General features: G+C 67.9%; 45 protein-coding genes and 3 pseudogenes (2 of these 48 cut by a window edge). 21 read left to right on the top strand and 27 right to left on the bottom strand.

The window, feature by feature from the left end:
• A protein-coding gene (locus QF035_RS11385; protein WP_307520005.1) for a non-ribosomal peptide synthetase crosses the window boundary here: on the top strand, positions 1-2704 show its 3' portion. The gene continues 1595 nt to the left of window position 1, outside the view; the window shows 2704 of its 4299 coding nt (coding positions 1596-4299); the start codon falls outside the window, past its left edge; its stop codon occupies positions 2702-2704.
• A gap of 88 nt (positions 2705-2792) precedes the next feature.
• Here the strand turns inward: QF035_RS11385 and QF035_RS11380 are convergent, their stop codons facing one another.
• The 3 genes from QF035_RS11380 to QF035_RS11370 form a co-directional block, all read right to left on the bottom strand.
• Positions 2793-2984, bottom strand: a complete 192-nt coding sequence (locus tag QF035_RS11380) for a hypothetical protein (protein WP_373466632.1) — start codon at positions 2982-2984, stop codon at positions 2793-2795.
• A 298-nt stretch (positions 2985-3282) separates the two neighbouring features.
• Positions 3283-3885, bottom strand: a complete 603-nt coding sequence (locus QF035_RS11375) for a TerD family protein (RefSeq protein WP_307520004.1) — start codon at positions 3883-3885, stop codon at positions 3283-3285.
• Between the two features lie 385 nt (positions 3886-4270).
• On the bottom strand, positions 4271-4711 hold the full coding sequence (locus tag QF035_RS11370; RefSeq protein ID WP_307520002.1) for a protein kinase domain-containing protein: 441 nt from the start codon (positions 4709-4711) through the stop codon (positions 4271-4273).
• Positions 4712-5128: 417 nt separating this feature from the next.
• Between QF035_RS11370 and QF035_RS11365 the strand changes: the two genes are divergently transcribed.
• Complete coding sequence (locus tag QF035_RS11365; protein WP_307520000.1) at positions 5129-5260, top strand: hypothetical protein; 132 nt, start codon at positions 5129-5131, stop codon at positions 5258-5260.
• Between the two features lie 759 nt (positions 5261-6019).
• Here the strand turns inward: QF035_RS11365 and QF035_RS11360 are convergent.
• Positions 6020-7816, bottom strand: a complete 1797-nt coding sequence (locus QF035_RS11360; protein WP_307519999.1) for an AfsR/SARP family transcriptional regulator — start codon at positions 7814-7816, stop codon at positions 6020-6022.
• A 459-nt stretch (positions 7817-8275) separates the two neighbouring features.
• Entirely contained in the window at positions 8276-9529 is a 1254-nt protein-coding gene (locus tag QF035_RS11355) for an ATP-grasp domain-containing protein (protein ID WP_307519997.1), read from the bottom strand.
• An 858-nt stretch (positions 9530-10387) separates the two neighbouring features.
• Between QF035_RS11355 and QF035_RS11350 the strand changes: the two genes are divergently transcribed.
• The 7 genes from QF035_RS11350 to QF035_RS11320 all read left to right on the top strand — a co-directional run bounded on the left by QF035_RS11350 (position 10388) and on the right by QF035_RS11320 (position 19403).
• On the top strand, positions 10388-11083 hold the full coding sequence (locus QF035_RS11350) for a hypothetical protein (protein WP_307519996.1): 696 nt from the start codon (positions 10388-10390) through the stop codon (positions 11081-11083).
• A gap of 445 nt (positions 11084-11528) precedes the next feature.
• Positions 11529-12068, top strand: a complete 540-nt coding sequence (locus QF035_RS11345; protein ID WP_307519995.1) for a toxin-antitoxin system, toxin component — start codon at positions 11529-11531, stop codon at positions 12066-12068.
• 3 nt (positions 12069-12071) lie between these two features.
• Positions 12072-13268, top strand: coding sequence for an MAB_1171c family putative transporter (locus QF035_RS11340; protein ID WP_307519993.1), 1197 nt, complete (start codon positions 12072-12074; stop codon positions 13266-13268).
• A gap of 264 nt (positions 13269-13532) precedes the next feature.
• Positions 13533-14753, top strand: coding sequence for a hypothetical protein (locus tag QF035_RS11335; RefSeq protein ID WP_307519992.1), 1221 nt, complete (start codon positions 13533-13535; stop codon positions 14751-14753).
• Positions 14746-16164 (top strand): NAD(P)/FAD-dependent oxidoreductase, encoded by a 1419-nt coding sequence (locus tag QF035_RS11330; protein ID WP_307519991.1) that lies wholly within the window; start codon positions 14746-14748, stop codon positions 16162-16164. The genes QF035_RS11335 and QF035_RS11330 overlap by 8 nt, the downstream gene beginning before the upstream one ends.
• A 331-nt stretch (positions 16165-16495) precedes the next feature.
• A complete protein-coding gene (locus tag QF035_RS11325; RefSeq protein ID WP_307519990.1) occupies positions 16496-17893 on the top strand; it encodes an FAD-dependent oxidoreductase in 1398 nt (465 codons plus the stop codon).
• 100 nt (positions 17894-17993) lie between these two features.
• A complete protein-coding gene (locus QF035_RS11320; protein ID WP_307519989.1) occupies positions 17994-19403 on the top strand; it encodes an NAD(P)/FAD-dependent oxidoreductase in 1410 nt (469 codons plus the stop codon).
• 67 nt (positions 19404-19470) lie between these two features.
• Here QF035_RS11320 and QF035_RS55725 read toward each other — a convergent pair.
• The 4 genes and pseudogenes from QF035_RS55725 to QF035_RS11305 form a co-directional block, all read right to left on the bottom strand.
• A pseudogene (locus QF035_RS55725) lies at positions 19471-19728 on the bottom strand (WD40 repeat domain-containing protein); the annotation flags it as partial.
• 50 nt (positions 19729-19778) lie between these two features.
• Entirely contained in the window at positions 19779-21365 is a 1587-nt protein-coding gene (locus QF035_RS11315) for an ISL3 family transposase (protein ID WP_307519988.1), read from the bottom strand.
• A 395-nt stretch (positions 21366-21760) separates the two neighbouring features.
• Positions 21761-23299 (bottom strand): ISKra4 family transposase, encoded by a 1539-nt coding sequence (locus QF035_RS11310; protein WP_307519950.1) that lies wholly within the window; start codon positions 23297-23299, stop codon positions 21761-21763.
• A 74-nt stretch (positions 23300-23373) separates the two neighbouring features.
• Positions 23374-23898 carry a hypothetical protein gene (locus tag QF035_RS11305; RefSeq protein ID WP_307519952.1) on the bottom strand — a complete coding sequence of 175 codons (525 nt, stop codon included), beginning with the start codon at positions 23896-23898 and terminating at the stop codon, positions 23374-23376.
• A 337-nt stretch (positions 23899-24235) separates the two neighbouring features.
• Between QF035_RS11305 and QF035_RS11300 the strand changes: the two are divergent.
• A pseudogene (locus QF035_RS11300) lies at positions 24236-24316 on the top strand (IS5/IS1182 family transposase); the annotation flags it as partial.
• A 116-nt stretch (positions 24317-24432) separates the two neighbouring features.
• Here QF035_RS11300 and QF035_RS11295 read toward each other — a convergent pair.
• Both QF035_RS11295 and QF035_RS11290 read right to left on the bottom strand, forming a co-directional pair.
• On the bottom strand, positions 24433-26565 hold the full coding sequence (locus QF035_RS11295; RefSeq protein WP_307519987.1) for a protein kinase domain-containing protein: 2133 nt from the start codon (positions 26563-26565) through the stop codon (positions 24433-24435).
• A gap of 833 nt (positions 26566-27398) precedes the next feature.
• Positions 27399-30008, bottom strand: a complete 2610-nt coding sequence (locus tag QF035_RS11290) for an outer membrane protein assembly factor BamB family protein (RefSeq protein WP_307519986.1) — start codon at positions 30006-30008, stop codon at positions 27399-27401.
• Positions 30009-30151: 143 nt separating this feature from the next.
• Between QF035_RS11290 and QF035_RS11285 the strand changes: the two genes are divergently transcribed.
• The gene (locus tag QF035_RS11285; RefSeq protein WP_307519985.1) at positions 30152-30301 is read left to right on the top strand and encodes a hypothetical protein; all 150 of its coding nucleotides are present in this window, start codon (positions 30152-30154) and stop codon (positions 30299-30301) included.
• 359 nt (positions 30302-30660) lie between these two features.
• On the opposite strand, the gene QF035_RS11280 is transcribed toward QF035_RS11285, so the two are convergent.
• Positions 30661-31932 (bottom strand): IS110 family transposase, encoded by a 1272-nt coding sequence (locus QF035_RS11280; RefSeq protein ID WP_307519984.1) that lies wholly within the window; start codon positions 31930-31932, stop codon positions 30661-30663.
• 1332 nt (positions 31933-33264) lie between these two features.
• Here QF035_RS11280 and QF035_RS11275 point away from each other — a divergent pair.
• The 4 genes from QF035_RS11275 (at position 33265) to QF035_RS11260 (ending at position 37447) form a co-directional block, all read left to right on the top strand.
• Positions 33265-34491 (top strand): AAA family ATPase, encoded by a 1227-nt coding sequence (locus tag QF035_RS11275; protein WP_373466631.1) that lies wholly within the window; start codon positions 33265-33267, stop codon positions 34489-34491.
• A 92-nt stretch (positions 34492-34583) separates the two neighbouring features.
• Positions 34584-36404: a VWA domain-containing protein gene (locus QF035_RS11270; protein ID WP_307519983.1), complete on the top strand. Its 1821-nt coding sequence runs from the start codon at positions 34584-34586 to the stop codon at positions 36402-36404.
• A 79-nt stretch (positions 36405-36483) separates the two neighbouring features.
• Positions 36484-36960: a hypothetical protein gene (locus QF035_RS11265; RefSeq protein WP_307519982.1), complete on the top strand. Its 477-nt coding sequence runs from the start codon at positions 36484-36486 to the stop codon at positions 36958-36960.
• A 154-nt stretch (positions 36961-37114) separates the two neighbouring features.
• A complete protein-coding gene (locus QF035_RS11260) occupies positions 37115-37447 on the top strand; it encodes a hypothetical protein (RefSeq protein ID WP_307519980.1) in 333 nt (110 codons plus the stop codon).
• 55 nt (positions 37448-37502) lie between these two features.
• Here the strand turns inward: QF035_RS11260 and QF035_RS11255 are convergent, their stop codons facing one another.
• Positions 37503-37763, bottom strand: a complete 261-nt coding sequence (locus QF035_RS11255; RefSeq protein ID WP_307519978.1) for a hypothetical protein — start codon at positions 37761-37763, stop codon at positions 37503-37505.
• Between the two features lie 287 nt (positions 37764-38050).
• Between QF035_RS11255 and QF035_RS11250 the strand changes: the two genes are divergently transcribed.
• Positions 38051-38428, top strand: coding sequence for a hypothetical protein (locus tag QF035_RS11250; protein WP_307519977.1), 378 nt, complete (start codon positions 38051-38053; stop codon positions 38426-38428).
• Positions 38429-38659: 231 nt separating this feature from the next.
• Here the strand turns inward: QF035_RS11250 and QF035_RS11245 are convergent, their stop codons facing one another.
• Positions 38660-38971 (bottom strand): hypothetical protein, encoded by a 312-nt coding sequence (locus QF035_RS11245; protein ID WP_307519975.1) that lies wholly within the window; start codon positions 38969-38971, stop codon positions 38660-38662.
• A gap of 311 nt (positions 38972-39282) precedes the next feature.
• On the opposite strand from QF035_RS11245, the gene QF035_RS11240 reads away from it, so the two are divergent.
• Positions 39283-39639 (top strand): SH3 domain-containing protein, encoded by a 357-nt coding sequence (locus QF035_RS11240; protein WP_307519974.1) that lies wholly within the window; start codon positions 39283-39285, stop codon positions 39637-39639.
• Between the two features lie 411 nt (positions 39640-40050).
• Here QF035_RS11240 and QF035_RS11235 read toward each other — a convergent pair whose 3' ends face one another.
• The 11 genes from QF035_RS11235 to QF035_RS11185 form a co-directional block, all read right to left on the bottom strand.
• Complete coding sequence (locus QF035_RS11235; protein ID WP_307519973.1) at positions 40051-40263, bottom strand: hypothetical protein; 213 nt, start codon at positions 40261-40263, stop codon at positions 40051-40053.
• Between the two features lie 113 nt (positions 40264-40376).
• The gene (locus tag QF035_RS11230) at positions 40377-41216 is read right to left on the bottom strand and encodes a MarR family transcriptional regulator (RefSeq protein ID WP_307519971.1); all 840 of its coding nucleotides are present in this window, start codon (positions 41214-41216) and stop codon (positions 40377-40379) included.
• A 383-nt stretch (positions 41217-41599) separates the two neighbouring features.
• Positions 41600-42481, bottom strand: coding sequence for an extensin (locus tag QF035_RS11225; protein WP_307519969.1), 882 nt, complete (start codon positions 42479-42481; stop codon positions 41600-41602).
• Complete coding sequence (locus tag QF035_RS11220; RefSeq protein WP_307519968.1) at positions 42478-43413, bottom strand: C40 family peptidase; 936 nt, start codon at positions 43411-43413, stop codon at positions 42478-42480. Before QF035_RS11220 ends, QF035_RS11225 begins: the two co-directional genes overlap by 4 nt.
• Positions 43410-44399 carry a replication-relaxation family protein gene (locus tag QF035_RS11215; protein ID WP_307519967.1) on the bottom strand — a complete coding sequence of 330 codons (990 nt, stop codon included), beginning with the start codon at positions 44397-44399 and terminating at the stop codon, positions 43410-43412. Before QF035_RS11215 ends, QF035_RS11220 begins: the two co-directional genes overlap by 4 nt.
• Positions 44400-44445: 46 nt before the next feature.
• A complete protein-coding gene (locus tag QF035_RS11210; RefSeq protein ID WP_307519966.1) occupies positions 44446-46860 on the bottom strand; it encodes a helicase HerA domain-containing protein in 2415 nt (804 codons plus the stop codon).
• Positions 46857-48725 carry a VirB4 family type IV secretion system protein gene (locus QF035_RS11205; protein ID WP_307519965.1) on the bottom strand — a complete coding sequence of 623 codons (1869 nt, stop codon included), beginning with the start codon at positions 48723-48725 and terminating at the stop codon, positions 46857-46859. The genes QF035_RS11210 and QF035_RS11205 overlap by 4 nt, the downstream gene beginning before the upstream one ends.
• Complete coding sequence (locus QF035_RS11200; protein ID WP_307519964.1) at positions 48722-49672, bottom strand: PrgI family protein; 951 nt, start codon at positions 49670-49672, stop codon at positions 48722-48724. The genes QF035_RS11205 and QF035_RS11200 overlap by 4 nt, the downstream gene beginning before the upstream one ends.
• A gap of 6 nt (positions 49673-49678) precedes the next feature.
• On the bottom strand, positions 49679-51238 hold the full coding sequence (locus QF035_RS11195) for a hypothetical protein (protein WP_307519962.1): 1560 nt from the start codon (positions 51236-51238) through the stop codon (positions 49679-49681).
• 353 nt (positions 51239-51591) lie between these two features.
• A complete protein-coding gene (locus QF035_RS11190; protein ID WP_307519959.1) occupies positions 51592-51972 on the bottom strand; it encodes a pilin in 381 nt (126 codons plus the stop codon).
• Positions 51973-52307: 335 nt separating this feature from the next.
• Positions 52308-53090: a hypothetical protein gene (locus QF035_RS11185; protein WP_307519957.1), complete on the bottom strand. Its 783-nt coding sequence runs from the start codon at positions 53088-53090 to the stop codon at positions 52308-52310.
• Positions 53091-53474: 384 nt separating this feature from the next.
• Between QF035_RS11185 and QF035_RS11180 the strand changes: the two genes are divergently transcribed.
• Positions 53475-54209: a hypothetical protein gene (locus QF035_RS11180; RefSeq protein ID WP_307519956.1), complete on the top strand. Its 735-nt coding sequence runs from the start codon at positions 53475-53477 to the stop codon at positions 54207-54209.
• A gap of 23 nt (positions 54210-54232) precedes the next feature.
• A complete protein-coding gene (locus QF035_RS11175; protein WP_307519955.1) occupies positions 54233-55204 on the top strand; it encodes a TRM11 family SAM-dependent methyltransferase in 972 nt (323 codons plus the stop codon).
• Positions 55205-55853: 649 nt separating this feature from the next.
• Here the strand turns inward: QF035_RS11175 and QF035_RS11170 are convergent.
• Together QF035_RS11170 and QF035_RS55720 are read right to left on the bottom strand one after the other, a co-directional pair.
• Positions 55854-56030 carry a hypothetical protein gene (locus tag QF035_RS11170; RefSeq protein ID WP_307519953.1) on the bottom strand — a complete coding sequence of 59 codons (177 nt, stop codon included), beginning with the start codon at positions 56028-56030 and terminating at the stop codon, positions 55854-55856.
• A 9-nt stretch (positions 56031-56039) separates the two neighbouring features.
• A pseudogene (locus QF035_RS55720) lies at positions 56040-56288 on the bottom strand (transposase); the annotation flags it as partial.
• A gap of 91 nt (positions 56289-56379) precedes the next feature.
• Here QF035_RS55720 and QF035_RS11165 point away from each other — a divergent pair.
• Both QF035_RS11165 and QF035_RS11160 read left to right on the top strand, forming a co-directional pair.
• Positions 56380-56904: a hypothetical protein gene (locus QF035_RS11165; RefSeq protein WP_307519952.1), complete on the top strand. Its 525-nt coding sequence runs from the start codon at positions 56380-56382 to the stop codon at positions 56902-56904.
• A 74-nt stretch (positions 56905-56978) separates the two neighbouring features.
• On the top strand, positions 56979-57671 hold the start of the coding sequence (locus QF035_RS11160) for an ISKra4 family transposase (RefSeq protein ID WP_307519950.1). 846 nt of this gene lie beyond the right edge of the window; only the first 693 of its 1539 coding nucleotides appear in the window; the start codon lies at positions 56979-56981; the stop codon falls past the right edge of the window.

Below are 57671 nucleotides of genomic sequence, written 5' to 3'. Positions count from 1 at the left end.
GTTTGACCGGTCCACAGTTGAGAGCCTCGTTGCCGCCCTGCTGCGTGTGCTGGAGTCTGCAGTCGAGGACCCCGAACGGGCCATCACTGATTTGGAGGTGCTCCCAGCAGCTCAACGACAGCGGCTGCTGGATGTGTGGAATGGCGATGAGGAGTCGCTGCCGACTATGACCTTGCCCGATGCCTTCGAGGCACAGGCAGGGCTCACCCCGGAGCGCACGGCACTGGTCTGCGGGGACACACGCGTGTCGTACGCGGAACTCCGCACCAAGGTCCGGCGCCTGGCACGGGCACTGCAGAGACGAGGGATCGATCGTGGCGCGCTGGTGGCCATCGCGATGCCTCGCTGCTGCAAACTGGTGATCGCGGTTCACGCGGTTCAGCTTGCGGGCGCGGCCTACCTTCCCCTGGATCCGGGCGATCCGCCTTCTCGGACAGAAGCGGTGTTGTCCGACGCCGATCCGGGATTCCTGCTGACGCCCGAGTCTTATACCACGTTGATGGACGAGCTGGCCGCCGATGGCGATGTGCCGCCTTTTCCCGGACCGATGCCGGACGATTTGGCCTACATCCTCTACACCTCCGGTTCGACCGGCCGCCCCAAGGGGGTGAAGATCACCCACGCGGGGATTCTGAACCGTCTCCTGTGGATGCAGCGACAGTTCGCCCTCGAGCCCAGGGACCGGGTCCTGCAGAAGACTCCGTCCAGCTTCGATGTATCCGTGTGGGAGTTCTTCTGGCCTCTGATGGTCGGCGCGACGCTTGTGGTCGCCAAGCCGGACGGGCACAAGGATCCGGTCTACTTGGCATCACTTATCGAGCGGGAACAGGTGACGACCATCCACTTCGTGCCGTCCATGCTCGACGTCTTCCTGCGATCCTCGGACGCTTCGCGTAGCCGCACGCTGTGCCGCGTGATCTGCAGTGGAGAGGCGCTGTCCGGAAGCCTGGCACGGCGCTTCTTCCAATTGTTCGACGCTGAGCTGCACAACCTCTACGGACCGACCGAGGCGGCGGTGGACGTCACCCACTGGCGGTGCCTTCCCGAGGATGACGGAATCACCGTGCCCATCGGCCGGCCCATCACGAACACCCAGGTCTACGTACTGGACGAGAAGTTGCATCCGACGCTGCCTGGAGTGGTGGGCGAACTCTACCTCGCGGGAGTACAGCTGGCGCAAGGCTATCTCAACCGCGCCGGGCTCACTGCCGAGCGTTTTGTGGCAAACCCCTTCGGTCCACACGGCGCGCGGATGTATCGCACTGGCGACCTCGCACGCTCGACGGTGGATGGTGTGATCGAGTACACAGGCAGGGCTGACGACCAACTCAAGATCCGTGGGGTCAGAGTTGAACCTGGCGAGATCGAGTCTGTTCTGGCCGAAGAAGATGCCGTCGACCAGGCCGCAGTAACCGTTCGCGAGGATCGTCCCGGCGATCAGCGGCTCATCGCCTATGTGGTGCCCGCCGCGGCCACCCAGGTGGACCTTTCAGCGTTGCGGGCTCGGACAAGCGAGGTGCTTCCTAGCACACTGGTTCCGGCTATGTTCGTGATCGTTCCTCAACTGCCCCTGACCTCCAGTGGGAAGCTTGATCGCCGCGCTCTTCCTGCACCGGTTCAGGCGGCCCCAGACGGCGAGCGCCGTCTGCCCCGCTTCCGCAGTGAGGAGGTTCTCGCAGGGCTGTTCGCCGACGTGCTGAGACTCTCCGAGGTGGGTGTGGACGAGAACTTCTTCGAGCTGGGCGGACATTCCCTCCTAGCGGTTGGACTTGTCGACCGCATCCGCTCGGAATTGGGAATGGAACTTGGCCTCGGCTCGCTGTACCGGAACCCAACCGTCGAGGGTTTGGCAGCATTGCTTGGACGAGTCGAACAGACAGGCGCTACTGACTCTCTCACAGCGGATTGCTTTTCTGCCCTGGACACCCTGCTCCCGCTCCGGACGACGGGGAGCAAGCTCCCCCTATTCTGCATTCATCCGGCCGCCGGTATTGGCTGGAGCTATGCGGGCTTGCTCCCCCATCTGGACGTCCCTCTATACGCCCTCCAGGCGTCCATGCTATCTAACATGGAATCGAGTCCTGAGAGCATCGAGAGCATTTCGAATGAGTACGTCGAGCTCATCAGAGCAGTCCAGGAGCGCGGCCCCTATCGGCTTCTCGGCTGGTCTTTCGGGGCGGGCGTGGCCCACGAGATCTCGGTGCAACTCCGCGCCGCGGGGGAGCAGGTCAGTCTTCTCGCGGTACTTGACGGGTACCCAGCGGATATCGCGGACACGCAGACGGGCTTAGCCGCCGACAGCCCAGAGGCGCTGCAGGCCCTCCTTGCATCCTTGGGAATTGCACTGGGTCCAGGCGAAGCCGAGAAACCGCTGAGGATGCAGGACTTCATTGCTCTCGCCAAGCGGGAAGATAGTCCCCTCCAAAGGATGTCCGATATGGATCTCCGTGCCATTGCCCGCGTTTTCGTAGAGCACATGTCCTTGACGGGAACCTTGTCGAGGGGTGTCCATGACGGAGGCATGCTCCTGTTTGTGGCGACGCGAGAGAAGCCGGACACCTCACCTGCCCCCGAGTCCTGGCGGAGGTACATCAGCGGACAGATCGATGTCCACAGAATTCCCTGCGCGCACGGTTCCATGCTGCGGGGTGCCGCGTTGGAACAGATCGCTGCAGTGTTGAACGAGCGGCTGTCGCTTGAATGACAGGTGGTCGAGCGGTACGGAACCTTTGCACCAGGTCTGACACGTATCTGATTTGCGGCCCGTTCGGCGAACCATCGTTCGACGAGATTCAGCCCGAACGAGCCAGTCGGTGCGAAGTGCAGATGGAACCGGGATGGGGCCAGCTCTCGGGGGCGTTGTGGGTGGCGTAGATGTCGCAGGTGAGGTGGAGATCCGGCTCGTCAGGCACCTCTCTGTCGAGCTTGACCAGGAACTTCTTGAACTCCTCAGCCCGATGCCTGCGGGGCAGAGATCCGATCACTTTGCCGGTGACGACCTCGAGTGCAGCGAACAGGGTGCCGCTACGACTGTCGCTTGCAGGATCTTTCGTCGGCCGGGCAAGACGGTGACCGCACTGCAGTCACGCTGCTGCGGTATCTGCACGTCGGGGCCTGACCGACTCGCTGCCCCAAGCGGCCGCGCCGGGCGTCGCCGGCCGACGGGCAGGGATGCTGCCGCAGGGGCTCAGGCCCCCTCAGGTTGCCTGCTGCTGGCGAGTCGTGATCGGGCAACCGGCCGCTGGACCTGCTGAGCATCCCCTGACCAGGCGTTCTATATAGTTACCGGGGCTTTGAAACACCCCTGGGATACAGGTGCGGCAGGATCGTCGGCATCAAGTCCGTGAAGTTGCATCCGTTGGCAGGGGCACCGATAGCAGTCATCTGCCAACCGGTCCTGAACCGTTGCAGCTTCGCCATGACACGAGCGGTGTGCCGGCCACCGCCGCTGACTGTGTATCGAGCCAGCTCCTGGCCGTTGGTTTCGTCGACGAGGCAACAAAACTCGGTCTGCGCTGCCGGAATGGTCTGGTCGGAGCATGAGTTCACAGTGAACACGATCTGGTCGATGTGAGTCGGAATGCGCGCGAGGTCAATCAGCAACGTTTTGCCCTCACCGCCGCGGTCCGTGTTGCCCACGGGGTAGTCGTCGATGTGTCGGACCGACCCATCGTCGCTGACGCGATGGAGGAAGAACACAACGTCGATGGGTTGACTGCCGGCAAAGAGCACTGCCGAGGCGTCCAGGTTGATCTTCTGGCGCCTACTCAACATGCTGCGGCGCCACGCGGTCCGCCAGCCGAGCCCGATCCGAATCACGGTCAAAGTGCCGCCACCCGGCTTATCAAGGCCGATGGCCTGGCCCTTCGATAGTTTAAGCGTCACGCGCGGTACCCCAACCCTTCTGTGAGGTTTCCCGGTTTATCGGTGACCTTGTTTTCCTCCACTTTGGGTGGTCTTTCAGGAGAGGATGGCATGCTACTCAAGGTCAGCACCTCAGCGATGGCCAGACGGTTGTCCGGAGCCGTATCCAGTAATCCGGTGATCAGCCGTGGGAGTCGACCGGCGCGCTGCGTCGGCCGGAGCGGGGAGGGCAGCACGGCCATCAATGTTGCGGCCGGGGTGGCACGTAGGAACGGCAACATGCCCTGCACTGGCCGACACAAGGTTGCTCCTAGAGGGAAAAGGTGACTGGCGGGTTGGCCGTTTCTTCCTTCGGTGTGCTTTGGACCAACGTACTCGGCCGAACTGATCACCAACGCGGTCGCGGTCACGGCGGTGTCAGTCTGGGGGTAGCGATCCGAAAGTCGGTGATCAGCACCTCGCCGTTGTCAGAGAGCATCACGTTGGCCTGTTTGACATCCCAGCGCACGATGCCGGCCGCATGCGTCGCGCCCAAAGTATTCAGCAACTCAGTGGCGACCATCGCGGCTACGAGGTTGGAAAGCGGTCCCTGCATGTTGAGACGGTCCTCCAGCGCGTGCCTGACGACTAACTGCATCACGGTCAAGGAACCCTCGCCTTCGATCGCCACATCGTGCACAGCATCGCTGTTCGCGTGGTCGCGCAGCGCGGCCGCTCTACGAGCCTCTCGCTCGGCACGCAACAACCCCTCGGCCTGCTCAGTAGTGGAGATCATCTGCCGTAGCTGAACCTCTTTGGCTGCTACCTTGACGTGCAGGGTCTCGCCGTATGCCTTGCGCACCTGCACGAACTCAAGTCAGTCGATCAGAACGATGTCGGCCGGCGATCACCTGGCCTGGCTGCGCTCCTGGTGCCACGATCCCCGGTCCCCCGCTCAACTCGAAGCTCGCTGAACTGCGAATAGAGAGTATAACTACGCGTCGTCTTTTCGGTGTTGTCGCGTTGTTGAGTGTGTGATGTTGTCGGCTGAGGGCGTGCCGGGGTGGAATCGCCCTGCTGCGCAAGCGGGTCCTTCTCGTAGCCCACTCCCGCCGACCAATCCGCGACCGCGCGGAAGACCTGTGGATGATCACCGGCTACGAAAATCTTGTATGAGCCGAGAGCAGCACCCAAGACTGTCTACGCGACCACCAGACTGACCCCGAACCAGGCCGACGCCTCCCAGTTCGGTGCAGAATCACAGGCCTTGCATCATGTCAGGGTGATGACCTACGTCGATGACTCCTCGGGGGTGAGGACCGGCGCCGCACTCCGCGCCACGGCCACCATGTGCAACTTGGCCATCGACCTGATGCGGCAAGTCGTCTGGGTCAACATCGCCGCCGCGGCTGATTAATACAGGTCACGCCCTGAGCATGCTGCAGCCATGCTCCATCTCCTTGCGTGAGAACGCTTCAGTGCTGGCACCAGCGCACTTCAACAGGATAGCGACACGAGCTTATAGGTGATTAATATTCCCCTCGAATGTGCACCTGCCAGACTATTCGATCAAGAGGTGAAGGATTTCCTGGAAAGGTCTCGCATGAAATTCCGCGGTGTGACGGTTGGGTCTCTGCTTTTGGTTCTCTCCTTCTCGGCTTCTGCTTCTGCAGATTCCTCTACCTACTTCTACAAGGGATGGAGTGATGGGTCGGAGTGGGCCGGTCACTCGGCTTGTGAGGGCTGGGTTAGTGTTGCCGATTCTCACGTATCGGTCGCTGGAGAAGCCGTGGATCTCAATGCGTCCGACGGTGAACCCGGGACCTGTGTGTTTACCTTGAAGTTTGGGAATGGAACTACGGAGTACTACACCTCGCCTGTATCGTCGGAGGGTACTTTTCGGCATACCTTCACTGCGCGAACGGATCCGGCTGAGCTAATTGTGCAAGCCTGTCTCAGAGAGGCGACTGGAATGGACGAGTGCGACACGCCATTTCAGAGTCCAATATGGCAGAGTTGACAGGGCGGCGGATGCGAATCGCTGGATTTGTTCTCATGGAGATCGTTCTGATGGCTGGCATGCGGAATTCATGGCGGTAAGACTCGGAAGGTCGGAGCTGGTGGGGCGTGGCGCACTTTCTTAACCGGCCATGAACTGTTCCGCAGCGGCGGATCGCTACCCGCGCGGCATGTCGGCCATCGTGAGCTGTGCGGCGTACTGCAGCAGCAATTCCTCGCCGACGAACTGTCCTTGCCCTGTGGTCCTGAGAAGGTGTACTTGACTCAGAGCGTCTAAGAGCTGTTCCGCCTCGTTCAAGGGGATCGCGGCCAGGGCCGCTGCTCGGGTCGGGGTGAGCGGCTTCGGCGAAGGCGCCATGCTGAGCAGGTGGAACATGCGGCGGGCCTCAGGCGAGAGTTCCTGATACGACAGGTCCAGCGCGTTGCGTACGCTTGCACGTGAATCACCGTCGATGTGCAGCATGTTGACAGGGCCGAGCTCCTTTAACTGCGTCACGTATTGGCGCACGCTGAGATGTGGCTTGTCCGACAGGTGGACGGCTGCGATACGAAGGGCCAGGGGCAAGTATCCGCACAGTCGTCCCAACTCCGCCGTCGCGTCGGGCTCTTGGCGGAGTCGCTCGGGCCTCTCCGTCGGTGCCAGTATCTCTAGGGCATCCGGTTCGCGTAGCCGCTCCATGGTGAGACGGACCGCGCCGTCCACCGCCACTAATCCGCTGAGCCTGTCACGGCTGGTGACGAGCACTAGACTGCCAGGGCTGCTGCTCAGCAGAGGGCGTACCTGTTCGGGATCCGCCACATTGTCCAGGATCAGTAGAAACCGTCGATCACCGGTTATCGATCTTAACAGCGAGATCTGTGCTTCGAAGTCCGTTGGACGTTTTTCGTCCGGTAAGCCGAGAGCGCGGAGCACCCTGATCAGAGCTTGTTCGGCCTGCACGGCGGGGGAGGGGTCAAAGCCTCGCATATCCAGGAAGAGTTGTCCGTCCGGAAACTGCCGTGTCCGACGGTTTGCCCACTGAATGGCCAGGGCCGTCTTGCCGATGCCCGGTGCGCCCACGATCAGGACTGGGCGGTTCGAGTTGGCGCCCAAGGCGTCCAACTGAGCCAGTTCGCATTCTCGTCCCACGAAGTGGCTGATGGCGGGTGGAAGTCCACGAGCCGCTCCCCTGAGTGAAACGGTAGAGGCGGGTGCCCTCAAGACCGGATTGTCGGTGAGTAGTTGATGGTGTAACTGTTGCAGGTCTCGTGTGGGCTCGAGTCCTAGCTCGGCTGCCAGGCGCTGCCTCAGTTGCGCGTATATGTCGAGTGCTTCGGCGACACGGCCGCACCGGTGCAGCGCGAGCATGAGCTGGCTGTGTGGCTTCTCACGGAAGGGGTTGTCATGAACTTGCCTGTTCAGTTCCTCGACGACTTCAACGTGCCGACCCAGATCGAGCATGAGCCCGATGTGTCGCTCTGCGATCCCGAGGCGAAGTTCTGACAGCTGTGCCGACTCGGTCTCCGCGAAATGGCCGCGCACATTGTCCAGAGGCCGCCCTCGCCAAAGGCCGAGGGCCTCGCCGTAGCGTATAACGGCCTGCTCCAGGTTGCCTGCTTCCGTTGCGCGTTGGGCGTCCCGGACGTACTGGGTAAACTGCTCGAGGTCGAACTGTTCTGCCGAGACGCGCAGGAGATATCCAGGGTACTGAGTCCTGATCAGTCCTGATCGAGTCGTGGCAAGGGTCTTGCGTATCTCCGAAACCAGAATCCGTACTTGGGCTTCAGGGGTTGAAGGAGGAGATCCTCCCCATAGAGTGTCTATGATCTTTGAGACGGACACGACTCGGTTTGCTTGGAGCAATAATGTTGCCAGCAATGATGTCTGCTTGGGTCTCAGGCTGATCTGTTCTTCTCCGAAGCTGACTTCCACGGGGCCAAGAATTCTAAAATAGACGGATTTTTCGTTAGTCATGGGCTCGTCTCTGGCGCGGCAGCTGTGGATTGTGATCTTTAGGGTCGGCGGTCACGTGGTGGTGGCTTCGATGATTTCGCTCCAGCGGCGGTGACAGCAGCGCGATATTTACGCAAGGCATCTCCATTCATATCGATTTCGGAAACACCCCGAGCGGGGAAGGCGAAGGATTTGATCGTCTGATGTCTGCGCATGATGTACGCACCTCGCTGCGGCGTGCGACTTGAGGGCGGTTGAGTGGAGAGTGAAAGCCCTCATCCGACCGCGGCACACACCGTGCCAAGGTGGGCGGGAGAGTAGATTGTTAGGGGAACCGGCTCCGTTAGGCTGCTTTCAGAGCGGAGCATCCGCGTCTTCTGTCCGGGCTCCGCGCCTGCAGTTTGGATGAACAGACTGGTCCCGCGTGGAACTCCCAGCGTGCCGAGCCAGGGAAATGTGTGCAGGGCGGACGGTGGTGGGTTACGCGGTGCGGTCGAGGGCGGCAGCGGATATAGAGATCTCGACGGCGAGGTCTTGGGCCATCTGGTCCAGGGCGGTGTGGCAGTCGCCTGCAGCGTCCCCCAGCACGACCCAGTGCGCGAGTCGGTCGTCCACACTGGCCTGCGCTGTTTTCACCACCCGGTGGCCCACTTCTTGCGTGATGACGACGCGGTCCACCAGCGGATGGTAAGCGGGTGCGGTGACGGTCAGTTGCTCGATGCAGCCGCTGTCGGTGGGGTAGGCGAAGTGGACGGCAGCTGCCCGCTGCCGCGTCAGTGCCAGGTTGGGCGGGCGGCGGGTCGCCAGGTCGGCGGCCACCTGCGGTAAGTCGATGCCGGTGGCACGCTTCACTAGCAGTGGAATCAGGTCGCCGGCGAGGTGGGCGCTGACGTCGGTGATGCGCGGGCCTCGGGCGGTGAGCGTTATCTCGATGTGCAACACGCCGAACGTGACGCCGAGGGCTTTGACAGCCCGGGCGACCGTCTGCCGCAGTAGACGGTTGTGCAGCAGGCTGTCGTGGGCGTAGACGCAGTGGCGTATCGCCTGCCGGGCGGGGGGCGGGCCCAGTGTGGTCCGGGTGATGGCCACGATTTGGGCGTCACCGTCGTCCATGACCACTACCTCGGCGGCGATCTGCGGCCCGTCCAGCTGCTCCTCAACTAGGAAGCCGGGCAGCTGGTTGAGGTGCGACGCCTCTGCCAGCGCTTGGCCGTTCAGCCGGGCGAACATCGCTAGCACGTCGCTGCGGGTGCGTGCCAGCCCGCTGTTGGCGTTCCCGATCGACGACATGATGACGACGGGGTATCCGATCGCGTCGGCATGAGAAGCTGCCGCCTCGCAGTTGCGAGCCTCCGCCCAACGTGCGAGAGGCACCTTGTGCTGTGCCAGCAGTCTGCGGACCGCCACCCGGTTGGCGCAGACCGCCAGGCCCTCCGGCGGGGTGCCACGCAGACCTAGCTGCCGGGCGATCCGTGCGGCGGTGACGAGGTGCTGGCCCATGTAGGTAAGCACTCCGCCCAGCTCATGGTTGGCGGCATAGATCTCCACGGCGGCGGTCGTGGTCGCGGCGGCGGAGAGGTCGACGGTCAGATGGCGGGCCAGGTAGGGGCGAGCCCAGGCGGGCGCGGTGGTGTCGGCCAGAACGACAGGGTGGGCGGCTGCGATCTGGGCCAGGGAAAACTCGCTGTAGGCGGCCTGGTCACCAATGCCTAAGAGGAGCAGAGGGTTTGACATCGCAGTAACTCCGAGCATGAGGGCGGTGGGACGGGGCGGCTGCAGGGAGGGGCCGCAGTCGCCGAGAACAACTCGAGATCCTTGCTCTGGACGACCGTCCGGTACGCGGCCCGGACTTCGCGTCGGTTTCCGCACGCAGATGGCTGTCGCGTACCGGAGCCGCGTTGAGTGTCATCGGAAGCTCGAGGAAGTGTGCGAAGGGGACCGCGTTGTCCTCATTGTCGACGGCGTAGGACGGCACCGTGGGGACACTGTCCTTCTGTAGCAGACTTAGTGCTCGAGAAGGGGTTAGCACGCGGCCAGCGCCTCGGGCGCGTTGCGAGGCGGGACCAGCTGGCGGCGAGCCAGGCCCAGCGGTGGTCGTAGGTGATGACTCCGCTGACGGGCCCTCGGGCGATCTCCTGCTTTCCCTCCGGCGCTGACAGGCCCTCATTCCGCAGCTTCTGGTAGCCGGGATTGCCGGCACGTGGTGTCTTGTACACGGTGGCGCCCTCCGGACGTCAGGGGTCGGGCTGCGTCACTGCTGCGATCACCGGCCACGCGACCCCTTATGCGGCGGTTGGTCACCTCCATGGCCGCGCTGTGGCTGTGCACACCTGAACTGTGCACAGCCGACAGCCGCACGACGCTATGCGGTCCCAGGCGCCATGGCGTACGAGATTCTCGAGCCAGTGGCGTGGTGGACCGGCTTCACGTTGTGTCGTGATCCTGCAACCCTCATCTAGGAATGTCAACTGCTGTAGTCGTCTACAGCTATTGCAGTGCCCATGGTCCTGGCTAGGTCATCCCGGCACCGGCTATCGTCTCGGACATCAATTCGTCGTCCGCGCCACCCCACTTGACTTCAGGAGACTGCCGGTGAGAGATCCGCGCTCTGCGCTCGCCGAGACGCTGAGCCACCTCGACTCCCTCCTCAGGGACGGGCAAAGCCGTGAGGGTGCGCTCGACGTGGAACAGCTCTCGAATGAGAGCGGCGTTCCGCAAGACGTCATCGGGCTGCTCCTGGACGGCAAGGAGCCCCCTGTAGAGGACATCACGGACCGGATCATCCACCGCATCACCCACCTGCGCGAGACACGGCTGCGTCCCGACGGGACCCGTCACTCCTACGGAGAAATCGCCGCCTCCTACGGGGCGTCCCGGGCATCCTTGTCGAACCTTGTCAACAGCCGAAGGGGTAACCGGAGTCAAGAGGGGACGTCCTCGCGGGAGTCGGCCGAGGAGCGCCCGGTCCGCTCCGGCGGTCCGCTGGCATCCACACAGGCTGGCATCGAACGCTTCTTTTTCGGGCAGCCCACCGGCTGGCTCTCTGTAGAGCCGGAGACCGCGCTCAACAACGCCCTTCAGCCCGTCTTGCGTAAATTGGAGGGTCGGGTCGAAGCCGATCCCATGGTTCGACTGCGCAACGAGCATGGACTGCGCAGGCTGGCCGCACGCGCTCCGGAATTGGCTGAAGATGAACTCCAGTTGGTGACTGACTGGATCGAAACCATCCTGCAGCGCAAAAGAGCGCAGGGCGCGGTAACAGACAGCCGCCACCCCGACTCGCTCTGATCGCAGGGGCGCGCCGCTGCAAGCAGGAGCGATGGCTGGCCGAGGAGGACGCCGAGGCTGCGCGGACGGGCGGCCACAGCGATTGGGCGGTGCTCAGAGAGTAGGCTGGAATGCTTCCCGACCGCAGTGGATGCGCCATCTGCAGACCAGTACATGTCTGGTTTGATCAGCATTTCAACTCTCCTCAGCTTGTTGCGCTCCGCAGAGACTGGTGTGGCCGATGCAGCTCTCGTTTGACATATTTGCCGTCCGAGTTCGGCGTGGCGGAGCCCGTGCCGGTGGTCAGTGCTGCGGGGGTTGGCTGGGCCAGGCTCATCGGCACGACCACCGAACGCCCTCGACCGGGTGTTTTGAAGGCAGGGCGGGGGTCGGCGGACGCCGTATGGCGGTTGCCCCATGTTGAAGTTCGCGGGGGAGAAAAGTGCGCACAGGTAAAGCCAAGGAGATGCGGAACCTGATTGGCCAGCTGGTCGACGGGCTGAGCCTTTCCGTACCCACAGACTCTGAGCGACTGTTCGCGGCGCTGATCGAGTCCGTGAGCGAGATTAGGGGCCGTGAAGTCCACCTCATCAAGGAGGAATTCCCCCACCAGACCGCGAGCGGATTGTGGCTTGACCTGCCGGCCCACGACCTCATCGTGGTCGACAGGCGGGCGACCCCTCTTCACCAGTTAGCGATCTTCTTCCATGAGGTTTGGCACATGCTCAAGGGAGACTGCGGCAATCACCTCGTAGGCACGGCGGTGGCAGCTCGGATGCTCACGACACGAGCCGATCTCCCCGATCTTCAGGAGACGGTACGGAAGGTGGCCGCGCGCACCGAGTTCGACAGAAGCGAGGAGGCGGACGCTGAGCGGTTCGGCTTGCTGGCGGTCACGCAATTCCGCGTCTGGCTGGAGGGGGGACCCAACGGCATGGCCATGGACCGCGACCAGATCGCCGGGCGAATCGGGGCATCACTGGGACACCGTAGGCCACAGGTCTGAGCCGTGGACTCCTCGGACTATTACATACCAACCGTCGCCTTGCTGATCGGCTTGGCCGTAAAGCTGCCCGGGTTGGTGAAGGACTGGCGCGACCCGCTCATACGGACCGTCTGCCTCGTGATCGCTCTGGGCAGCGCTGGTTTCTTTTTCGCCGCTCCTCCCACGATCGCGGCCGTGAACCAGACCACTGGAATAGCAAACTTCTCCAGTCCCCTGGTGTACAGCATCATCAGCGCCTTCAGTGCTTTCTGCCTGCTGCTGATCGTCCATTGGCGCGGGGGCCCACCCGAGTACGTGCGGCGCGTCTCGCGGCGCTGGCAGGCCGGGTACTTCCTGGTCGTCATCGCACTGGTCGTCCTGTTCGTGCTCGGTGACGCACCGGTGGATCGCCACACCGACTTCGACACCTACTACGCAACGACTCCGTTCATCCGCGAGATGATCGTGTTGTATCTCCTCGCTCACATGACCGCTGCGCTTGTCACCACGGGGTTGTGCTGGCGCTGGGCACTGCAGGTCCGCGGGTGGCTGCGCGCCGGCCTGTGGGTTCTCGTCGTCGGCTGGCTGCTGAACCTGACCTTCAGCGGCCTCAAACTGGCGGCAGTGGCTGCCCGTTGGACCGGCCAGGACTGGGGCGTCCTCAGTACGACTCTGGCCCCGCTCCTTTCTGCCCTGGCCGCGCCGTGCGCCACAGTCGGATTCCTGCTGCCACTCGTGGGCCCCTGGACGGTCTTCAACTGGCGAACCGCGAGGACTTACCGGAGGCTCGGCCCCTTGTGGCGCGAACTCAGCAGCGCTTCACCCCGAACACCCCTCGCCGGGCGTATCCCGTGGCACTCCTCGCTTTACGTCCGTCTCACCCGGCGCGAGGCGGGCATCCAGGATGGACTGAGCCTTATACGGCCGTGGCTCGACGGCGCAGTCCGCTCCCGCGCGCAGACGGCGGCCGAAGCCGAGGGGCTTAGTGTCGGCGAGGCCGCCCACATCGGTCGCGCGGCGATGGTCGCCGCCGCTGTCCTGGCCACCCGCCAGGACCTTCCCGCCAAACCCCTTATCCCTCCTGAGCACGCCGAGATTCGCACTCTGCACGCCGTCCCTCTGGACGTGTCACTTGCGCTGCGTACCTCAGAGATCGCCGCGGCAGTTCGCGAGAGTTCTGCCGCCTCCCCAGCCGAAGATGGCGAGAAGTCTCCCGCATGAGCCCTTTTTCCAACGCCAATCCGCCTCACCTGGGTGCCTGTCAGCTGTCGCGGCCTCTGTCAAGGCAGGTGACTGACCGGCCTGCCGAAACGGGCTCGGTGCCTGTCTGTCCGGCCATTTCGGCGGCCCTGGCGCGGTGCTCGGATGGTTCACCGTCGCCACGCGGCGTGTCCGTGTCCACCCTCGCCATCGTGGCCGGATGGCACCTGCCGGACATCGCAGAAGGCTGGTGAAGCTGTGGATGTCGTGTTCTACATTCCTGGCGTGATCCTTCTGGTCACGGCCGTTTTCAAGCTGTCCGCCATGAGGGGATCGTGGCGTGACCCACTTATGGCCGCGACCGGCTCGGTACTGCTTATCGGCGCTTTCGTGTGCATCCTGTCCGCGCCTCCCACCATCAGCGTCGTCAACGACCTCACCGGCATTGCCAACTTCTCGGCCCCGCTTGTCTATTCTGGTATGTCCGCCCTCAGTGCCTGCTACCTCGTCCTGATGATCACTTGGAGAGGTGGAGCGCCTGAGAGGATTGGTCACGCTGCCCGCCTGATCGTGGGTGTCTACGGGCTGGTGATCGTCGGAATAGTGGCCCTCTTCAGCCTGGCCGACGTGCCCGTCGAGCGGACCCGGGACCTGGACACGTACTATGCCGCGACGCCCTACATGCGTGAAATGATCTTGCTGTACTTGGTCTCTCACACCGCGGCCACCATCACCCTCATGCGTATGTGCCTCAGCTGGCTCCGAGAGGTACAGAACCTGACCCGCCAAGGTCTGACCCTGATCGTCGTAGGTGTGATGTTCGACCTGTCGTACCAGATCGCCAAGTACGCGGCCATTGCTGCTCATTGGAACGATCGCGACTGGGACTTCCTCTCCACGAGCGTGTCGCCTCCCCTCGTGGCGATAGCAGGCGTCACCGTCGCCGCCGGTTTCGCCCTGCCCCGCATCGGACCGCCGGCGACGGACAACTTCCGCGCCTGGAGGCGCCACCGACTCCTCGAGCCCTTGTGGGCAGAAATGCGCGACCTGCGCACACCGACCTCCGACACCCACTGGTGGGATCCACCCGTGGTGCGCCTAGTTCAGCAGGAGATCGCGATCCTGGACGGCGTCCTGGTGTGCTCGCCCTACCTCGACAACGAGGTCCGTAAGACAGCCCACGCTGTCGCACGGGCGCAGCTCCTCACTGCCGCCGACTTGCAGCCGAGTCGCACAGGCGCGGACGAGCAGCGAACGGACCACGGCACGGGAAGTGAAAAGGTAGTCGTCGACGACGCGGAGATCGTGGCCGAGGCGGCCATGCTCGCCGCAGCCAAAGTACGGGCATCGGTCAATCCGAGCACGGGATTTCCCTCGGACGTGGGTGTGCTGCAGTGTGTTGAGCAACCACACTTGATGGTGGCGCTCGCTCAGGCTCTTACGTCCTCGCCGGTCGTCGCCGTTGCCCGCCAGAGGGCGGCCCTGCAGGAAGTACGCCATGACTGAACCAGCGGAAGGTTTCACCGGTATGCGACGTGCTGTTGTTATCGGCGGGGGTCTGGCCGGCATGCTCGCTGCAGCCGCTGTGGTTCCGTTCGCCGACGAAGTGACGATCGTGGAACGCGACGTGCTGCCTCAAGGGCCCGAGCCACGCAGGGGCCTGCCCCAGGCCAAGCATGCTCACGTGCTCTGGTCCGGCGGTGCGAAGGCTATTGAGCGCCTCGTTCCCGGCGTGACCGACCGCTGGATCGAGGCCGGAGCACAGAAGATCCCGCTCATGTCCGGCATGGTGGCCCACACTCCGCACGGCTGGTACCGGCGCTGGAAGAAGCCCACGCCCCACTACCTGATCGCCTGTAGCCGTGACCTCCTCGACTGGCACGTCCGGGATCTGGTGCTGCAAGAACCCAGGATCCGGCTCCTCGACGGTGCCGAAGCAGTGGCACTTGTCGGCGACGCTCGAAGGGTGACCGGGGCGAGCGTCCTTGCCCAGGGAGTTCTCGAGCGGGAACTGGCGGCAGACCTCGTTATCGACGCCAGCGGGTGCGGATCGCGGTCACTGCGCTGGCTTAGCTCGCTCGGGATCTCCGGGATACACGAGCGGACTGTGGACTCGGGCCTCGCCTACGCCAGCCGCATTTACCAGGCGCCGACGCGCAGTGACAACTTCCCCGTAGTCAACGTCCAGGCCGCCCCACGGGATTCACAGCCTGAGCAGGCCGCCGTGCTGATCCCCATCGAGAACGGACGCTGGCTGGTCAGCCTGAGCGGCACCCGCGGCGGAGAACCCACTGCCGACGACAAGGACTTCGTGCCCTTTGCTCTGCAGCTCAGTCACCCCCTCGTCGGCATGCTGATCGCGCGAGCCACACCGCTCACGGACGTCTCTACCAGCCGCAGCACCGCCAACGGCCGCCGCTACTTTGAACAGGCCCAGTCCTGGCCCGAGGGCCTGGTCATCCTCGGCGACGCGGTCGCGACCTACAACCCCGCGTACGGGCAGGGCATGTCCGTGGCAGCCTTCGGGGCCCACCTGCTGAGCAGCGAACTCAAACAGGTAGGACTTCGGGAGCCCGGTCTGGCACGACGTGTACAGCACGCCGTCGCGCGCCCGACGGAAGAGGGCGTGGGTGGGCGCCGCCGCCCAAGACGTCTTCTCCCCGGGCACTCCCGAGCAGGCGCCTTCCGTCGCCAACCAGCTCATCAATCGTTTCCACGGCCGTCTGACCAAGACCGCCGCCGGCTCCGCCCACGTCGCAACGGCGCTGACCCAGGTGACGACCATGGAGGCCAGTGCCACGCGGCTGTTGTGGCCCGACGTGCTCCTCGCCGCCGCATGCGGGCCGCTGAGGCGGCCTTTGCAGGGCCCTCCGCTTACACCGCAGGAACAGGCGCTGCTGAACTCTGCCCGCGCTAGTTGAACGGTTCGTCAATTGCGCCAGTCGACTACGGATGGCCGGCGTGACGGGTAGGGTCATGGCCGAGAACTGACGGCCTGTGTACACAGTGCGGCTTTCACCTTGAGTGGCGTCCGAGCCATCTGCGCGGTGACGGCGAAGTTCCCGCGTGAGGAGCCGCCGGCGCGCAGGAGACCTCCCGGCCACCGTCGATGCCGCCTGCTTCATACTTCTCGACCGCAGCGGCGGCAGTTTCGACCCGCGCGATCCGAACCAGTGATCACGTGCACCTGTGCAGCCCACGTACCGAAACCACGCGCCGGACAGTCAATACAGAGAGGGCCAACGTCAATGCCTGACACAAACCCCGCCCGCCGACGCAGCGCAGTCGTCATCGGAGGGGGCATGACAGGCATGCTTGCGGCATCCGTGCTCGCCGACCACGCCGACGTTACGATCATCGAGCGAGACTTCCTGCCGGACGGTCCTCAGCCACGAAAAGGGCTGCCGCAGGCCCGGCATGCCCACATTCTGTGGTCTGGCGGCGTCAAAGCCATCGAGGAGCTCTTGCCCGGCATCGTCGACCAGCTCGTCGATTGCGGTGCCCGAAGAACTCGCATCATGAGCGACATGGTGTCCAAGGCACCATCAGGCCAGTGGTTCCGCCGCTTTACACACTCCCGCCACACCAACCTTCTGTGCAGCCGCGATCTGCTCGATGCCGTGATCCGCACCAGGGTGTTGAAGAATTACCGCGTCACCTTGTGCCAGGAAACAGCACTGCTGTCGCTGGAAGGCAGCGCCCGCCGCGTGACCGGAGTTCGCATACGCTCGGCACACACCGACAGCACGCTTCCGGCCGACCTGGTCATAGACGCCAGCGGGCGGGGCAGCCGTGCCTCCGTCTGGCTGCAGGAACTAGGGCTCCCGCCGGTCGACGAGCGCACGGTCGACGCGGGCATCGGCTACGCCAGCCGGATCTACCGCGCACCGGGCGACACTGCCAGCGGTTTCCCGATTGTCAACGTCCAGGCTGACCCCCGCCAAAACCCTGGCAGGGGCGGCACCATCACCCCGATTGAAGACGGGCGATGGCTCGTGACGCTCGCAGGAACCCGCGGAGGACAACCCAACGGCAGCAATGAAGAGTTCGTGCCCTTCGCGCATACGTTGCCCCACCCCATCATCGGCGAACTCCTTGCCGGCGCCGAGCCGGAAACCGACGTCGTCACCACCCGCAACACCGCCAACAAGCGGCGCTACTACGAGAAGGCCGCCCATTGGCCTGACGGCTTCGCCGTCCTCGGCGAGGCTGTCGCCGGCTACAACCCCGTCTACGGTCATGGTCTAACTGCCGCCGCGCAGAGCGTCATCGCCCTGCGTCGCATCCTAGGGCGACATGAACTCCGCGTACCCGGCACGGCCTGGCGCATTCAGAAGGCTGCGGCACGACCGGTCGAGAACGCTTGGAGCCTGGCCGTGGGGCAGGATGTGTTCTACCCGGGCGCCAGCGACCAGCCCCCCACCTGGGTCGAAAGAACCCTTGCAGCCTTCGTCGACAAGGCCGTAGACACCGGTTCGCGAAACCCTCACGCTCTACGCATTTTGCTTGACGTGATGAGCATGGAGAAGCCGCCTGCCCGGCTATTCATGCCCGACATGCTCGCCCTGGTCTACCTCGGTCGGAAGAAACCGCCTCTAGAAGCCCCGCCGCTGACGGACCATGAGCGTGAAGCAGCCACTCCATGACCTCGTTGCTCATGGCTCTCTCCATGGGTACCCGTACCGGCGCGGTTGGCTTTGCTGTCCTGATCTGTGACACCCCCAGGCAACGAGAGGACCTTCATCCATGCGCCGTGCCATCGTGATCGGCGGAGGGATGGCCGGCATGCTCGCTGCCGTCGCCGTCAGCCACGCCGTCGACGACGTCGTCATCATCGAGCGTGACGAGCTGCCGGACGGCCCCCGCCCACGCAAGGGACTACCTCAGGCACGGCACATCCACATCCTCATGGCAGGCGGCGCGGACGCTATCGAAGACCTGCTTCCCGGTTCCATTGACCGCTGGCTTGCCGAAGGCGCCCACCGCCACCGGCTCACCTCCGACATGGTGGCTCTGTCCCCGGAAGGTTGGTACCGGCGCTGGCGCCCCACCCACTACCTGGTCACCTCCAGCCGAGACCTCCTGGATCACGTAGTCCGCAGCCAGACTCTGAAGAATCACCGCATCCAGGTCCTGCCAGGTCGTCAGGTGACCGGCCTGCTGGGCAGCAGCAGCCGTGTCAGCGGCATTGCCCTTTCCCACATCACCGGCACTGGCGCCGACGAGGAGATGACAGCCGACCTGGTCATCGACGCCTCTGGCCGCGCCTCTCGTGCGGCCACGTGGCTCGCCGACCTCGGCATCACGGAAATACCCGAGCACACCCTGGACACCGGCCTCACCTACGCCACCCGCATCTACCGCGCCCCCAGCGGCGCTGAATCCATTCCCGTGATCAACGTGATGGCCGACCCTCGCAGCCCAGGCCCCGGACAAGCCGCTGCCCTTGCTCCGATCGAAGACAAACAGTGGATCGTCAGCCTTGGTGGCACCCGTGGCGGCGAACCCACCGACAACCCTGAGGACTTCACCCGCTTCGCACTCGACCTGCGCCACCCCCTCATCGGCCAGATCATCTCCCGTGCACACCCCCTGACCGACGTCGCTATCACACGCAGTACTCACAACCGCCGCCGGTACTTCGAGAAGACCGGAACCTGGCCGGAAGGTTTCATCGCTCTGGGTGACGCCATCGCAACCTTCAACCCTGTCTACGGGCAGGGCATGAGCGTGGCTGCGCAGGGCGCACAAGCTCTGCGCCGGGAACTGAACCGCACCGGCGATGTCCGCTCCGTCGGTCTGTCCCGCCGTGTCCAGCGCGCTGCCGCAGGCCCTGTCGACGCCGCCTGGGCTCTGGCTACCGCCCAAGACATCCACTACACCGACGCTCACGGTCAGGTGCCCACCTGGCAGGATCGCATCGTCAGCGCCTTCACCAGCCGCCTGTCGCGTACGGCCACAGGATCGTTCTTCATGGCCACCGCCATGACCGACGTCACCACGATGCGTAAGGGCGCCACTCGCTTGGCACGCCCCTCCGTCCTCGGAGCAGCTCTGCTGGGGCCGCTACGGCCACCATTGACCGAGCCCCCGTTGACCGAGCGCGAGCGCATCGTCCTCCAACTTAAGCCTGACAATGAACGTCAGAACGTGTGATTGAGCTGCCCCGCGTTTCCTAGCGGCCGATCTTGTGCGCCTCAGGCCGCGTTCTGGTCGGCCATGCCTAAAACTGACGATCACCGTGCCACATCGTCGCTGCTGCTTGTCCAGGACCCGGACGCAGCGCCCCGTGGGCGACGTCCCTGATCCGCACGGTGTGGTCCATGCTGCCGGAGATGGCGAATCGTCTGTCGGCGCTGAGGTCCATGGCCCGCGCCGGATGGGTGTGGCCTTCGAGTACCCGCGGGCAGCGGCCGCGGGCGAGGACCCAGCAGCGGACGGTAGAGTCCCAACTTCCGGACACTGTGAAGCGCCCGTCCGCTGTGGAACGTCACGTAATTGGTTCAGGCCGCGATTCCGTGAATCCCGGGCTCATGATCGGGGCAGGATGCGGGTGCGGAGGAGGCGGAATGAGGCTCGGCCGTACATGGCCCGCTTGATCGTCTTGATGCGATTGACATGGCCTTCGACGATGCCCGAACTCCATGGAAGGGTGAGGCCGGCGGTGACGGCATCGAGGTCGAGGCACAGGCCCTGCGCGAAGGACAAGATGGGCGCCGGCGCGTCGCGCTCGGCTTCGCGTATCCGCGTCAACAGCTGGTGGCCGCGCCGTTGTTGGAGCAGGTCGTGGAAGGTCCAGGCGAGGTCGCACGCCCGGGTGATGTCGGGGCATGTCAGCCGCACATTGAGGAGCTGTTCCTCCTCGCGGAGCTTCACAGTGCCACGGGGCAGCATGATCCAGGTGGTGATCTTGCGTGGGCTCGGGATAGCGCCGCGGGCAGGTTCGACAGTGCCGGTCCTGAGCCCGGCCACGTAGCGGCGCACAGGCAGGTCGCTGCCCTGGTAGCCGCGCTCGTGTATCTCGTGGAACAGGTCGGTCGGGCTGGTCACACCGTCGGTGAAGCGCTCGGTCAGATAGGCGGTGAACGGCTCCAGCACCCCTTTGGGGCGCCCGTGCCGTGCGGACGCAAGCAGCTCGTCGAGGTCGGTGTCGCGGAAGCGGCGGACGGTCTTGCGGTCCAGGTGCAGTCGCCGTGCAATCTCGGAGACGGAGTGCCCCTGCCCAAGCAGGCGATGGATGTCGGAGTACCGGTCGACAGTGCGGACAGCGATCTTCGTGGGCGGCAGCATCGGCGGTGGCAGGGGATTGATGATCCGCCGGGGCTCCGCATCGCGATCGGCTTCGGCCTGTTTGCGCAGGCAGGAGCGGTGTTGATGGCACGTCTTCTCGACCGCGGAGGAGAGGTTGTGGAGCAAATGCCAGCGATCGGCGACCTCCTGGGCATCTGGAACGGCTTCACGGACAGCACTGGAATAGGCACTGGCCCGGTCCCGGCAGATGATCTCCGCGCCGGGATGTTCGCGCAGCCAGGTGGCGAAGGAGGCCGCGTCCCGGTCGGGCAGGACATCGACCACGCGGGCCGCTTCGATGTCGACCAGGACGGTTCCGTAGCGCCAGCCCTTGCGGAAGGCGAACTCGTCGACACCCAGCACCCGCGGCGCACGCTCGGGCACTACCGGGGCCGTGAGCAGGCCCAGCAGATGGGTACGGCCCGTGGGTAACTGCAGGACCCGGCATAGGCGTTCACCGGGACGACCGCCCAGGAACGTAGCGACGGCCTGCATCCATCGCCGCAGCCCAACGCTGTGACGGCGATACCGCTCACTCAGATCCGGGACCTGCTCGACGAACGTCCGCCGACGGCAAGACGCCCGCTCGCAAAAGGAGCGGCGCACACTGAGCCGGATCACCAACGCCCGCCCCACCAAGGGGCGTTCGGCCACACGGCGCACATACCGGGAGTGCACGCGACGTCCCGGCCAGCCGCAGTCCGGACAGGCCGGCGGCTGCCCACACGACGACGCCTCCACAGCGACTCTCTCCTCTGTGGCGTGCACCGCCGTGACACGCACATCGATCCCGGGAAACAGCACATCCTCGACCGCAGCAGCCCCCATACCAGGGCAATCCCCACGAGAAACGTTCCCGCAGTCGTACGCCGACCTGGGGATTCACGGAATCGCGGCCTGAACCGTTTTCAAAGAGTCTCATCATTGGTGGCGGCAGAGGCAGGGCTCGCGGTCAAACCAACCAGCAGCGTCGAGATCACGCCGATGATGGCACTGATGGCGCCGACCTTGAAACGGTTTCTGTTCACGGTTCTCCAGTTCGTAGGTAACTGACAGGGGCGAGGCTCGACACCACGCAGTGCGCCCACGCGGTGCCGTCGCTCACGCACAACAAGGCTCGTGATGCGGGTGTGTGACGCCCCTCTCTCTGGCCTCACCCATGGACCTTAGGGGCGTCGTGGGCTTCGGAATTGGGTGCGGATCCTCTGAAGGGAGGGTGGGGATCAAGCTGTGAGGCTGTACTTCTGCTGGTCGGGGCCGGGGTAGAGGCGTTGATGTTCACGGGCCGCGTGGAAGACCCAGTAGTTGTCGAAGTCGCCGTTCGTGATCAGTGTGCGGAGTTGGAGGACGGCTTCGGCGCCGTCGAGTCCCCAGCGGGCGCCGGTGATGTCGAGGCGGTCGGCGATCAGGTGGCGGCAGGCGCCTTCGACGGCGCCGGTGGCGATCGGCCAGCCGGCCGCGAGGGCGGTGTCGTAGTGAAGCTGATCGAGGTGGCCGGTGAGGTAGCGGTGGCAGGTGGTGACTGCCTCGCGGCGGGCGGCGGGAAGCCGTTCGGCTGCGGCCTGGGCGGTCATCTCGGTGGCGGCGCGCTCGGCATGTCCGGCGAGGATCGCGGTGAGTTTGTCCGCGGCCCAGGTCTCAGCCGCACGGCTGCCGGGCGGATGGAAAGCATGCGCTGCTGTCCAGCAGTACTCGGCGACATGGACGAAGTCGAGCAGGACGTTGAGGTGGATGCCGCGGCGGGCGGCTTCGGCTTGGATCAGGTCGAGTTGGTGGCGGGCGCCGTCGACGAGCACGATCCAGTCCCGCAGCTGCTGCGGGTCGCGGGCCTCGGCCTGTCCGAAGGCGTCGGCGACGACCTGTTCCGGAGGACGGATCACCGAGGCGGTGCACCATTTCTGTTCCGCCTTCGGGCCCGGCCTCGGCGGCCGGGCCTGGCTGCGACCGCCGGGCGGGTGCACGATGTCGTGCGGCCGGCGCGGGGCGGGCACGATGTCGAAGATGCAGGCCACGGTCGCCATGCGCTTGCGATTGGGCTTCTCCCCCGGAGCCAGGCGTCCGCGCCGTCCGGCCGCCGCGCTCTTGGCCGCGGCCCGGCGGGTGGCCTCGCGCAGGGCTTCGGGCCGCATCACCACCCCCTTGCCGTCGACCTGGATGACCAGCGGCATCCCGCGGGTGCACGGCGTGGGGATCTTCACCGTGTAGTAGGCGGCGATGTCGACGGCGGCAGCGACCACCAGCTCTTTGAGACGGCGCTTGCCCAGCACCTTCCCGCAGCGTCGCTCGATCGCGGCCTGGGCCTGGTCGAACGAGCCGCGAACCGCCTCCAGAACCGCGAGGCGGGCAAGCCCGCGGGAGTGCCGGCCGGCGGGGAGCGACAAGTGGGCATCCGCCGGGTGCACGTTGGACACGCCCCGGCCGCGATAGGCGATCCTGTTCACCCGGACCGGCCCGAACACGCAGGTCAGCCAGCGGGGGTGGTTGCTCTCCCGCCAGGTCCGCGTCTGTCCTTCCGGCCCGCGCACCGCCGGTTGCCCTGCGTTGATACGGGCGTCCGCTTCTTCCGTCCTCGCCCGCGCATCGAGGTGATCCTGCATCAACTGCCGCAGCAACTCGCGCCCTTGCTGTTCGAGCAGTTCCTCCAGCTCGTCGTGGGCCATGCTTTGCGCCGGGTCGTCGGCCAGCGTCGAGACAAGGCGTTCGAAGGCACCACGGGAGGCGGCATACTCATCAGGCCCGGACAAGGCGTCATAGGGTTCCATCTGGGGCTCTTCTTCGGCTCTTCTTGCGGTTCGTTTGGTTGGCACCTTCGAATCTACGGAGAAGAGCCCCTTGGTCACCGGGAGTTGACCTGGTCGGCGTCCCCGTCGTGGCGAGCGAGGGTGAACCGTCCCGGTGCGTCCTCGTCCAGCCAGCCCCGCTCCACCAGACGCTTCAGCTTTCCCCGTGTCCCCTCGATCTTCGCCGTGGTGGCCTCCAACCCGATCCGCGGCACGATCTGCTTGGCCTGCAACGGACCTGGAGCATCAGCGACGATCTCCACGATGTCCCGGTACACGTCCGGCAGCACTTGAACGACCAGGCCCTCCCGCCACGGCGGCACGGCCATCACTCCGATGCCGTGAGGCGCCGGCGCCTTGGGGTCCGGCGCATCGCGCGCCTCTGCTTCCGGCGCTGCCTGGGCGGCCGACAACTCCGCGAGCACTTGCGCGACGGTCTCCCGCGTGATCTCCAACCGCGACAGATCCGCCCGGGCCTTCTCCAGCCGGACGGCCAACTCCGCAGCCTCGGCCTGGAGTTCTTCCACCCGCTGTCGAGCCGCGGCCTCCCGCGCCTGGAGCTCTTCCGGCAACGACACCATCGCGCCCACCTCCACCCCGCCACGGTAGGAGTACGACGGCACCGCTCACACGTCAATCAGCGTCTTCCCAGCTCAGCTGCCCCTCGAAAGGATCCGCACCCTTCGGAATTTGTCGTCCGTGCAGGGAACTTTGTCAGTCGTGCATCGCCCTGCGGGTGAGGTCATGCGCGACCGCCATGGCCGGTGTCAGCCCCGTACGACGGGCACAGTAGCCCGGCCCGGTCGCAGAGTGTGCCGGTCGTTTGACCCACAAGGAACAGCCGCCGCGCACACCGGATTCCAGGCAAGGCGGCGATCGAGACCGCCTCTGGTCTACAGCCGCGACCTCGTTGAGCTCGACTGCCGCCTGAAAGGCGACGGCGTCTACCACGCCGTGCTCGGCATTGCCCGCCTGTACAACCTCGCCCTCACCGGATAACCGAGCCGACCGCGCCCTGTCACCCGCGTCCGCAGCACCTGCAAGATCACTTACGGGACAACCTTTAGCAACTGCCCGAGTGGCACGCCAGGGGCGCCGTCCAATGGTGCCAGTTATCAGGGAACGGCACCTGTTTCGGCCATGAAGAGGCTGTTGCTGTTTGATATGGCGTACAGCCGTCCGTTGGCGCCCGTGACCGGGCCCAAGGGGTCTTTCCTGAAGCGATCTACGGGGTGTGGTGGCTGGAAGTGCCAGTCCTGCTGGCCGGTGCGGGAGTCGAGTGCGGTGATGCTTCCGTTCGATGCAGAGTAGTAAAGCCGGTGGCCGAAAAGGGTCGGCGTGCTGTTCTGCATAGGGAACTTGACCTTCCAGCGTATCTTCTTGCTCTTGCTGTCGACTGCGATGGTTTTCCCGGAGTCGTCCCGCAAGTAGAAGGTGTCGTCGTCTGCGATTCCGTACATTCCTTCACCGGCCCATCTGAAGCCGTCCACCGAAAGGCGCATGCCGGACACTCCGGGCACGGGGACACGCACGTGGGTGCGGGTGCTGGTATCGAGGCGCACCACCGCTACGTGCCGGGAATCGATACCACCATCGTCGCCGCTGGTTACGTCTGCCTTGTCGTGGCGCTCGACCAGGTACACGGCGCCCGGTGCGGAACCCGCGAAAGTCAGAGCCTCGTCCTGGGTGATGGACCAGGCTGCGTGTCCGGTGACGGAGTCGAGCGCTGTGATCACCGTACGCTGGGGGCGTCGGCTCAGAGACTGCTGGGTCTCCCGGATCGTGTAAAGGCCGTGAGGCGTCGCCGTGGGCACCTCGCGCTTCTGCAGGGTCCGCCTCCAGCGGACATCCCGCGTTGCTACGTCGATCGCCTGGACTTCGGGCTTGGCTTTGGCCAGGTCCGTGATGTAGAGCGTCGATCCGGCGAGCTGTGCGGCCGGGAAGTCGTCGAACGGGGTGCTGTTGTGGGGGATCAGCCGGGTCCACAGTCTTCTGCCGGTGTCGGCGTCAAGCACGGAGAGCCTGGAGTCAAGAAGTTGCCAGGCTCCATCGTCTTCGCGGGCGCGCTGATAGGCGGTGATGACCCTGCCGTGGGTTGCGCCGAGCACGACCACGCCGCTGTGCGGCGGTCTTGAGACTCTGGCCTCCTCCCTGGGGAAGCCACTGGTCCACGTGATTCTTCCGTCGTCGGTGTCGACGCGGGTGACGGAGCCGTCTTCGGTCACGCAGTAGATGGCGCCGTGCAGGGCGCATCGGCGGATATCACCGTGTGCGCTGAACGATGTCTCCCAGGTGCCTTGCTCCTTCTGTAATATCGTGCCCGCCGGAATCAGGCCGATGGCCACCGCAGCAAGAGCCACTGCTCCTGACGTCAAGGCTGTCAGGCCAGCCATCCAGGCGGGTACGCGCCGGGTAAGCCACTGGCCGGTGGCGGTTCGAAGCGTGCGGACTGCGGTGATACGGGCCTTGCGTTGCCGCTCGGGGCAGTCCAGCTCCGCGAGTACCTGTGCCAGGCTGGGGCGGTCGTCCGGCGCCTTGTGCAGGCAGGCGGCGACCAGGCTGCGGAAAGCGTCGGGCAGTTCCCTGAGGTCAGGTTCTTCGTGCATGCCCCGGTAGGCCGCAGCGACGGGGCTGTTCGCTTCGAACGGGCTGTGCTCGGTGGCGGCGAAGACCAGCACGCAGCCCAGGGAGAACACGTCAGCCGCCGGCCCGGCCTCCGATGGAGCTGTGAACTGCTCCGGTGCCATGTAGGCGGGCGTGCCGACGATCTGGCCTGCGGCGGTCAGGGGCTTGCCGTCCACGGCGCGGGAGACGCCGAAGTCGATGATGAGAGGGCCGCGTTCACTCAGCAGGATGTTGCCGGGCTTGAGGTCGCGATGCACCACTCCAGCCCGGTGGATGTCCCGCAGCCCACGTGCCAGAGCCTTCGCCAGCGAGTGAAACTCCTGTGCATTGAGCGGGCCGCGCTCCCTCACGCGGGCGGCGAGCGATTCTCCAGGTATGTACTGGCTGGCCATCCAGGGGGCCGGCGCGTGAGGATCGGCGTCGACGATGGGAGCGGTGAACTCGCTGTGGACCATACGAGCAGCAGCGACCTCCAGTTCGAACCGTGCTCGGAACTCGGGGTCCTCGGCCCATTCGCGCCCTATCACCTTCAGAGCAACCGGGCGGCCAGAAGCGGAGGACGCCCGGTAGACCACCCCCATACCGCCAGCCCCCAGCCGGCTCTCTAAACGGTAGCCGCCCACGAACGTGGGATCCTCTTTGCGTAGCGCCACCCAACCCCCCAGCCGCGCAGTTTCTGGAAGTCGGGAGCCACCCTAGAACTATTAATCCTTCCGATGTCGGGCTCTCGTACGTATTCAGCTCAGCGAAACGTCACTGCTGTCAAGATCGGGATTAATCGGTACCCAGCACGACACCATGGTGGTCATTCAGGACACGTGCGAGGCCCGAGTCGCACCGGGCAGTGGTCGACGCCGTGAGCCGCACAGGCCGGTTGTCCATGGGGGCCTTTACACCAGCGCCGGAGCTGCGGGTGTAGGCCAGTCCCGCGGCTGGGACCAGGGGGCGCGGTCGGCGTACTCGCGACCAGCCAGGAACACAACCGACAGGCCTGCGTCGGCCGCGGCTGGCAAGCACCGGACGGACGCGAGGGCGCCCTGCGGGACGAGGTCCCGGAGCACCTACCGCTCGCCACGAGGCGACGAACGCGGTGGCTACGCGTATCTGAACTCCGCGGTCGACGGGCTGGCAACGGCTACAGCCGCTGCGCCTACACCGAAGCCCTGCCAGACGAAAAGGCCACCAACGCCATCGGGTTGTCGTCCGAGCCGTCGGCGCGGGGGCCTGGTGGACCTGTCCAATCTGCCGCTCGATCCGCCGCGGGTTCTCGTGCAGTCCAGGGTCACCCCGTCGTCGACGGTCACCTTCGACGGGTCGGCGAGGAGCATTGCGCGCCGCTCGCCCGGGACCTCAAGCGCGAGGACAGCTGTTGGTGGATGTCGTCGAGGGCATCGATGTCCTGCTGCGGCGCCGGAGGCGGGTGATCACCTGGACGATGACGTGGGGGCCCGTCTCGTCATGGCACGGCCGTGGTCAGCAGTTCGGGGGTGTCGCAGGGGAAGGTCCAGCGCTCCTTTCCGGATTCCGCGTCAAGTGCGGTGACGCCGTTTGAGCTGCCTACGTACACGACCGTGTCGGTGACGATCGGGGTGCTTGCGCTGTCGCCGAGACCGTGGCTCCAGCGCTTGGCGCCGGTCTTTGCATCCAGAGCTACCACGTCTGTGCCGCTGACGTAGACGGTGCCGTCGAGGACCACGGCATGAGCTGCATCTCGGGTGGGGTAGCTCCACCGCTTCTTGCCTGTGTCCTCGTCCAGCGCGACCACTTCACCGTTGCTGAGGGCGTACACCGTGCCGCCGGCGACCATGGGAGAGGTTGTGAGCTTCTTGGGATAGGTCCAGCGCTTGTTGCCGGTCTTCCCGTCCAGCGCGGTCAGTGATGCGTCGTTGAGGAACACGGTCCCGCCGGTGACGACGGGATCATCGGCTTCGGCAGTGCGGGGGTAGCTCCACCGCTTGGTGCCGCTTTCCGCATCCAACGCGACCAGCTCAAGCCCGTTTGACCACCAATTGTTGTAGGAGGCGTAGATCATGCCGTCGTCCGCCGCCAAGCTGTGCACCCAGCCCTCATAGCTCCAGCGTTTTTCGCCGGTGTCTGCATCCAGCGCAAACAGGGCGAACGCTCCGCCGGAGTAGATGTTCTTTCCGTCCGACACTGGAGTGGCGTCAAATTCCCCGGTGGGGTAGCTCCAGCGTTCCTTGCCGGTGGTCGCGTCCAATGCGGTGAGACCGGCGGGGATGCCTGCCATCTCCTCGCCGCCGATGGGCGGCGGATCAGGGACCTCGTCGGTCCGGCCGGGCACTTCGTCGTCGATGACGTACAGCATGCCGTTGGCGTGTGTGCCGGTCGGCTGTCCGAACTCGGTGAGGTGGTCCCAGCGCTTCTTGCCGGTGACGGCATCCAGAACGTCGACGCCCCACCTATACCGTTCATCGGGCCCGACGCTCACGTAGAGGTTACCGTCGGCCGACCCTAGATCAGGGTTGCCGTCCTCGTGCCTGACGGTGGGATGGGTCCAGTGTTCCTTGCCGGTGTCGGCATCCAGCGCGTGCAACGTGCCGTCGCCCCAGGCATATAGCGTGGTTTGGGAACGCGCCTGAGCAGGGCGGTCATCGCCTCCAATGGGGGCGTGCTGCGTTGGCCGGGAACGGTCTGGCAACCCGCTCGATTTCTCCAGCCAGGGTACGCCGAACAGCAGAGCCGATCCGGCACTCAGCGCGACCAAGGTGGCCATAGCAATGCTGCGGGCGGAAGGTCGTGAGAGTCGTCTGTGTGACCACGGCCGCGAAAGGCCTGGGACGGGCCCGCCCGCCCCGTCTCGGTGGGCTGCCGGCCCCGCTGGCGCTGTCCTGTGCGCGGGGCCTCGTGAACTGTGGCTGCGGTGCTCACCCGTCGCGCCGACGAGGAGGCGTGGCGAGTCCGAGTGGACCAGCGCTTCGGGGACGCCAGAGCCGTCGTCTCTTATGGCGCTGGTCGAAGGGTTGTCCGGGTTAGCACGGGGCAACGCTCTTCCGGACGCGTGGTAGGCCTGGGCGTCCTCGCGGGTGTCGAGGACGACGCCGGTCTGGCGAAGATGATCGCTTGGCTGATCGGGCTTGTCCGGGGTGTCTGCGGACACGGCTCCCTTGCCGCTGTCCGCTGCGTTGCTGCTGTTCATCGGCTTGTCCGCGCTGTCCACGATTTCGCCGCGGACAATCTTGGGGCCAGGATCAGGGTCAGTGTCGTTGGGGTGGTCAAGGCCGATCTGCTCGCGCAACTGCGACAGCTCCTGGGCGTGGGCAGCGAGCTCGTCGTCGGCGTGCTCCAGGAGGACGTCGTACTCATACAGCGGCACCACCGGGCTGGACTCGGGTTCTGCGTCAGGTGGCTCGGGCTCGCCATCGGTTGTGCGCTGCTGAAATGCTTCCAGTGCGCGGCGGTACTGCTCGGCGAGTTGCTGGGCGGCGACGCGGATTTGCTCGGCCTCCTCTCGTTTGCGCCGCGCCCTGGCCACGCGCTCGTCGGCCTGCCTATTGCGCTGCTTCAGCTCGACCAGGTGCTGGCCGATCTCTGCCAGGACCTCGGTACGCGCCTTGTCCGTGGCACGGTCGCGCTGCTCTTCCAGGATGCGGCACTGCTTATTGAGCTCGGCCATCAGGCCCAGCAACCGGAAGATCAGCTGGGACATGAACATGACGGTCTCTTGTGCCTGTAGCTGCCCCTTGCGCGCATCGTCGAGGCGGATGTGCAGCTCCAGCGCCGGCCCCCGATCCTTCGGGGGCGGCAGCTGTGCCTTGCCCATCGCCGCCTGCTCAGCCGCGGCCAGCCGCCGCCGCCCCTCGGCGCGGGTCGTCTCGCGCAGCCGCGGCTCGCGGACGAGGTCGTTCACCAGCTCCTCCAGGAGGTAGCTGGGGATGAGCTTTCGTCCTCTGCGGAATTCGCTCCACTGGCTCCGCCCGAACGTGAAGCGCTCCTCCAGTTGCCGCACGGTCAGGGGGTAGGTCAGCTTCCGCAACCATGCCGCAAGCTCATTTGCCTGCGGAGTGTCGCCGTCCAGCGGCTTCGGGGGCTGTCCCGATCGCGACACGCTCTTGGTCCTTCTGTCCGCGGACGAGTGGGGGTTGTCCGTCTTCTTCCTGCAGGGACACCTCTTTGGTGAGGCGGACAATCACACCAGTTCCCACGCTTTTCTCCAAGTTGCCTAGTCAAAGAGGAAGTTGGAGATCCAAGATGCGTCGCACCACCTGGGCCTACGCCGTAGCTGCCGTACTCGTCGTCGCCCTGCAGTCGGGCTGGGACCCGGCTGAGGTCCGTAACCTCGCCATGGCGATGCTGGTCCTGATCGCCCTGATCTACGCGGCACGCGGCGGCCGCGAGTAGCCATGGGCTCGAGTCACGCCCTGGGCTGGCGCGCTGCTGGCCCAGGGCTGTTGGGGGGTATCGGGTGGCGTTCAGGTGCGCCGCCGGAGCGCGGGAACAAGCAGGAGGTTCGGTGTGACTGGCTGTCGGCGTCCGTACCGGTGGCGGCACGGTGCCACCTAAACTGCGGCAATTGATGCGCTACCACAGCGCCCGGATGGCAGTGAGGTCAGCTAGGGGACGCCAGCTGCCGGTGACGTGCTGGTGGGGTGTGTTGGCGCTCGGCAACGGTCTCTGAATGGAACCCTTTGGGGTCGGTGACTTTTGGGATCTGGAACACACTCCGGATGCTGACACGAAAAGTTGAGTGAGTGTGCTGGTCAGGCCGTTGCTGCGATGGGCTCGAAGCGGACGGTGAGGCCGAGGCGGTTGGCTTCCTTGGTCATGCGACGCATGGCGCGTTCAGGGTCGCGGCGGGTGAAGTAGTCGGCGCCGAGGTCCTGGTAGCGGGTCTTGTGGCGGAGGATGTGCCAGATCGCGACGGCGAGTTTGCGCATCACCGCGACCAGGGCCCGCTGTCGTCCGCGGCGGGCGGCGATGCGCCGGTAGTAGGCGCTGAGATAGCAGTCCTTGTTCCGGGTCACCGACATCGCGGCGATGCCCAACAGCCGTTTCAGGTTGCTGTTGCCGTTGCGGGTACGGGCGGATTTGGTGACGCCGGCGGATTCGTTCATGCCCGGGCAGACCCCGATCCAGGAGGCGAGATGGCCGGCGGTGGCGAACTGGGTCATGTCCCCACCGGTCTCAGCGATGATGATCTCAGCCGCCGCGGGGCCGATGCCGGGGATGGTGTCCAGGTTCTCGATGTCCTTGTTGTGCTCCAGGCGGGTCAGCAGCGCGGTGATCCGCTGGTCCAGCTGGTCGGCCGTGGCGGTGAGGTGGTCGATCTCGTCGAGGTAGTGCCGGCACATGAACGCGTGGTGCTCGGTGAACGTGCCGTCCAGTGCCTCAACCAGGGCCGGGATCTTGCTGCGGGCCCGCCGGATGGCCAGGTCGGCCAGCGCCTGGGGGTCACGCTCGCCGCCGATCAGTGCGTTGATGATGGCGCGTCCGCTGGCCCCGGTGATGTCGCTGAGCACCGAGGACAGCTTCATGCCGGTGTCCTCGAGTTCCTTCTCCAGCCGCTGGGCCTCCTGCCCGCGTGCCGTGATGAGCTGCGTGCGGCGGCGGGTCAGGTCCCGCAGTTCGCGGATCTCCCGCTCGGGCACGAAGGAGCCCATCACCATGCCCGAGGCGCCCGCCCGGGCCAGGAACGCGGCGTCGCTGGGGTCGCTCTTGCGCCCCCGAATGCCCTTGAGGTGGGCCGGGTTGACCAGCATCAGGTTCAGATGCGGCTGCAAGGTGTAGTAGAGGTGGCGCCAGTAGTCCGAGGTGGCCTCGAGCACCACCACCTCGACCCGGCGCTCGAGTAGCCAGGCCAGCAGACGCCGGATCTCGGCCGGGGTGGTGGCGAACCGCTCGGTCTCCAGCGTCCAGGTTCCCGGCCGCTTCAAGCACGGCGTGCGTACGCACGCCAGCAGGAACCGCTTGCCCAGATCCAGCCCCGCCGCCCGCAGATAGAGGACCTCGTCCTTCACGTCCTGTCTGGCCATCGCCGTGTCCCTCCCGCACGCGTGCCGATCGAACGGGCGCCCGGAGGGATCCGGGAAGTCGCTGAGTCTGACACACGCGCTGCCGGTCACCGTGGTGGCCGTGGCGCAAACCGAAGTCCGCTAGCGGATCCCCATCGCCATCCTGTTGGGCGAGCTGACCGGCATCACAGAGTCTTCGGCTTACCGGGCGCCCACCCCGATTTTCCCCCCACCGAGGAGGCCAGCGCAGCCGGCCTGGCGAACCTGTTGGCGATCTTCACCCTACCGAGTGAAGATCACCAACAGCATCCATTCCGTGAGGACGATCGCTGGACCTCTCCGCTGGTTACTGACTGTGGCGATGGGCGGGCGGCGGTCAAGAGGACGCGCTTGCGGAGCAACGGGAGTTTGGCGCGGCCGAACATCAGTCGCTTGACCATTTTGATGTGATTTACCCGGCCCTCGACGGGACCGGAATTCCAGTGGGATGTCAGGCCCTGGACGACGGCCTCCCAGTCCTTCTCCAGGCCGGTGGCGAAGGAGTGGAGGTCGGGGAGGTCCTCGGCGCTCGCGCGGTGATGATCCAGTCCATGAGGTGCTGGCCCCGGGCCCCTGGGTGGCTCATCACTCGGCATGAGTGGCCCCGATGGCGTTCGCCCCGGCGCATCTGGTGTCGTATCCGCCGTCGCTCCCGTGTGCGTGCTTGGATGCGACACCCCTTCCCGGGCCAGGGGCGCAGGCCAGGGGCCCTGCGAGCCACCGGCGGGCGAGGGCGACTGTATATCGGTGCAGCAACGCATCCCGATCTACTGACAGCCGGCGCCCGGCGCCCGGCCTCCGCGTATCCCGCACGGATGCCTGCATCCGGTCGCGCCGACTCATCCCGTGTACCTCCTTCATTTCACCAACTCGACCTCCAGCCGGCTCTGTATGGCCCCGACCCCGGGGCGGCCCAAGTCCCCACGCGTGCACAGCGCGGCGGCGCCCAGGCGTAGCCGAGGGCGCCGTGCCGGGCGCCGTGCATTCGAATTGACGGGGGCTGGCGGGTGCGGGCGACTGGGAATCGGTCGTGCAGACCGCCGCCCACGACGCCTTGCGTCGCACGGACGGGAATTCCCCTGAATTCCCGTCGTGAATTCGCGAGAATTCCAGCATTATCAAGCCGGAATGCGGCTTCAGGTGGGGTGCGAGTCGAGCTATATTTGAATTGTTCCCGGAAAGGCCGGGAACAGAAAAGCCGCTAATGGGGTCCGCCCGGAAACGGATTACGGGTGGAGTGCGCCTAAAAAATGGCCGCCTCCTCTGAATTCGAAATGCGGCCGCCTCGGGTAATTCAGTGAAAGGGCTCGACTGATGACCGGTACCGCCACACCTGCCTCCCCGCCTCCTGTCCCCGTGCCGCAGCAGTCCGCCTCCACCGCGCCGAATGCTCCGGCGGCGCCTGTGAGTTCAGCGCCCGGCACGAGCGGCAAGGTCCGCCCGGGGGAGCTGCGGGCGAGGATCGCGCAGGCCCTGATGGCGAATGCGGCAGCGCAGTTCAGTGTCACGGAGCTGGCGAGGATGCTGGGGCATTCGGGCGGGGCGGTCGGCAACGCGTGCGAGACGCTGGTGTGCCGGGGTGAGGCGGAACTGGTCGGTTCCAAACCCCGTATGTACCGGGCGACTTCGGCCACGGCCGCAGCCGCGCAGCGCTCCGTACCGGCCCCGCCCGCCCCGGGCAGTACACCCCGGGTGCCGCGACCGGCCGCCCCGCAGGCCCCTGCTGCCGGGCCGCCGGGCGGGCGGCCAGGGCCGATCACGCGCCCGAACGGGCAGCAGTACCACCCCCGGGCGCTGGCGCAGTTGCCGGATGTGGAGGCGTTGCGGCGGCTGCGCGAGGCGCAGGTGGCGGTGTTGCTGTACGGGCCGCCGGGCACCGGGAAGACCTCCCTGATCGAGGCGGCCTTCCCGGACCTGATCACGGTCGCCGGGGACGGGGACACCACGGTCGGTGACCTGATCGGCGAGTACACCCAGGCGGCGAACGGCGGCTACGAGTTCATCTACGGCCCGCTCGTGACCGCCATGCAGGAAGGCCGCGCCCTCCTCCTGGACGACGCCACCCTGATCTCCCCGAAGGTCCTGGCCGCCCTGTATCCGGCGATGGACGGGCGCAGGCAGATCCAGGTCAAGGCGCACAAGGGTGAGACGATCACCGCCGCCGAGGGCTTCTACGTGATCGCCGGACACAACCCAGGCGTCCATGGGGCGGTCCTCACCGAGGCCCTCGCCTCCCGGTTCTCGGTACAGATCCAGGTCGGCTCGGACTACGACCTGGCCGCCTCCCTGAAGATCAACCGGACGGCCGTGCGGATCGCCCGCCACCTGGCGACCAGCCAGCAGGGGGGCGAGGTGGGCTGGGCCCCGCAGCTGCGGGAATTGATCGCCTTTCAGAAGATCGCCGATGTGCTGGGCACCGAGGCCGCCTTCGCCAACCTGGTCGGCATCGCCCCGCTGGAAGACCGGGACACGGTCGCCGAGATCGTCACCAAGGCCATCGGCCGCCCGGTCACGGCCCTGACCCTGGGCCGCCAGCTCTGACGACCGCCTGCGCCCGCCTCCTGCACCCAGCCCCGCTCCGGCCATCGGCCGACACCCCACCCCGCCACATCCCCGGAAGGGACCGATCCGCCATGCCCGCACACACCCAGGCCCACGTCCAGCACACCCCGCCCGCCCTGACCGAGACCCAATGGGCCACCGCCCGCTGGGAGGACGACGGCGGCCCCGCCTACGAACCGCCCCCGGGCCCGCAGGCCGGGCAGTGGCTGCGCATCGCCGCCGCGATGGCCGAGCGCCTTCCCGAACTCGCCGGACGCGAGGACGTGCTCGTCACCTGCGAGGAACAGACCCGCTCCGGAGCACCCGCCGCCTTCTTCCCGACCCTGGCCGCCCTGGAAATCGACCGGGCCCTCTTCGCCCCGCTGAACCCGGCCACCATCGACCCCGCGCGGTCCGGCGACGAGGAGCGCTACCCGGTCGCCTGGGGTGCCTTCACCCACGAGGCCGCACACGCCGCCCACAGCCGCTGGAGCACCCCGCCCCCGCTGCGCGGCACTGCCCTGGACTCGGCGGCCCAGCTGCTGGAGGAATCCCGCGCCGAACACGCCCACCTCGCCCGCCGCCCGGGAGATCGCCGCTTCCTGCGATCCGCCGTACACACCCTGGTCCTGGCGGACTTCACCAGCCAGACCCCCACCGACCGGTGGCAGGCCGCAGCGGCGGCCGGGCTGATCCTGGCCCGCCGGGACGCCGGAATCCTCGATGAGGACGAGACCGAAACGCTGGCCAACACCATCACCGGCATCCTCGGCTCCGACCTGCTGGAACACCTCGCCCAGATCTGGTCGGCCGCCCACGCCACCGCCGACGAGGACGGCCAGACGATGCTGGAGCACGCCGAGGCCTGGTGCCAGGCGCTCGGCGCCGACCCCGCCAGCCCGGAACCCGTCCCCGACCCCACGGGCCGCAGGGGCGAGTTGGCCGAGGCGATCGGCAAGGTCGTGGCTGCGGTGACCGCAAACGAGACGGCGCAGGCGGCAGCCCATGCGCGCGTCGAGGCGGCCCGCACCGCCCGGAAGCAGGCGAAGGCGGCCCAGGTGGCCCAGGCGCGGCAGGCCGCGAAGACGGCCGAGAAGGTCTTCGCGCCCGGCCAGCGCCCCTACACCCCCGGCAAACCCGTCAAAGGCCAGCGCGGCCGCTCCCCGGTGACCGGCAGCCGCCTGCCCACCGGTGCCGAGAAGGCGGCCGCTGGGCAGCTGGCGCGGGCGCTGCGGGCGGCCGCCTACCGGGAACGCATCACCACGGTCACCTCCTCGGCGGCCCCGCCCGGACGCCTGAACATGCGCCAGGCCCTGGCCCGGGACGCCCAGAAGGCCGCAGGCGCCACCCCGACGGCAACCCCCTGGACGCGTACCGTGCACCGGCCCAACCCGACCCCGCCCCTGCGGGTGGGCATCGCGGTGGACGTCTCCGGCTCCATGAGCGCCGCCGCAGGTCCGATCGCCTCGGCCGCCTGGATCCTCGCCAAGGCCGCAGCCCTCACCGACCCCGACTCGCGCAGCGCGACCGTCGCCTACGACCGGTCGGTGACCGCGATCACCGCACCAGGCCGTGCCCCGCAGCGGGTCACTCAGTTCGACGCGGGCGGCTTGGGTCACAGCCTCGCCGAGGCCCTCGACGCCCTGACAGCGGGCATTGACCTCGACCGGCCAGGTGCGGGCCGCCTCCTCGTGATCGCCTCCGACGGCTACTACCGCCAGGAGGAGGCCGCCCGCGCCGCCGAGCGCATCACCGCCCTGCGCGCGACCGGCTGCGCGGTGCTGTGGCTCGCCTTCGACCCCGACCCCCGCCCGCTGCCCGGCACCACCGTGCTCGAACTCACCGACCCGGCCCAGGCCGCCGCAGCGATCGGCCAGGCCGCCACCGCCGCCCTGGCCACCACCCAGCCCTGACCCGTTGCCGCCCCCGGCATCCGCCGGGGGGCGGCACCCCGCCGCACACCCGCCTCCACCGTGAAGGGGACCGAATCCCATGACGTCACTCGCCGAACGCGCCCACGCCGCCGCCGTGTTCATCCGCCACACCACCGCGATCAGCCCACATGGCCCCTACCGGGGCGAAGAGCACGCCCGCACCGCCGTACGCCTGGCCGCCGCCCTCGGACTCGGGCTGGACCAGATCACCACCGCCCCGGACTGGCTGCGCCGCCGTACCACCCCCGGCGAACCCGTGCTGGCCACCGCCACCTGCCCCGACACGAGTGAGAAGTACGTCTTCCTCGCCCGCTTCCCGATCTACGACGACGAGCCGCTGGAACTGCTCGGCCCCTGCCCCCAATGCACCGGCCAGGTCCCGCTCGCCACCATCCGGCACCTCGCCGATCTCGGCACCCACCTGGCCCGTGCCCCGCTGACGCCCGAGGACGCGCTGCACACGGACACGCTGCCGGACACCTTCAGCGATGACGACGGCCACACCAGCACCTGCCGCTACGGCGAAACCCTCTAAACCCCCACCACCCGCTCCACAAGAAAGGATCTCAACCGCCATGACCGACAGCATCAGTGGCATCCGTGGCACCGCCGCCCCGGCCAATATCCCTTCCATCTCGCCGGGTTCAGACTCCACTCTTCGTTGCTCGCCTGGGGCCGATGCCCTCCGCGTGACCCTCGGGGAGGACGGCTACCGGCTTCTCGGCAGCCAGCGCCAGGAGCGCGGCACCGCCCTGGCAGAGCTGGCCGATCTGGTCTGCAACACCGCCCGCGAGGCCGACCGACTCCACGGCAAACTGCGCCGCCACGCCGCCCACGTACGCGACCGCATCGACAACACCCTCAACCCCCGCGTGGACCCGGCCTTCGTCCCGGTCACCGGCCTGCTCACCAACACCGGCCACGCCACCGACCTCCACGCCGCACGCTTCGCCCAGCAGATGAACCAACTCACCTTCGTCCTGGAGAGCTATCAGGCCGCCACGCGGCGCACCGGAGTGTGACCCAGCGCAGTTGACCACGCGGGGGCCCACACCGGGCCCCCGCCCCCACCCGCCCTCACATCGGGCCGGGGCGCCGCACCGCCCCGCTCTCCTGGAAGGACTTCCACCCATGCCCGGTAGCCGTCAGCCACAGCGTCCCCTGCTGGTGCACCAGCTTCTCGGCCACGCCCATGCACTCCTTGCCACGGCTGAGGAGGATGACGTCCCTTCCCTCACCGCGCTGTTGGTACGTGCGGCGGACCACCTGCCGGTCGAGGACCGCGGCAGCCTGGACCCGCTGGCCCTCGCCTGGCTCGTGGCGGACTCCGCCGCACACCTGCTGGCCTGCACCCGTACCCCCGTAAGGCCGGAGGACCCGCACCTGGACTGCTGCCTTCAGGCACTCGACCGCCTGCCCCGGTCGGCCCGCACTTGCCTGCTCGAGGCGGCCGTCCGGCGCACCGCACCCGACCCCGACGACACCCCGCCACCCACCACCGCACGATTCCAAGCGCCGGTCAGCCGACCGGCCGCCCGGCGCGGCGTACCGGGACGCTGCCCGTGTCCGTGCAACAGCGGCGGGTTCTGCGGCGGTTGTGGGCACGCAGGGTGCGGAGGACGGCGATGAACCGGCGCACCGCACACAGTCACAGCGAATCGCCGCAGCGGAGCCTCACCTACGACGATGGCGTCGAGCCCGAGGACAATGGGCCGTACGCCGATGTCGCCGATCCGCTCACCGGCGCCGTACGGCTGTGCGCCGAGATGTGTACGACCTGCATCTTCCGTCCGGGCAATCTGATGGACCTGCAATCGGGCCGCGTCGTCGGCATGGTCAGCCAGGCGCAGCAGGCGGAGGGGCATGTGGTGTGCCACAAAACTCTCGGAAGCGAGTCCCCGGCGATCTGCCGCGGCTTCGCGGACGGCCCCAACCAGGGCCGCAGCCTCGCCCTGCGCCTGGCGCGCGCCCTGGGCACGCTGACTGAGGTCACGCCGCCATGACGACCCGCACGCATGAGGTTTCCCGGTGTTGAACACCCACCATGGCGGCATTCACGGTGCCGATGAACCTGTGACGGCGCGCCCCGGCGAAGTGGATCCACTGGATCTCGGTGGGGCAGACCGTCGGCGCGAGACCGGAACACCAACCGCTGCGGCTCACAGCCGGCGCACCGACAGGGCGCAGTGGAGTACCCGGTCTGCGCCCGTCGAGTGCCCCTGTGAACTCCGGCCCTACTTGACGCGTTTGGCGCAGGTCACCGGGACCTGCCCGCCTACGACGATGTACCAGTTGTAGCCGTCCTTGTCGCACTTGCGGTAGAGCGGCCCACTCATGGTGCGGCCGCGGGCGATGAGACAGAAGTTGTTGCGGATCACGTCGCCGCGGTGGACGTAGCGCACGACGGGGGAGTCAGGCCGGGCGACCTTGGCGTCGCCCTGCGGCATGCGTACGGCGACCTTCTCGCCCGTGATCCGAATCTTGCAGTGCGTCGCTTCAGCCTGGCTCTGGGCGTGCGCCTCGGCCGGTGCTGCCGGGCCAAGCATCCCGCACCATGCGACAAAGCCCAGTAGCCCGACGGCGGTTGGGCGCAGACGGCGTCGCACGCGAGACGGGGTCATTTTCCTGCTCCTCTGGTCGAAGTCATACGCGACGCGGCGCTCCGCTCCGCGGCCCGCACGCGGCGGGCTGGGGCATGTCCGCTGGTTGTCCCCCACGTAAGAGGCGTATACGCGAAGCAGGGCGAGGTCTACTTAATCGGCGTAACACGCCTGTAGAGATACTAAGATGGTGGATTAGGTGTAAGAATCGGGCATTCTTCAGTCCGTCTGCTGAACCCGCTGGAAAGGAACGCCTGTTGCACCGCCGCCACTCCTCGCTGATCGCCGCGAGCATGCTCGCCGCCCCGCTGTTCGCGCTATCGACTCCTGCGGCTGCCGCCGCGGCACCGGTACAGGTGCCTGCCGGATCGGTGGCCGCCAAGAAGGACTTCTGCCGTATCACTGCTTCCTCGGCAACGGTGCGTGCCAAGCCCCGCACGAACGCCGCGGCGCTCGGCACCGCGTACAGGGGAAACACCTGCACGGCGCACGGCTGGGCCGAAGGCGACGGAACGTGGGTCAAGGTCACGATGAAGCACACCGGCGTCACCGGATACGTGCACTCGTCCCTGGTGGCGTGGGGCAAGGAGGGACTGGCTCGCACCGGCCCGTGACCGGACCCAAGTGCTGCCCCTCGCGCTCCGGGAGGGGCAGATGCTGTCCGTCAGGTCACGCCCATACCCCGGCCGTCCTTTTCGCGGATGAGCGTGCGCAACAGGGCGATGCGCTCGTTGGGGCCGGTGGTCGCAGAAGCTGCCCAGGGAGTCGTAATCGCGCAGATCCGATACCCAGCCAGGTGCTTTGAGGGCCGCGCGCATGGCCGGCCGACGCTCCGCCCAGCCCTTCAGACGCCAGGTGAGCAGGTGGTCGAGGACGGTCACCGCTGGGCCGGTGTCGTTCCAGTCCTGCTGGCAGGTGAGGCTGCGACGGCCGATCAGGATGTGCGCGAAGCACCACAGCAGCGTGAAGTACACGCCCAGGACCTCGCACGTTCCTACGGCGGGCGGGAGACTGTCCGGGCCGGGCTAGCGATAGTGGGCTGTGCTGAGGAAGTGTTCCAGCGCCTCCCGCGCTTGGGCGGTGGCCGCCCCGGCGGTGTGGTCCGTGTGCAAGGCGCGCGCCAGTTCGTACGCCGCGTGCGCGAAGGTGCCGCGTGCGGAGCGCCGGGCCCAGTACGCCGCGTAGACGGCGATTGCCGCTGACACCACGGCCACGATCGGGCTCAGGAAATCAGCCACCGAGCCCCTGCCCTCCCCGACCGCAGCCATGGGGTGTGGAAGACTCGAAATGCAGCCGGGCTGGTTCCCAACCCCCGTGGGAACCAGTCCGGTTTGCTATGGCCGGTCGGCCGTCAGTCGCCCTTCGGCGCTGTCAGACGGTAGGTGAGCGGCTTGTTGGTCACCTGCTCGGCGATGCCCTGCCTGGCGAGGGTGACCAGTGCGTTGGCGATGGCGCCCGAGGACTTCTCGATCACACGGCTGATCTTGGTGGCGGTGAACGCCTCACCGGGATGCGCCTCAAGGTGGTCGATGACCATCTGTCGCAGTGCACCGGGTGCGAGCCGCTTCCTCTCACCCGGCAGGGTGATCGCTTCTGCCGGTGGCGCCGGCTGCACCGTGTTGGCCTGCGGGGCAGCTGTGTCCTCGTCCTCCGAGTCGTCGCTGCCGCCCTCGGCGTGCGAGCCATCCTCGTCGCCCGCGGTGTCCTGTGGCGCCTCGGTCACCGAGGCGGTGACGGCCTCCGCGCTGCTGTCATCCGGTGCAGCAGGGCTGTCGGGTGTGGTCTCGGCAGCAGGGGCACCCTCACGGTCGATGCTGTTGCCGACCGGCTCCGAGTTGTCTGCGATGGGAGGTTCCGGCTGGGCGCTGATGGGCTCCTGATCGCTGGGGCCGTCGCCGTTGCTGGTTGCCTGGGTGGCCGCGGCGCGCCAGTGGTCGGGGGTGCGGCGGGGGCCGTCGTGGCCGCCGGGGGTGCGTACGGCCAGGCCTTGTTCTTCAAGGGTGGTGAGGGCCTTTCCGGCGGTGGAGCGGCCAACGCCTGCGCCTAGGGCGAGTTCGGCGGCCGTGACCGGTTCGGTGAGGCAGGCCAGCGCGGTGTAGATCGCGGCGGCTGCGCCGGTCAGTCCGGTCAGCGGCTCGGGGGTGGGGACTGCGTGCAGCGTACGTGTGGCGTCGATGGCGGTGTCGGACATGAGGGAACCTCGTTTCCATGGTGTCTGGCGATTGAGGTCCCCGGCCGGGGTGCGGACCCGCGTGTGCGGGTTGCGGGGGTTCGCCGGGCGCGTGCGCATCGCGTTTGTCCCGGGCGAACGTGGCCGTGGTGCGAGCGGGTTCAGGGTTGAGGAACCCGCTCGGTTCGCTGGCCACGACCATGGACGCTCTGCTCCGCCGGGAAGTCAAGCGGCTCGATCACGTCCGGATCGGGCCAGCTCAGAGCGGTGTCTCGGTCTTCGGGTGGAACGGGTGCGGGCCGGTGAGAGCTGGTGTGCCGATCGGTGGGCGGGCGTTGAGAGATTCCGTGCGACGGATCGGATCGGTTTGGGGAAGGGCTGATCGGATGGCGGAGCGGGGCAGTTCATCTGGCCGAGGACGTTGGGTTGGGGTGGTGGCTCAGGAGCTGCTCGCTCAGTTGTCGGGCGCGTCGTGGGCCGATGCGCAGATCGGTGCGCAGTTTCCAGACGCTCACCGCTTTCCCGGTGGCGGCGCGGGCCGCGTCGTCCAGTGCGACGGCGCGCGGCCACACGTCGGCGTTTGACGCTGTGTCGCCGCGCCCTGGGGGTTTGGGTGCCACGGGCTGCATGCGGGGTGTGTCGACGCCTGCGTGGGGCGTGTCGTGGCTGACGCCGGTGGCGGGACTGTTGGCTGTTGCGGGCGCGGCGTCGGATCTGCCCTCTGGGGAGGGAGTGTTGAGCGGATCGGGATCGGTGGTGCGCGGATCGATGTGCTCCCTGGCCGATCGGTGTGCGGCGGTGGCGGGCGAGGTGGGCTGCTCGGGAGGATCGGTGGAGCCGATGCGGTCCAGGAGGTCGGTGACGGTCCGTCGGTAGGCGGCGATCGTTTCCGTCAGGGCGATCAGGAGCAGGGCCGGGGTCAGGTGCAGCAGCACGGCTGCCGGATCGGCCCGCCGGGGCCAGCCGATCTGCCCGTCGGGCCACAGAGACTCCCAGGAGTTCATCAAGGCGGCGGTACATCCGGCGCCCCAGCGCAGCGCGGTCGACCAGGCCGGCGGGCTGATCCCCCAGGCGGCCAGGCGTGCGTCCACGTACAGGACACCGGCGAGCGCGGTGCCGATCATCGGGTCGAGAAGAACCGCGATGGGCAGGGGGACGTCGCGGCTGGTGGCGAAGCGGGTGACGTTGACCGTGGTGAAGACCAGAGCCAGGATCCCGACGGCGCACAGCACGCGGGTCATGGACTTGAGCAGGCCGATGGCTTCGCGGGCGGCAACCTGCTTCACCGGCCACCACCGCCTGGCGCCGCGGGCCTGGTGGCGCCCTGGAAGGCGGCGGTGTTGGTGTTCGCGGGGCCTTGGCGGACGACGGCGCCGGGGCGTGGTGCGTCGATGGCCTGTCCGTGGCCGGTGTAGAGCGCGACGTGGGTGATGTTGCCGGGGCTGGTGCCGAAGAACAGCAGATCCCCTGGGGCCAGTTGTGCGCCTCTCGGGAGGCGGGGGCCGTGGTTGTACTGGGTCTGGGCGACGCGGGGGATGGTGATCCCGGCGGTGCGGTAGGCGGCCTGGGTGAGCCCGGAGCAGTCGAAGCCGCCGTCGGCGGGGCCGTTGCCGCCCCACACGTACGGGGTGCCGAGCTGGGCGTGGGCGAAGGCGACCGCTGCGGTCGCGGCGCCAGTGGCGGCGGGTGCGGTGGCATACCCGTCTGCGATCTTCAGTACCTGGTCCACATATGCGTCGCTGTGGTTGTAGTGCCAGATGGCGCGGCGCAGGTTGCGGCCGTTCCTCGCGCCGTTGGCGCACAGTAGTCGGGCGGAGGCGTGGACGGCGTCGACCGGATCCCAGGGCGTCGGTGGCTTCTTTCCGCCGGGTGGCACGGGGTGCGCGTATGCCTTGAAGGTGGACGGCAGGAATTGCATGGGCCCCACGGCTCCTGCCGAGGACACCATGGTGGGGTGGCGGGCGTGGTCGGTCTCGACCTTCCCGATCGCGGCGAGGACGCTCCAGGACAGGCCCGGACATTCGGGGGCCGCGCGCTGGTAGAGGGCGAGCAGGTAGGGCGGGATATCGGCGAGGGCTCGTCTGCTCGGCGCCGCCGACACGCCGGCGCCGGGTGGCGCGCTGCCGAGCAGCGCGGCCACGACGAGCGCGGCCAGCAGGGGCAGCGCGAGGACCGTGCACCCGATGCCGCCGGCGGCCTTGGCGAACAGGGAGCTCATGATGCCGAGTTGGGCGTGGGTGGGAGTGGGGGAACCGGGAGGGTGAGGGCGGTGTCGGCATCCGTCGGCTCCAGTCCGGCGGCCGCCTCGAGGTGAGTCCAGCGGGCGGCGAGGTGGCTGAGGGTGGTGCGCCGGGTGTCTGCGGGCTGAAGCGGACTCCACCAGGGACCCCACGGAGTGGACGTTGTGAAGTCTGCGGAGGAGGTCGCGATGGTCAGGCCCATCTCGCGTGCGGGGGCGGCGAGGCGGCGGCGCAGAGCTTGGTCGCGGGAGGCGGTGCGCGTGTGGATGAGCAGGGCCGGGCGGCTGCTCGTGGCGCTGGTGAAGGCGGCGTAGCCGGCGAGTTTCACCTCGACGCGGGCCAGCGGCTGGCTGCCGGTGTCGTATTCGAGGAAGAACGGCAGAAGGTGGTTGCCCTCCTGCCAGTGGGCGTACGCGTCGGGGCGGACGATGTCGCCCCAGCGGCGGGCGCAGGAGTGCTCGGAGAGCCACAGGGCCAGTGCGGCGTCCCGGGCAGTGTGGGTGCGGGCGGCGAGGTGGGTGAGGAGTTCGTTGACGCCGAGGTCGTGGCCGAGGGAAGGGGAGTAGGCGATGCGGCCGGTGTGGCTGGGACGCCAGCCGAGGTCTGCGAGGTCGCATCCGGTGTGGGCGGCGAGCAGGGCGGCGCCGGCAGGGCCGAGGGTGTAGTGCTCGGGGGCGGATCCGTTCTGGGTGAGGGGGCGGAAGGAGTCGAGGACGGCGTGCCGGTGCAGGGTGCGCAGGCGCCGCTGTGCGGAGCGCAAGGAGGTGTAGGCGAGGGCGGCGATCTGGTGGGTGGTCAGGACGCGGTGTTCGTGGAGCATCCTCACCAGCCACAGGTCGCGGTGGGTGAGGACGCGGGTGAGTGCTGCGATGTCGGTGTGCCGGGCGGGGCGCGGGCGGGTGGTGGCGGCGCGGGCGGTGTAGCGGGAACCGGGGCCGTAGGCGGGGCGGGGCAGTGCGGTCATGACAGATTCACCACCGGGTGCGTGCGGATGCGTACGGAGATGTGAATCAGGGGCGGGTGGCCGGGCGGGGTCCGGTCCGGGAGGCGGCTGCCGCGCGCAGGTCTTTGGCGCGGCCGGGCACGGACGGTGGCAGGGGGCGGGTGGTGAGGGTGAATGCGGCGGATTCTGCGCCGCCGGCAAGGAGGTGGGCGGCTGCCTGGTAGGGGCCGAGGTGGGCGAGGTCGTGCGCGGCCAGCGTCGGCAGGGTGTGGCGCTCCAGCGAAGTGGCGTCCTCGGGGGAGGCGTTGAAGAAGACCTTGTTGCGGGCGTTGGCGGAGATGCCCTCGCGCAGGTCGCGCGGGAGCTGAGCGAGGTGCTGGTGGGCCAGCAGCATGGACAGCCGGTAGCCGCGGGCTTCGGCGAGCATGTCCTCCAGCGGGTAGGGCAGGGTGAGGAAGTTGTGTGCCTCGTCGATGCTCAAGGTTGCGTCGATCCGGGTGTGTTCGGGGGTGCGGGCGCGGGCGGCTGCGGCCTGCCAGGTTCCGGCGACGATGAACGAGCCGAGCAGTCGGGCGGTCTCCTCGCCGAGCGCGCCCTTGGGCAGGCGGGCGAGGAGGATGCCGCCGTCGAGGACGCTGGTGAGGTCGAAGGTGGAGGGGCCGGCGGCGATCGCGCGGCGGGCGAAGTCGCGCAGCAGGAAGGCGCGGAGCTTGTTCATCACCGGGCCGATCACGGCCGCGCGGGAGGGCTCGGACATTGATTCGTACCAGGCCCAGAAGCCGCGCAGCACAGGGTCCTTGAGGGCGGGGATGATGCGCAGCCGGTAGGCGCTTTCGCCGAGTAGGCGGGGGACGTCGGCGAGGGTGACCAGTTGGCGGGTGCGTTCGCGGTGTTTGAGGAGGGTCAGGCAGGCGGCGCGCATCACGTCGTCGGTCCGCGGTCCCCAGAAGGCGCTGAAGATCCGGCGGAAGATGCCGGTGAGGTTGTCGACGACGACGTCGATGTCCGCCCCGTCCAGCACGTTCAGACAGGGCGGGGTGTGCGGGTCGTCGGGGTCGATGAGGACGAGCCGGTCGGCGCAGGTGTCGGGCAGGCGGTCCAGCAGGTCGGTGATCAGGTCGCCCTTGGGGTCGATGACGATGACGCCGCGGTGGTTTCGTACGTCGTCGAGGGCGAGGTTCGCGATGAGGGTGGACTTGCCGGAGCCGGTCGCGCCCATGACATGGAGGTGGTGGCGGGCGTCGGCGACCGCGAGGCCGACACTGCGGCGGGCGCCGACATCGGAGCGGCCCACAGGCTTGACCCCGTTCCCGGGTGCGGGTTCGGGGACCGGTGGGGGCGGCAGGACGGAGCGGGCACCGGCCCTCTGCACGCCCGGGGCGTCCGCATCAAGGGGAAGGTGGGCGAGCGCGGCGAGTTCCGGTACCGACAGCAGCGCGGGCCGCGCAGAAGGGAACCGGCGGGCACTCAGGTGCGGTTCGGGACGGAGCAGGCGGGCGCGGGCGAAATGGTTACGGTCTGCGTAGAGGCCGAAAGCGGACGCGATCGCGTGGGCCCGGCCCCGCGCCGCATCCTGGGCCCGCTCCTGCTCGGGGGTGCAGGTGGCGGCGTAGGTGAGGACGCACTGCCACTGAGGGCCGCAGAGTTTGGCCGCCGACTGCCGTACGACGGCGCCGTGTTCGGGATCCTGCCTGCCCGTGGCGGCGGGCTGGGCGCGGTGCAGGAGCAGCGCGGCCAGGGCGGGCAGCCGGGCGGGAGGGTGTCCGGCCTTCAGACTGCGGGCCTGGCGGCGGGCGCGGCGCAGCGCGCCGCCGGTGGCCGGACGGGCCAGGATCTGCACGCACGCGGACTCGTCCTCCGCCATGCCGGTCGCGGCCTGCAGCAGTGCGCGCAACGGGTCGCTGTCGTGGCCGGTGCGCAGCGCCACCACGTCGGGGCGGGCCGGTCGCAGCCGTCCGGCGGTCACGGCATGCCCCGCTGGCAGCAGAGGGCCGGGCTCGACGATGCGGGTGTGGGCGCCGGGCCAGGCGGCCTCCAGCGCGCGGCGCACCAGGCCGAGCGGCACCGTGCCCGGGACCCACAGGCGGATCCGCAGGCCGGTGTGGGACCAGGTGTACTCGAAGGCGAGGTGGGGCTGACCGGTGGTGATGCGGCGCCACCACGGGCGCAGGAGGCCGGAGAGCTGAGCCCACAGGACTTCACCGCCCTTGGGTGCCACGTGCGGTGGGGTCAGGATCTCCACCAGGCGGGCGCCGTCGGCGAGGCGTTGGTGCCGTGCACGCAGCAGGCGGCGCCGGGCGGCGTATCCACAGGCTGTGGCTACCAAGAGGGCGGGGATCAGGATGGGCGCGGACGCAGTGCACCAGCCGAACGCCGCACCAAACGCGGCGGACCCGAGGGATTCGGGGCGGGTGAGGAAGTCGACCAGCCATCCGTGCGGCCCGGCTGTGGCGAGCCGTACGTACGGCTCGAATGGTGTCATAGGTCCCACCCCTCGCCGACGCCATCATCGATGGAAGGGCCATCGGGTTCGGGGGCGTCGTCCACGTGCCGGGCAGTGTGCTGGGCGGCGAGTTCGCCCGGGTCCGTGGTGATCACTTCGTGTTCGCCGGGTGCCGCGATGCTGATCAGGGCGACCTTGTGGCGGCGGTCGCCGGTCAGCAGCAGGGCCTCGCCGCGGGTCGCGGAGAGCAGGAACTCCCGCTCGCCGTGGCAGAGATGAAAGTTCTCGCTGATCGTGTCGATGGCCTGCGGGGCCTGGCGCAGCAGGACCTGGGTCGCCGCGTTCGACACGATGGCCCGCCCCAGATCGGAGGCGAGCACGTCGTCGGCGTCCTGGGTGACCACAGCCAGGCCCGTCCAGTACTTGCGGGCAGCCTTGGCCATGCGGAACAGGAACCGGGCGCCGGCCCCGTCCCGCATCAGCAGCCACGCCTCGTCGACCACCACGAGGTGACGGCCCGACTGGGGGCGGGAGGTGACCTGCCGCCAGATCGCGTCCAAGGCCAGCAGCATCGCCGGGGCCTTGACCTCTTCGGGCAATTGCCGCAGCGCGAACACCACCAGGTGCCCGCAGATGGCGGCAGTACTGGGACCGTTGAACAACTGAGCGTGCGAGCCGGTGGTGTACGGGACCAGCCGGTCGGCGAGATCCACAGCCGTGGGACTGCCGTCCTTGGCCAGCACCGTGGCAAGATCGGCGAGTTGGGGCGGAGTGCGAGTCCAGGTGCGGGCGTCGGCAGTGATCCCGGCGTGCGCGTACGCGGCGAGAACCGCCCGGTCGAGGACCGCCTTCTCGGCCGCGGAAAGCTCGGCGCCCAGCAGGACTGCGAGGAAGGTGTGCAGGAACAGCACACGCCGCGTCAGGACGTCCTCCCCGCCGTCCGCCGTGGCCGGGAGATCGAAGGGGTTGAGGCGTACGCCGTCGGCGCCGAGCGCGATGACGCTGCCGCCGACGGTCTCGGCGAGGCGCACGTACTCGTCCTCCGGGTCGATCACCGAGGCCGTGGCGCCGGTGAACAGCAGCCGCAGCAGCTCGAGTTTGGCGAGGTAGGACTTGCCAGCGCCGGAGCGGGCCAGAGTGATGGAGTTGTAGTTGTCCTGGCCGAAGCGGTCCCAGACGACGGGAGCGCCGGAGACGGCGTTCAGCCCATACAGCACCCCCGACGCGGCGCCGTCGTGGCCGGTGGCGATGGGCAGGTCGGGGCTGGTGAAAGGGAAACAGGCGGCGAGCGCGGCGGTGTCGAAGGTGCGGCGGATCTTGAGCGTGTCGATGCCGAGCGGGAGGGTGGCCAGCCAGCCCGGCAGGGCCCGGTAGGTGGTCGGGGCCACCGTCATGAGCAGGGACTCGGCGATCGCGCGGACGGCGGCGGCCTGCTCGGCGAGGGTGTCCTCGTCGTGGGCGTGCACGGTCAGGTACAGGGCGACGTGGAAGAGTTTTCCCTCGCCGCGGGCGATGCGGTAGGCGAGGTCGGCGGCGTCCGCGGCGGCGGCTTCCACCTCCGGGTCGTCCAGGTGGCCCTTGTCGTAGCCGGTGCGGCGGCCGGATTCCAGCCGGGCGCGTTGCTTCTTCAGCCCGGCGGCGGCCACTGGGTTGGGGACCGGTTCGATGTGCAGGGCGAGGTCGAGGTGGCCGGGGAAGTTCAGCAGCGGGGCGAGCCAGCCCGCGGTGACTTCGGCCGGGTAGCCGGTGACCACCAGTGTGGTGGCCAGGTGCGCGCCCACGGCGAGGGCGCGTGCGTGCACCTCGATGGCCTCGGGACCGGCCGCATCCAGCAGCAGGGCGCCGTCGACGGCCGGCTCTTCCGCGCTGGCCTGTCGTCGGTGGCTGAAGAGGGGTCGGGTCATGCCAGGTTGCCTTCCGGTTCGTCGTCGTACGGGGTCGGGGTGTCGGGGTTGCACGCCGCACGGACCAGGTCGGCACTCTGTTCGGCGTTCAGGGCGGTGACGGTGATCTCGGCGGAGTTGAGTGCGCGGGTGGCCTCGTGGACGCGCTGCAGTGCCCGCCCGGCGCCCGAGGTCCGCCGCATGCCGTGCGTGGCGGCTTCTTCGCGGGCGACCAGCACGATCTGCCGGCCGAGTAGGTTGCCGCCGGTGGCGAGGTCGGCGAGGAAGTCGGCGTGCGCGCGGGCAGCGTGTTCGAGCGCGGGGTGCGGCAGTGCGGCGGCGTCCTGGTGCAGGGTGTCGGCGAGCGGGGTGAGGTCGATGCGGTGGCAGCGCACCAGCAGCTGGGTGGGCCCGGTCAGGGAGTTGAGCCAGCGTGCGAACGCCGCGGTCAGGCCCTGCTGTTCGGCCGCCGAGCGCAGCTCGAAGTTGACCGTGGAGCAGGTTGCCATGGCGGCTGTTCCCTCGCTGCCCAGGTCGAGTACGCCGTCTGCGGTGATGCCGTCGTACGGCATGTCCATCGCGGCCGGGGGAGGCCCCACCGCTTGGACCCAGTGTGCGGGGACGACGGTGGGCAGGGGCGGGACGCCTTCGGGGGCGTGGACCCGGCGTTTGGGTGTGCGGGCGTGAGCGAGGGCGGCGAGTAGGAAACGGTCCAGGCCGATGCCCTCCCGCTGGCCGAGTGCGAGCGCGGCCAGCGCCCCGGCGACGGGAATGACCAGGGCCGCGTACGCGAGCGGCGCGATGAAGGGGCGTGTGGCCCACCAGCCGCCGTACAACACGAGTCCAGCGACGGTGAGGATGGCGGTCTGCCGGGCCGTGAACGGACCCAGGAGGCGGTCGGGACGCGAGATGTCGGCGGGAATGCGCGTGGCGTACGGAGTGTCCGCCGGGTCGTCGGTTGCGGTCATACGGGGTTACCTCCGGGGCGGTTCAAGGGGCAGCCGCAGCTGCATGGGGCGCGGCGGGCGTACGCGTACACGGCGTGCGGGGACGGGCAGGGCCAGTTGCCGCGCACGCGGCACCGGGGCCCGGGTCGGGGCTGGGCGGGATGGCGGAGTGGTGGGCCGGGTGCCTGCTGGCGCTGGTGGTGGGGGGACGCGGTCGGCGCGGATCGGCAGCCACATCTGGGTGGGCCTTGGGGAGCGGGCCGGCGTGCGCTGGGCGGTGATGGGGAGGGCCAGTTGCCGTAGCCGGCGGGCTTGCGCGGGGTGGATGACAGCTCGGGGACCTCTCGGCGTACGGACGAGGGGAGTGGCGCCGGGAGTGCCGGTGGTGGCGGGTGCCGGGTGCGTGCCGCCGAGGGCACCCGCCCTGCGCCGATGTCTGGTTGCCGGTCCGGCAGGCCCGGCGCCGCCGGCGGGCCCCGGGCGGCCGGGGCGGCCCAGGGCGATGCGGCCCCGGGCGAGCCATCCGCGGCCCAGGCCCCGCACGCCCCCACCGGGCCCACGCCCCGGCCCGGGTCCGGGGCGCGATGGTCGGCCTCCTCCTCTTCCTCCAGGTCCCGGGCGGCCGCCTCCGCCTCCCGGTCCGCCGCGTCCCAGACCGGGCCCGGCCCCGCCGCCTCCTCGGCCGGGGCGGCGCAGCTGATTCACGCCGGGCAGGTAGTGGTCCATGAACCGATACATGGCCAGGTGTTTGATCACCCGCACGCCGGTGGGCGCGTGCGGGTTTTGGATGGGCGTGCCGCGCAGGATGACCTGCAGGGTCCAGCCGGGAATCTTGAACAGCACCCAGAACAGGGCCAGTCCGGCGAGCATGGTGCCCAGCTGGGCGGACTTGGGGATGCCCAGGGTGGTGGCGCCGGGGGCGAAGAAGAGTTTCAGCGCGAGGATGAACGTCATCGACTGGGCGATCTGGATGGCGAGGCAGCCTGCCAGGGCCCGCCACCACAGGCGGGCGACCGGGTCGGTAAGCGGATGGCCGTGACATGCCAGGGCGAGCGGAGCGGCCACGGCCAGCAGCGCCATCACCGCGACGCGCACCAGGAAGCCGATCAGCACCGCGAGCACCAGCGCGATCATCACGATCGCCAGGAGCAGCAGGTACAGGGTCAGTCCCGGGGCGCCGAACAGGGCGAAGGGCAGAACGCGTTCGACCATGCCCTGCCCGGCGTCCGTCATGTCGGTGGCCATGATCGCGTGGGCGAGGGCGTTGGACAGGGCGATCGCCTTGCCCATCACGGTCAGCGAGGTGGCCGCCGCGACCATCCCCAGCAGCAGCCGCGGGGCGATCTGTTTGAGCGCGTAGCGGGTCTGGACGGTCTCGTAGCCCATGACCGTGATGCCGCCCGCGGTCACGAACAGCACATAGATCCCGGCGGTGATCCCCAGCATGGCGGTCCACAGCCGTTTGATGTCGGCGTGCTTCGTGACGTCGGGGGTCGCGAGCAGGGTGTCGGCGAGGAATTCGCGGACCGGCTTCATGAGCTGCTCGATCAGCATGCCGAGGAACGAGGTGACCGCGTTCACGATCATGCCGGGGATATCGAGGAAGCCCCACGCGGTGCCCTTGTCGCACTCAGTATCCGTGGCCTCGCACGCCGGGGGCGTCGGCCCTGGTGTCGGGGCCACGGGCTGGAGCCGGTCCGGTTCGGGGGTGGGGAGTCCTGGGGCGGGGGTTGGCCCGGGCGTGGGATCGGGCGTGGGATCTGGAGATACGGGACCGGGCGCGTGTCCCGGTTCGGGTTGGGGTGGCTCCGGGGCCGCGGGTGCCTGTGCCGCCGAGTGCACTGTGTCCGCGACAGCGGGCTGGGCGGTCGACGGAACCATGACGAGGACGCCCAGACTGAACAGCAAGGGCAGGGCGCGGACGAGACGCGCGGCGCGGGTCACTGCCCGCCTCCGCCTTCTGCGCCGACGATCTCCTGGAGCACCGTGACGATGACCGGGGCAAGGATCGCCAGACCGTAGCCGATCGCCGCGGCCTTCAACGCCCGTTTGGCGGCCTCGACTTCCCCCGGATCGCTGCTGGCCATGAGGTAGCGCAGTCCGCCGAAGGTGAGGAACAAGGTGGCGAGTCCCGAGAGAATACCGATGATCCAGTTCCGCAGATTCGTGATCACCTCGGGCACGGTGGCCACTGCCCACACATACGGCGGCTCCGCCAGCAGCACGAACGTGGTGAAAGCCGTGGTGAACGCGAGCCGGGAAACCCAGCGGCCCAGCGGACGGATCGCTGGCCGGTGCGGCCGGGGGAGCCTTGCGGGCATGGGCAGCACACCTCCATCGGGCACACAGCCGGACAGGACGACAGCAGACGGACGCCCCAGAAGAGCGGACGAAAATCGGGTGCGGGGTGAGCGGAACCCTTGGCCCGGGGGCCTGCCTCCTCGTGGAGCGCGGCGGGAGGGGATTCTCGGGGTGTCAGCACGAGACGGTCGTGCTCACCCCGCACCGTGCGGAGATCCGGCCCGAGACATTGACTGCCGCCCCGGACCAGGACGAGCGGTCCGGACCGGAACCGGGCTGGGCCGCTGTCATCGTGAATAGAGATCCGGGCGGCGGGAATTGACATCCCGCCGCCGAAAGTCCCCCGGTTGGGCGCCTACTGGGCTTGCAGCCGGTGCTGCAGATGGGCAGCCAGGTGCTGTTCGGCGGCGCTACGGTGCCGGTAGAGCTGACGCACACTCACCCCGTGCTCGGCCGCCAGACGCTGCATGGGTTCACCATCGAGGCGGGTACGGGCGATCAGCCGCGCCTCGGCCACGTCCACCACACCGGTCTGCACGGCACGGGCGAGCACGGTGAGTTCGTCCGCCAGCTCACCGCACTCTTCTTGCGGAGCGGAGCAGAGGTGGTCGAGCTGGGCCGCTGCCTGGCCGGTTTCGCGCAGGGCGCGGCGGTGTGCGGCGTACACCAGCCGGTGCACGGCCCGGTCGGCCGCGCTGAACAGCTCCCGGTCCACACGCTCCACGCCACGATCCACCGTGTGCAGGGTGGTGGCGACGGCGGCCAGCGCCTCCTGCTCGACCTCGGCCCGCTCCAGATGGGCGGGGCGGGCCAGCCGGGCGAGCATCCGGCGCAGCACCGGCACGGTCATGGCGACGGCGACCACGTCCCACGGCTCGCCCAGCTCGCGGGCGCGCCGGACCACCTCACGCCAGGTCTGCTCGCGCAGTTCGGGGCGGGTGGAGGGATGGGCGAGGTGGGTGCGGACGCGGTCGACCGGCCACGCCGCACGGTCCGGGTCGTCGCACACCAGGTGCGCGGGCAGCGTGAGCGGCTCCACGTCGTGGGCGAGGGCGAGGAACGCCTGCTCCAGCTCTCCGAGAGGGGAACGGACGGTGCTGTGCGGACGAGGAGCGGGGCGGTGTGCTTGGTGGTGCATGGCGCATCTCCTGTGAACGGCGTGGACAACTTCCGTCGCCACCCCTCCCAGGCCGTCGTGTCACCAGCGGCCCACCCGCACGCCAGTGCCGCGCCAGGTGCGGTCGAATGGTCCGGCGAGTGCGATGGCCCGCTGCCGGTTCGCCCCTGATGACCTGGAATGCGGCCTCGGATGCGGAACGCGAATCGAACACAGAAATTCTCGATGCCGATGTCAGCCCTTGCTGCGCTGCGAGCCGAGGTGGTCCGGCAGTGGCTCGACGCTGGCGCGTGACTGGCTCGCACGTGGAATGACCTGCGCGGATACGGCACACAGCGGGGAAGTCCGGAGGCTCTACCGCGAATCCTGGGACAGCCGCCCTGGAGATCGAACACGCACAGGGCGATGGCAGAGATCAACTGCCGATTCCCTATTACTTCACGTCAGCACGAGACGGCCGGACCCTCGGTCCCGGGCGCCACCCAGCCCATGCCGAACTCCACCGCATCCTGCCCATGTACACCCCACCCGCTGCCGACAACGATCTGGTTTCCTGACGCGGACGAGCCCAACGTCGCTCCCATCCCTGGCGCGGTCCTGCCAGCCTGGGCGCTCGACAAGGCCCGCACCGAGTTCGTCGGACGTCCCAGCCACCGGCCCGCCCCGCTGCTCAAGATCGCGATCCGGGACACGGCACCGGGCATGGACGCCCGCATCCCGAGCACACCCTTCGTCGCCGCGACCGACGAGGAGGCGAGCGGGCCGGCGATCCTGCTCGCGGAACTCCACCCCGACGCTCTCCCTGCCCCCGACGACAACCTGTCGCCCGTCGGGAGTGAGATGCCAGGGTCGTTGGAGGACGGCTGGCCCGGCTTCTTCCACCGCGCCCACCGGCTCCTGCCCACCGACGGTTTCCTGCTGCTGGCGACCCGACAGCGCCGGGACTCCGGACACCTGACCGACCCGCTCGGCGCGCTGATCGCGTCCGCTCGCACCGCTGGCTTCCGCTACCTCCAGCACATCGTGATCGTCTATGGCCACCCGGTCGGCGACCGCCTTGTCCCTGCCGTTCCCGCGGACGCGTCCCGTGGGGTCGCGCACTGCGACCTGATCGCCTTGTCCGCGATCACCCACGCGTAGGCCAAGGCAAGAGGAGAACCGCTATGCCCTCCCCCCTCTCGGTGTGGAACACCGCCCCCACCTCCGCCCCCGCCCAACGCGCCCACCGCTACGTACCCGGCTCAGCCGCCCACCCCGCCAAAATGCTCCCGCAGATCGCCGCCCACGCCATCACCGCCTACACCCGCCCCGGCGAACTGGTCCTGGACCCCATGTGCGGCATCGGCACCACCCTCGTCGAGGCCATCCGCCTGGGCCGCCACGCTCTGGGCACCGAGTACGAAGCGCGCTGGGCTGACCTGGCCCATGCCAACGTCCTGCGCACTGTGCAGGCAACCGGAGATGGAACCGGACACGTTGCGTGCGGCGATGCACGTCGGCTCACCGACCTGATCGACGAACGCCACCACGGCAAGGTTGCCCTGGTCGTCACCTCACCGCCGTACGGGAACTCGGTACACGGACAAGTCCGCTCCAGCCGGGAGACCGGCGAACGCGGCGTGGTCAAGAAGGACTACCGCTACAGCCACGACCCTTCCAACCTCGCCCACGTCTCCACCGACCAACTCCTGGACGCCTTCACCGAGATCCTCGCCCAGTGCAGACGTGTCCTGCGTCCCGGCGGCACTGTGGTCGTCACCACTCGCCCCTGGCGCGAACGCGGCGAACTCATCGACCTGCCCTCTGCCGTCCTCGCCGCCGGCCAGGCCGCCGGACTCACCCCCACCGAACGCTGCGTCGCCCTCCTCGCAGGCATCCGCGACAGCCGCCTGATCTCGCGCCCCTCGTTCTTCCAGATGAAGAACGTCCGCGACGCCCGACGCCAGGGCATCCCCCTCGCCGTGGTCCAGCACGAAGATGTCCTCGTGTTTACCCGGCCCGGACAACAGACCACTACGAGAAACGCGACGACGGGCGAGCCGCAGTGCACGGCCCAAACCGCCTACGGACCGGCCACGACAGCCACTGTCCGCTCCCGCACCTGCGCCCGAAAGGGCCGCTCTGGCAGCCACTGACCCGCCGGTCGGCAGCCTGTCCTCCGGAGTCGGCGGCCTGGACCTCGGCGTCCAGGCCGAGCTCGGCGGCCACCTCGCCCGGCACGCCGACACCGACCCACGCACCGCCCAGTCGCCCGCTACTGGCCCCACGTCCCCAACCTGGGCGACGTACAGACCACCGACTGGCACCAGACCGAACCCGTGTGAGTCCTCATTGTCGGATTCCCTTGCAGGACCTCTCCGTCGTCGGCCTGGCACCCGCTCCGGCCTGGCCTCGTGCACCCGCTCCGGCCTATAGCGCCACGTCGTGGACGCCATCGATGCCTCTACGTGATCGCGACCAAGTAGCCGCATTATGACTCGGCTTCAGCCGAAGGTGCAGGCCGGCGTCATTTGATCCGGGGACAGAGCGGTGGCCAACCCGAGCGGGAGCGATCCCCTACACGCGATGGGTCTCCCCAGCGACGTGGCCGAGAAGGCGCTCTTGGCGTCACGATCCGGTGCTTCCACACTGGCGAACAGATCATGAAGAGCGGGGGATTGATGGTCAACCGGGCAGGCCGCCGAAACAGGACACAGCGGCGACGGCAAGCGGGGCTTGTCGGTGTCACCCTCGCCGCTGCTGTGTTCGTGTTGTGGCAGTTTCCATGACTCTTAATGGGTTTAGTCAAGCCGCCTGAGCCTCGTCGGCCGCCTTCTCGCGGGGGTTGTACTCCCTCTCGTAGAGCCGGCCGTCCCGGAGCATGGCCCACAGGATGGAGACTCGTTGGCGGGCGACAGCGATGACGGCCTTCTTATGGCGGCCCCTGTCGTGCGTGTAGCCCTGGTACTTGCGCAGGTACATCTCCCTCTCCCACGTCCCCGCGGTCAGGCACGCGGACTGGCTGGACAGGAAGAAGGCCCGTTGTAGGGGCCGACTGTACTGGGTAGGGCGCTGGCGGTTCCCCGTGTTCGAGCCGGAGTCCCTGGAGACGGGGGCCATTCCTGATGCGACAGCGAGCCGTCCAGCACTCGGGAATCTGGAAATATCACCGATCGCTGCGAGAAGCTCAGCCGCAAGGAGCTCGCCGAAGCCGGGCATGGAAAGGACAAGGGTGCGGATCCTTTCGAGGGGCAGCTGAGCTGGGAAGACGCTGATTGACGTGTGAGCGGTGCCGTCGTACTCCTACCGTGGCGGGGTGGAGGTGGGCGCGATGGTGTCGTTGCCGGAAGAGCTCCAGGCGCGGGAGGCCGCGGCTCGACAGCGGGTGGAAGAACTCCAGGCCGAGGCTGCGGAGTTGGCCGTCCGGCTGGAGAAGGCCCGGGCGGATCTGTCGCGGTTGGAGATCACGCGGGAGACCGTCGCGCAAGTGCTCGCGGAGTTGTCGGCCGCCCAGGCAGCGCCGGAAGCAGAGGCGCGCGATGCGCCGGACCCCAAGGCGCCGGCGCCTCACGGCATCGGAGTGATGGCCGTGCCGCCGTGGCGGGAGGGCCTGGTCGTTCAAGTGCTGCCGGACGTGTACCGGGACATCGTGGAGATCGTCGCTGATGCTCCAGGTCCGTTGCAGGCCAAGCAGATCGTGCCGCGGATCGGGTTGGAGGCCACCACGGCGAAGATCGAGGGGACACGGGGAAAGCTGAAGCGTCTGGTGGAGCGGGGCTGGCTGGACGAGGACGCACCGGGACGGTTCACCCTCGCTCGCCACGACGGGGACGCCGACCAGGTCAACTCCCGGTGACCAAGGGGCTCTTCTCCGTAGATTCGAAGGTGCCAACCAAACGAACCGCAAGAAGAGCCGAAGAAGAGCCCCAGATGGAACCCTATGACGCCTTGTCCGGGCCTGATGAGTATGCCGCCTCCCGTGGTGCCTTCGAACGCCTTGTCTCGACGCTGGCCGACGACCCGGCGCAAAGCATGGCCCACGACGAGCTGGAGGAACTGCTCGAACAGCAAGGGCGCGAGTTGCTGCGGCAGTTGATGCAGGATCACCTCGATGCGCGGGCGAGGACGGAAGAAGCGGACGCCCGTATCAACGCAGGGCAACCGGCGGTGCGCGGGCCGGAAGGACAGACGCGGACCTGGCGGGAGAGCAACCACCCCCGCTGGCTGACCTGCGTGTTCGGGCCGGTCCGGGTGAACAGGATCGCCTATCGCGGCCGGGGCGTGTCCAACGTGCACCCGGCGGATGCCCACTTGTCGCTCCCCGCCGGCCGGCACTCCCGCGGGCTTGCCCGCCTCGCGGTTCTGGAGGCGGTTCGCGGCTCGTTCGACCAGGCCCAGGCCGCGATCGAGCGACGCTGCGGGAAGGTGCTGGGCAAGCGCCGTCTCAAAGAGCTGGTGGTCGCTGCCGCCGTCGACATCGCCGCCTACTACACGGTGAAGATCCCCACGCCGTGCACCCGCGGGATGCCGCTGGTCATCCAGGTCGACGGCAAGGGGGTGGTGATGCGGCCCGAAGCCCTGCGCGAGGCCACCCGCCGGGCCGCGGCCAAGAGCGCGGCGGCC

Origin of the sequence: Streptomyces umbrinus (assembly GCF_030817415.1) — a bacterium.
In the GTDB taxonomy this organism is placed as follows: Bacteria; Actinomycetota; Actinomycetes; order Streptomycetales; family Streptomycetaceae; genus Streptomyces; species Streptomyces umbrinus_A.
This window is presented reverse-complemented; position numbering and strand designations above follow the sequence as displayed.

Coding starts and splice junctions, on each gene's coding strand:
- QF035_RS11285 (WP_307519985.1), top strand. CDS start 30,152: ATGCGTCGCACCACCTGGGCCTACGCCGTAGCTGCCGTACTCGTCGTC.
- QF035_RS11345 (WP_307519995.1), top strand. CDS start 11,529: ATGCGGAACCTGATTGGCCAGCTGGTCGACGGGCTGAGCCTTTCCGTA.
- QF035_RS11200 (WP_307519964.1), bottom strand. CDS start 49,672: ATGACCGCAACCGACGACCCGGCGGACACTCCGTACGCCACGCGCATT.
- QF035_RS11180 (WP_307519956.1), top strand. CDS start 53,475: ATGGCAGAGATCAACTGCCGATTCCCTATTACTTCACGTCAGCACGAG.
- QF035_RS11230 (WP_307519971.1), bottom strand. CDS start 41,216: ATGTCCGACACCGCCATCGACGCCACACGTACGCTGCACGCAGTCCCC.
- QF035_RS11365 (WP_307520000.1), top strand. CDS start 5,129: ATGACCTACGTCGATGACTCCTCGGGGGTGAGGACCGGCGCCGCACTC.
- QF035_RS11220 (WP_307519968.1), bottom strand. CDS start 43,413: ATGAGCTCCCTGTTCGCCAAGGCCGCCGGCGGCATCGGGTGCACGGTC.
- QF035_RS11270 (WP_307519983.1), top strand. CDS start 34,584: ATGCCCGCACACACCCAGGCCCACGTCCAGCACACCCCGCCCGCCCTG.
- QF035_RS11325 (WP_307519990.1), top strand. CDS start 16,496: ATGCCTGACACAAACCCCGCCCGCCGACGCAGCGCAGTCGTCATCGGA.
- QF035_RS11275 (WP_373466631.1), top strand. CDS start 33,265: ATGACCGGTACCGCCACACCTGCCTCCCCGCCTCCTGTCCCCGTGCCG.
- QF035_RS11310 (WP_307519950.1), bottom strand. CDS start 23,299: ATGGAACCCTATGACGCCTTGTCCGGGCCTGATGAGTATGCCGCCTCC.
- QF035_RS11355 (WP_307519997.1), bottom strand. CDS start 9,529: ATGTCAAACCCTCTGCTCCTCTTAGGCATTGGTGACCAGGCCGCCTAC.
- QF035_RS11170 (WP_307519953.1), bottom strand. CDS start 56,030: ATGTACCTGCGCAAGTACCAGGGCTACACGCACGACAGGGGCCGCCAT.
- QF035_RS11315 (WP_307519988.1), bottom strand. CDS start 21,365: ATGGGGGCTGCTGCGGTCGAGGATGTGCTGTTTCCCGGGATCGATGTG.
- QF035_RS11360 (WP_307519999.1), bottom strand. CDS start 7,816: ATGACTAACGAAAAATCCGTCTATTTTAGAATTCTTGGCCCCGTGGAA.
- QF035_RS11330 (WP_307519991.1), top strand. CDS start 14,746: ATGACTGAACCAGCGGAAGGTTTCACCGGTATGCGACGTGCTGTTGTT.
- QF035_RS11195 (WP_307519962.1), bottom strand. CDS start 51,238: ATGATCGTGAACGCGGTCACCTCGTTCCTCGGCATGCTGATCGAGCAG.
- QF035_RS11265 (WP_307519982.1), top strand. CDS start 36,484: ATGACGTCACTCGCCGAACGCGCCCACGCCGCCGCCGTGTTCATCCGC.
- QF035_RS11305 (WP_307519952.1), bottom strand. CDS start 23,898: ATGGTGTCGTTGCCGGAAGAGCTCCAGGCGCGGGAGGCCGCGGCTCGA.
- QF035_RS11165 (WP_307519952.1), top strand. CDS start 56,380: ATGGTGTCGTTGCCGGAAGAGCTCCAGGCGCGGGAGGCCGCGGCTCGA.
- QF035_RS11210 (WP_307519966.1), bottom strand. CDS start 46,860: ATGACACCATTCGAGCCGTACGTACGGCTCGCCACAGCCGGGCCGCAC.
- QF035_RS11245 (WP_307519975.1), bottom strand. CDS start 38,971: ATGCTTGGCCCGGCAGCACCGGCCGAGGCGCACGCCCAGAGCCAGGCT.
- QF035_RS11215 (WP_307519967.1), bottom strand. CDS start 44,399: ATGACCGCACTGCCCCGCCCCGCCTACGGCCCCGGTTCCCGCTACACC.
- QF035_RS11185 (WP_307519957.1), bottom strand. CDS start 53,090: ATGCACCACCAAGCACACCGCCCCGCTCCTCGTCCGCACAGCACCGTC.
- QF035_RS11250 (WP_307519977.1), top strand. CDS start 38,051: ATGAACCGGCGCACCGCACACAGTCACAGCGAATCGCCGCAGCGGAGC.
- QF035_RS11205 (WP_307519965.1), bottom strand. CDS start 48,725: ATGACCCGACCCCTCTTCAGCCACCGACGACAGGCCAGCGCGGAAGAG.
- QF035_RS11320 (WP_307519989.1), top strand. CDS start 17,994: ATGCGCCGTGCCATCGTGATCGGCGGAGGGATGGCCGGCATGCTCGCT.
- QF035_RS11280 (WP_307519984.1), bottom strand. CDS start 31,932: ATGGCCAGACAGGACGTGAAGGACGAGGTCCTCTATCTGCGGGCGGCG.
- QF035_RS11175 (WP_307519955.1), top strand. CDS start 54,233: ATGCCCTCCCCCCTCTCGGTGTGGAACACCGCCCCCACCTCCGCCCCC.
- QF035_RS11190 (WP_307519959.1), bottom strand. CDS start 51,972: ATGCCCGCAAGGCTCCCCCGGCCGCACCGGCCAGCGATCCGTCCGCTG.